Annotated in this window: 59 protein-coding genes and 1 tRNA gene (2 of these 60 cut by a window edge); 41 read left to right on the plus strand and 19 right to left on the minus strand. The window is 69.5% G+C overall.

All coding sequences use genetic code 11. The features are described from left to right. The 5 genes from GXW74_RS02835 to GXW74_RS02855 all read right to left on the minus strand — a co-directional run. Positions 1 to 717: the 5' portion of a Bug family tripartite tricarboxylate transporter substrate binding protein gene (locus GXW74_RS02835; RefSeq protein WP_211844769.1), read on the minus strand. Its footprint begins 282 nt before the window's first position; only the first 717 of its 999 coding nucleotides appear in the window; its start codon is at positions 715 to 717; its stop codon lies beyond the left edge, outside the window. Positions 718 to 903: 186 nt separating this feature from the next. Continuing rightward, complete coding sequence (locus tag GXW74_RS02840) at positions 904 to 1,590, minus strand: endonuclease V (protein ID WP_211844770.1); 687 nt, start codon at positions 1,588 to 1,590, stop codon at positions 904 to 906. Between the two features lie 106 nt (positions 1,591 to 1,696). Next, positions 1,697 to 2,917, minus strand: a complete 1,221-nt coding sequence (locus tag GXW74_RS02845) for a hypothetical protein (RefSeq protein ID WP_211844771.1) — start codon at positions 2,915 to 2,917, stop codon at positions 1,697 to 1,699. Beyond that, positions 2,914 to 3,858: a metal ABC transporter solute-binding protein, Zn/Mn family gene (locus GXW74_RS02850; RefSeq protein WP_211844772.1), complete on the minus strand. Its 945-nt coding sequence runs from the start codon at positions 3,856 to 3,858 to the stop codon at positions 2,914 to 2,916. Before GXW74_RS02850 ends, GXW74_RS02845 begins: the two co-directional genes overlap by 4 nt. 219 nt (positions 3,859 to 4,077) lie before the next feature. Further along, entirely contained in the window at positions 4,078 to 4,830 is a 753-nt protein-coding gene (locus GXW74_RS02855) for a hypothetical protein (RefSeq protein ID WP_211844773.1), read from the minus strand. 115 nt (positions 4,831 to 4,945) lie between these two features. Between GXW74_RS02855 and pip the strand changes: the two genes are divergently transcribed. Further along, positions 4,946 to 5,893: a prolyl aminopeptidase gene (pip, locus tag GXW74_RS02860; RefSeq protein ID WP_211844774.1), complete on the plus strand. Its 948-nt coding sequence runs from the start codon at positions 4,946 to 4,948 to the stop codon at positions 5,891 to 5,893. 26 nt (positions 5,894 to 5,919) lie between these two features. After that, a tRNA-Arg gene (locus GXW74_RS02865) sits at positions 5,920 to 5,996 on the plus strand. A 296-nt stretch (positions 5,997 to 6,292) separates the two neighbouring features. On the opposite strand, the gene GXW74_RS02870 is transcribed toward GXW74_RS02865, so the two are convergent. The 10 genes from GXW74_RS02870 to GXW74_RS02915 form a co-directional block, all read right to left on the minus strand. Further along, positions 6,293 to 9,460, minus strand: coding sequence for a type I restriction endonuclease subunit R (locus GXW74_RS02870; protein ID WP_211844775.1), 3,168 nt, complete (start codon positions 9,458 to 9,460; stop codon positions 6,293 to 6,295). Positions 9,461 to 9,539: 79 nt separating this feature from the next. After that, positions 9,540 to 10,151 (minus strand): DUF4276 family protein, encoded by a 612-nt coding sequence (locus tag GXW74_RS02875; RefSeq protein ID WP_211844776.1) that lies wholly within the window; start codon positions 10,149 to 10,151, stop codon positions 9,540 to 9,542. Beyond that, positions 10,151 to 11,350, minus strand: coding sequence for an AAA family ATPase (locus tag GXW74_RS02880; RefSeq protein ID WP_211844777.1), 1,200 nt, complete (start codon positions 11,348 to 11,350; stop codon positions 10,151 to 10,153). Before GXW74_RS02880 ends, GXW74_RS02875 begins: the two co-directional genes overlap by 1 nt. Further along, entirely contained in the window at positions 11,347 to 12,630 is a 1,284-nt protein-coding gene (locus GXW74_RS02885; protein WP_211844778.1) for a restriction endonuclease subunit S, read from the minus strand. Before GXW74_RS02885 ends, GXW74_RS02880 begins: the two co-directional genes overlap by 4 nt. After that, the gene (locus GXW74_RS02890) at positions 12,620 to 14,464 is read right to left on the minus strand and encodes a class I SAM-dependent DNA methyltransferase (RefSeq protein ID WP_246522789.1); all 1,845 of its coding nucleotides are present in this window, start codon (positions 14,462 to 14,464) and stop codon (positions 12,620 to 12,622) included. The genes GXW74_RS02885 and GXW74_RS02890 overlap by 11 nt, the downstream gene beginning before the upstream one ends. Positions 14,465 to 14,607: 143 nt before the next feature. Next, positions 14,608 to 15,000 (minus strand): hypothetical protein, encoded by a 393-nt coding sequence (locus tag GXW74_RS02895; protein WP_211844779.1) that lies wholly within the window; start codon positions 14,998 to 15,000, stop codon positions 14,608 to 14,610. Then, on the minus strand, positions 14,997 to 16,328 hold the full coding sequence (locus tag GXW74_RS02900) for a recombinase family protein (RefSeq protein WP_211844780.1): 1,332 nt from the start codon (positions 16,326 to 16,328) through the stop codon (positions 14,997 to 14,999). Before GXW74_RS02900 ends, GXW74_RS02895 begins: the two co-directional genes overlap by 4 nt. Next, on the minus strand, positions 16,325 to 16,813 hold the full coding sequence (locus GXW74_RS02905) for a DUF2924 domain-containing protein (protein ID WP_456306953.1): 489 nt from the start codon (positions 16,811 to 16,813) through the stop codon (positions 16,325 to 16,327). The genes GXW74_RS02900 and GXW74_RS02905 overlap by 4 nt, the downstream gene beginning before the upstream one ends. Before the next feature lie 288 nt (positions 16,814 to 17,101). Next, positions 17,102 to 17,743, minus strand: coding sequence for a L,D-transpeptidase (locus tag GXW74_RS28310; protein ID WP_211844781.1), 642 nt, complete (start codon positions 17,741 to 17,743; stop codon positions 17,102 to 17,104). 181 nt (positions 17,744 to 17,924) lie between these two features. Continuing rightward, the gene (locus tag GXW74_RS02915; protein ID WP_338148119.1) at positions 17,925 to 18,815 is read right to left on the minus strand and encodes a S24 family peptidase; all 891 of its coding nucleotides are present in this window, start codon (positions 18,813 to 18,815) and stop codon (positions 17,925 to 17,927) included. On the opposite strand from GXW74_RS02915, the gene GXW74_RS02920 reads away from it, so the two are divergent. The 19 genes from GXW74_RS02920 (at position 18,802) to GXW74_RS03005 (ending at position 32,387) form a co-directional block, all read left to right on the plus strand. After that, on the plus strand, positions 18,802 to 19,098 hold the full coding sequence (locus tag GXW74_RS02920; RefSeq protein WP_211844783.1) for a hypothetical protein: 297 nt from the start codon (positions 18,802 to 18,804) through the stop codon (positions 19,096 to 19,098). The genes GXW74_RS02915 and GXW74_RS02920 overlap by 14 nt on opposite strands. Continuing rightward, the gene (locus GXW74_RS02925) at positions 19,091 to 19,516 is read left to right on the plus strand and encodes a hypothetical protein (protein WP_211844784.1); all 426 of its coding nucleotides are present in this window, start codon (positions 19,091 to 19,093) and stop codon (positions 19,514 to 19,516) included. Before GXW74_RS02920 ends, GXW74_RS02925 begins: the two co-directional genes overlap by 8 nt. Beyond that, entirely contained in the window at positions 19,513 to 19,647 is a 135-nt protein-coding gene (locus GXW74_RS28315; protein ID WP_272877219.1) for a hypothetical protein, read from the plus strand. Before GXW74_RS02925 ends, GXW74_RS28315 begins: the two co-directional genes overlap by 4 nt. 28 nt (positions 19,648 to 19,675) lie before the next feature. Next, entirely contained in the window at positions 19,676 to 20,149 is a 474-nt protein-coding gene (locus tag GXW74_RS02930) for a hypothetical protein (protein ID WP_211844785.1), read from the plus strand. Positions 20,150 to 20,151: 2 nt separating this feature from the next. Then, positions 20,152 to 20,340, plus strand: a complete 189-nt coding sequence (locus GXW74_RS02935) for a hypothetical protein (RefSeq protein WP_211844786.1) — start codon at positions 20,152 to 20,154, stop codon at positions 20,338 to 20,340. After that, positions 20,340 to 21,134: an ATP-binding protein gene (locus GXW74_RS02940; RefSeq protein WP_211844787.1), complete on the plus strand. Its 795-nt coding sequence runs from the start codon at positions 20,340 to 20,342 to the stop codon at positions 21,132 to 21,134. Before GXW74_RS02935 ends, GXW74_RS02940 begins: the two co-directional genes overlap by 1 nt. Positions 21,135 to 21,137: 3 nt before the next feature. Beyond that, positions 21,138 to 21,671 carry a DUF669 domain-containing protein gene (locus GXW74_RS02945; protein WP_211844788.1) on the plus strand — a complete coding sequence of 178 codons (534 nt, stop codon included), beginning with the start codon at positions 21,138 to 21,140 and terminating at the stop codon, positions 21,669 to 21,671. Positions 21,672 to 21,683: 12 nt separating this feature from the next. Beyond that, positions 21,684 to 22,613 (plus strand): PD-(D/E)XK nuclease family protein, encoded by a 930-nt coding sequence (locus tag GXW74_RS02950; RefSeq protein WP_211844789.1) that lies wholly within the window; start codon positions 21,684 to 21,686, stop codon positions 22,611 to 22,613. After that, entirely contained in the window at positions 22,610 to 24,193 is a 1,584-nt protein-coding gene (locus GXW74_RS02955) for a DEAD/DEAH box helicase (protein ID WP_211844790.1), read from the plus strand. Before GXW74_RS02950 ends, GXW74_RS02955 begins: the two co-directional genes overlap by 4 nt. Before the next feature lie 53 nt (positions 24,194 to 24,246). Beyond that, positions 24,247 to 24,705, plus strand: a complete 459-nt coding sequence (locus tag GXW74_RS02960; protein WP_211844791.1) for a hypothetical protein — start codon at positions 24,247 to 24,249, stop codon at positions 24,703 to 24,705. Positions 24,706 to 24,848: 143 nt separating this feature from the next. Next, positions 24,849 to 25,070: a DUF6511 domain-containing protein gene (locus GXW74_RS02965; protein WP_211844792.1), complete on the plus strand. Its 222-nt coding sequence runs from the start codon at positions 24,849 to 24,851 to the stop codon at positions 25,068 to 25,070. Continuing rightward, the gene (locus tag GXW74_RS02970) at positions 25,067 to 27,415 is read left to right on the plus strand and encodes a bifunctional DNA primase/polymerase (protein ID WP_211844793.1); all 2,349 of its coding nucleotides are present in this window, start codon (positions 25,067 to 25,069) and stop codon (positions 27,413 to 27,415) included. The genes GXW74_RS02965 and GXW74_RS02970 overlap by 4 nt, the downstream gene beginning before the upstream one ends. Positions 27,416 to 27,620: 205 nt before the next feature. After that, positions 27,621 to 28,067, plus strand: a complete 447-nt coding sequence (locus GXW74_RS02975; RefSeq protein WP_211844794.1) for a hypothetical protein — start codon at positions 27,621 to 27,623, stop codon at positions 28,065 to 28,067. Beyond that, on the plus strand, positions 28,064 to 28,291 hold the full coding sequence (locus GXW74_RS02980) for a hypothetical protein (RefSeq protein ID WP_211844795.1): 228 nt from the start codon (positions 28,064 to 28,066) through the stop codon (positions 28,289 to 28,291). Before GXW74_RS02975 ends, GXW74_RS02980 begins: the two co-directional genes overlap by 4 nt. Next, a complete protein-coding gene (locus GXW74_RS02985; protein ID WP_211844796.1) occupies positions 28,281 to 28,862 on the plus strand; it encodes a hypothetical protein in 582 nt (193 codons plus the stop codon). The genes GXW74_RS02980 and GXW74_RS02985 overlap by 11 nt, the downstream gene beginning before the upstream one ends. A gap of 94 nt (positions 28,863 to 28,956) precedes the next feature. Continuing rightward, positions 28,957 to 29,271, plus strand: a complete 315-nt coding sequence (locus GXW74_RS02990; protein ID WP_211844797.1) for an HNH endonuclease — start codon at positions 28,957 to 28,959, stop codon at positions 29,269 to 29,271. Between the two features lie 115 nt (positions 29,272 to 29,386). Then, positions 29,387 to 30,841, plus strand: coding sequence for a site-specific DNA-methyltransferase (locus tag GXW74_RS02995; protein WP_211844798.1), 1,455 nt, complete (start codon positions 29,387 to 29,389; stop codon positions 30,839 to 30,841). After that, entirely contained in the window at positions 30,831 to 32,096 is a 1,266-nt protein-coding gene (locus tag GXW74_RS03000; protein ID WP_211844799.1) for a site-specific DNA-methyltransferase, read from the plus strand. Before GXW74_RS02995 ends, GXW74_RS03000 begins: the two co-directional genes overlap by 11 nt. Before the next feature lie 36 nt (positions 32,097 to 32,132). Beyond that, positions 32,133 to 32,387, plus strand: coding sequence for a hypothetical protein (locus GXW74_RS03005; RefSeq protein WP_211844800.1), 255 nt, complete (start codon positions 32,133 to 32,135; stop codon positions 32,385 to 32,387). Between the two features lie 17 nt (positions 32,388 to 32,404). On the opposite strand, the gene GXW74_RS27830 is transcribed toward GXW74_RS03005, so the two are convergent. Both GXW74_RS27830 and GXW74_RS03015 read right to left on the minus strand, forming a co-directional pair. Beyond that, positions 32,405 to 33,289 (minus strand): DUF3489 domain-containing protein, encoded by an 885-nt coding sequence (locus tag GXW74_RS27830; protein WP_246522793.1) that lies wholly within the window; start codon positions 33,287 to 33,289, stop codon positions 32,405 to 32,407. 96 nt (positions 33,290 to 33,385) lie between these two features. After that, positions 33,386 to 33,610, minus strand: a complete 225-nt coding sequence (locus GXW74_RS03015) for a hypothetical protein (protein ID WP_246522795.1) — start codon at positions 33,608 to 33,610, stop codon at positions 33,386 to 33,388. A 165-nt stretch (positions 33,611 to 33,775) separates the two neighbouring features. Here GXW74_RS03015 and GXW74_RS03020 point away from each other — a divergent pair, with 165 nt between their 5' ends. Then, positions 33,776 to 34,174 (plus strand): hypothetical protein, encoded by a 399-nt coding sequence (locus GXW74_RS03020; RefSeq protein WP_211844802.1) that lies wholly within the window; start codon positions 33,776 to 33,778, stop codon positions 34,172 to 34,174. Then, positions 34,171 to 35,814 carry a terminase large subunit gene (locus GXW74_RS03025; protein WP_338148120.1) on the plus strand — a complete coding sequence of 548 codons (1,644 nt, stop codon included), beginning with the start codon at positions 34,171 to 34,173 and terminating at the stop codon, positions 35,812 to 35,814. The genes GXW74_RS03020 and GXW74_RS03025 overlap by 4 nt, the downstream gene beginning before the upstream one ends. A 40-nt stretch (positions 35,815 to 35,854) precedes the next feature. Here the strand turns inward: GXW74_RS03025 and GXW74_RS03030 are convergent, their stop codons facing one another. After that, positions 35,855 to 36,424: a hypothetical protein gene (locus GXW74_RS03030; RefSeq protein ID WP_211844803.1), complete on the minus strand. Its 570-nt coding sequence runs from the start codon at positions 36,422 to 36,424 to the stop codon at positions 35,855 to 35,857. A 156-nt stretch (positions 36,425 to 36,580) separates the two neighbouring features. On the opposite strand from GXW74_RS03030, the gene GXW74_RS03035 reads away from it, so the two are divergent. From GXW74_RS03035 to GXW74_RS03080, 10 genes are all read left to right on the plus strand, one after another. Then, positions 36,581 to 38,014 carry a phage portal protein gene (locus tag GXW74_RS03035; RefSeq protein WP_211844804.1) on the plus strand — a complete coding sequence of 478 codons (1,434 nt, stop codon included), beginning with the start codon at positions 36,581 to 36,583 and terminating at the stop codon, positions 38,012 to 38,014. Further along, complete coding sequence (locus GXW74_RS03040; protein ID WP_211844805.1) at positions 38,011 to 38,679, plus strand: HK97 family phage prohead protease; 669 nt, start codon at positions 38,011 to 38,013, stop codon at positions 38,677 to 38,679. Before GXW74_RS03035 ends, GXW74_RS03040 begins: the two co-directional genes overlap by 4 nt. A gap of 12 nt (positions 38,680 to 38,691) precedes the next feature. Then, positions 38,692 to 39,990, plus strand: coding sequence for a phage major capsid protein (locus GXW74_RS03045; protein ID WP_211844806.1), 1,299 nt, complete (start codon positions 38,692 to 38,694; stop codon positions 39,988 to 39,990). Between the two features lie 102 nt (positions 39,991 to 40,092). Further along, the gene (locus GXW74_RS03050; protein WP_211844807.1) at positions 40,093 to 40,524 is read left to right on the plus strand and encodes a hypothetical protein; all 432 of its coding nucleotides are present in this window, start codon (positions 40,093 to 40,095) and stop codon (positions 40,522 to 40,524) included. Then, the gene (locus GXW74_RS03055) at positions 40,521 to 40,757 is read left to right on the plus strand and encodes a hypothetical protein (protein ID WP_211844808.1); all 237 of its coding nucleotides are present in this window, start codon (positions 40,521 to 40,523) and stop codon (positions 40,755 to 40,757) included. Before GXW74_RS03050 ends, GXW74_RS03055 begins: the two co-directional genes overlap by 4 nt. Before the next feature lie 11 nt (positions 40,758 to 40,768). Then, a complete protein-coding gene (locus GXW74_RS03060; protein ID WP_211844809.1) occupies positions 40,769 to 41,365 on the plus strand; it encodes a hypothetical protein in 597 nt (198 codons plus the stop codon). Positions 41,366 to 41,418: 53 nt separating this feature from the next. Then, complete coding sequence (locus GXW74_RS03065) at positions 41,419 to 41,703, plus strand: hypothetical protein (RefSeq protein WP_211844810.1); 285 nt, start codon at positions 41,419 to 41,421, stop codon at positions 41,701 to 41,703. Position 41,704: 1 nt separating this feature from the next. Further along, positions 41,705 to 42,442 (plus strand): hypothetical protein, encoded by a 738-nt coding sequence (locus tag GXW74_RS03070; protein ID WP_211844811.1) that lies wholly within the window; start codon positions 41,705 to 41,707, stop codon positions 42,440 to 42,442. Next, a complete protein-coding gene (locus GXW74_RS03075; protein WP_211844812.1) occupies positions 42,439 to 42,879 on the plus strand; it encodes a hypothetical protein in 441 nt (146 codons plus the stop codon). Before GXW74_RS03070 ends, GXW74_RS03075 begins: the two co-directional genes overlap by 4 nt. 36 nt (positions 42,880 to 42,915) lie before the next feature. Beyond that, positions 42,916 to 44,169, plus strand: a complete 1,254-nt coding sequence (locus GXW74_RS03080) for a phage tail tube protein (protein WP_211844813.1) — start codon at positions 42,916 to 42,918, stop codon at positions 44,167 to 44,169. Positions 44,170 to 44,187: 18 nt separating this feature from the next. Here GXW74_RS03080 and GXW74_RS03085 read toward each other — a convergent pair whose 3' ends face one another. After that, on the minus strand, positions 44,188 to 44,448 hold the full coding sequence (locus GXW74_RS03085; RefSeq protein WP_211844814.1) for a hypothetical protein: 261 nt from the start codon (positions 44,446 to 44,448) through the stop codon (positions 44,188 to 44,190). 100 nt (positions 44,449 to 44,548) lie between these two features. Here GXW74_RS03085 and GXW74_RS03090 point away from each other — a divergent pair, with 100 nt between their 5' ends. The 8 genes in view from GXW74_RS03090 to GXW74_RS03125 are tightly spaced (at most 41 nt apart) and all read left to right on the plus strand, a layout consistent with a single transcriptional unit that may run on beyond the window. Further along, positions 44,549 to 45,001, plus strand: a complete 453-nt coding sequence (locus tag GXW74_RS03090) for a hypothetical protein (RefSeq protein ID WP_211844815.1) — start codon at positions 44,549 to 44,551, stop codon at positions 44,999 to 45,001. A 41-nt stretch (positions 45,002 to 45,042) separates the two neighbouring features. After that, positions 45,043 to 45,351 carry a phage tail assembly chaperone gene (locus tag GXW74_RS03095; protein WP_456306960.1) on the plus strand — a complete coding sequence of 103 codons (309 nt, stop codon included), beginning with the start codon at positions 45,043 to 45,045 and terminating at the stop codon, positions 45,349 to 45,351. Continuing rightward, positions 45,348 to 48,689: a phage tail length tape measure family protein gene (locus tag GXW74_RS28320; protein ID WP_211844817.1), complete on the plus strand. Its 3,342-nt coding sequence runs from the start codon at positions 45,348 to 45,350 to the stop codon at positions 48,687 to 48,689. Before GXW74_RS03095 ends, GXW74_RS28320 begins: the two co-directional genes overlap by 4 nt. Positions 48,690 to 48,692: 3 nt before the next feature. Next, entirely contained in the window at positions 48,693 to 49,313 is a 621-nt protein-coding gene (locus GXW74_RS03105; protein ID WP_211844818.1) for a DUF2460 domain-containing protein, read from the plus strand. Next, positions 49,310 to 50,170, plus strand: a complete 861-nt coding sequence (locus GXW74_RS03110; protein WP_211844819.1) for a DUF2163 domain-containing protein — start codon at positions 49,310 to 49,312, stop codon at positions 50,168 to 50,170. The genes GXW74_RS03105 and GXW74_RS03110 overlap by 4 nt, the downstream gene beginning before the upstream one ends. Continuing rightward, positions 50,167 to 50,586, plus strand: coding sequence for a C40 family peptidase (locus GXW74_RS03115; protein ID WP_211844820.1), 420 nt, complete (start codon positions 50,167 to 50,169; stop codon positions 50,584 to 50,586). The genes GXW74_RS03110 and GXW74_RS03115 overlap by 4 nt, the downstream gene beginning before the upstream one ends. A 3-nt stretch (positions 50,587 to 50,589) precedes the next feature. Continuing rightward, on the plus strand, positions 50,590 to 54,606 hold the full coding sequence (locus GXW74_RS03120; RefSeq protein WP_211844821.1) for a phage tail protein: 4,017 nt from the start codon (positions 50,590 to 50,592) through the stop codon (positions 54,604 to 54,606). Between the two features lie 10 nt (positions 54,607 to 54,616). Further along, positions 54,617 to 54,636: the start of a hypothetical protein gene (locus GXW74_RS03125; protein WP_211844822.1), read on the plus strand. The gene runs 1,162 nt beyond the window's last position; the window shows 20 of its 1,182 coding nt (coding positions 1–20); it begins with the start codon at positions 54,617 to 54,619; the stop codon falls past the right edge of the window.

Below are 54,636 nucleotides of genomic sequence, written 5' to 3' on the forward strand. Positions count from 1 at the left end.
GCTGGGGCGGGTCGCGGTGGCGATCCCGAGCGCGCGGACATTGCCGGCCTCGAACTGCGGCTTCAGCGTCGAGTAGGTGTCGAACATCAGGCCGATATTGCCGGCCATCAGGTCCTGCAGCGCCGGCTGGGTGCCGCGGTAGGGGACGTGCTCCATGCGCAGCCCGGTGCGGAGCTGGAGCTGTTCCATCGCGAGATGCGCGGTGGCGCCGATGCCGCTCGATCCGTAGTTCACGCGGCCGGGGCGGGCGCGGATGTATTCGACGAAGCCGCGGAAATCCTCGGCCGGCACGTGCTTGGTGCCGGCCAGCACCAGCGGCGCCTGCACCACCAGGCTGACCGGCGCGAAGGAGGCCAGCGCGTCGAATGGCATCTTGCCGGCCTGGAGCGTGGCGTTCGCCGCATGGGCCGGCAGCACCATCACCAGCGTGTAGCCGTCGGGCGGGGAGGAGGCGGCCGCGGCGGCGCCGACGATGCTGTTGGCGCCGGGGCGGTTCTCCACCACCACCGGCTGGCCGAGCACGCGGGAGAGTGGTTCCGCGACCAGGCGCGTCGCGATGTCGGTCGTGCCGCCGGGCGTGTAGGGAACGATGATGCGCAGCGGGCGTGTGGGCCATTCCTGCGCGGAAGCGCCACGGGCGGCGAGCGCCAGGCCGGCGGTGACGCCTAGTGCCGCGCGGCGGGAGAGGCCGCGCCGCGGCGCGTCGTGGGTGGTCATGGTCGTTTCCCCGGATGGTGCATGTTGTGGGCTTGCGGCGCAGTCTATGGGGTTCGCGCGGGTGGGCAAGGCGCGAAGGTCGGGGGAGGAGAACCTCCCCCGAACCCCCCCTCCCTTCTTTGGTGTCTCTTGCGCATCGCCGCAGGCGATGCGCCCGGACAGAAGAAGGAGGGGGTTTGGGGGAGTTCACTCCCCCAACCTTGCGGCATTGGCGGCCGCATGCGCCGCGCGTATCGGCGCCGGCACCCGCCGCCCTCGCGTCGCCCCCAGCACGATCGCGACGGCGGTGGCAAGCGACACCCGATGCCCGACCGAGACGTAGAGCGGATTCGCCGCCCGCCGCGTGCGCAGTGCCGTGCCGATGCGATGTCCCTTCCACATCAGCGGCGCCATGTCGCCCGGTTCCGGCCCTGGCGTGCCCTCCCCTACCAGCAGCGACTTGGCGACGCCGATCGTCGGCACGCCGAGCACCACACCGAGATGACAGGCGAGACCAAGCCCGCGCGGATGCGCCATCCCCTGCCCATCCACCAGGATGACATCGGGCCTCACCGTGAGCCGCGCCCAGCAGGCGAGCAGCGCCGGCACCTCGCGGAAGCCGAGATAGCCCGGCACGTAGGGAAAGTCGGCGCGGCGCGTTTCCGTCGCGGTGGCGAGCGGCGCGTCGCTCGCCGCGTCGAGCGTCACGAGCGCGGCATGCACGCGCTTCGCGGGGTCGAAGCGCGTGTTGCTGACATCGGCACCGCCGAGGCGCGCGATGCGCGCCGGCAGGTCGTCCTCGGCGACGAGACGCGCGGCCATCTCCGCCTGGGCGGCGCGCGCCTCGGCGATGTCGCGCGGATGGAGCCAGTGCGGCGGCAGGTCCGATGCCATGCCCCGAGCCTGCCACGCGGCGCGGCGCCTCAGAACCCGCTTGAGGATGCCGGCACCGGCCCGCATTCGCGGCCTCGGCACGAGTCATTGACTCGTGCCGCTGGTATCAGAACCCGCCCTGGTAGCCGAGGCGCACCAGGATGGCGTGGGAGGTGCCGAGCGTCGCCGTCTCCTCCCGCACGTAGCGGCCGTACTGGTAGCCGACATCGAGCCCGAAGCCGCCGCCGATGTCGCGACCGACCGAGGCCTCGACGTAGTTCTCCGTCGGCATGGTGTCGACGCTCCGCTTGCGCTGGTCGCGCTGCCAGGCGAGCGTGCCGCGCCACGGCCCGTGGCGGTGCTGCACGCCGAGCGTGGTGAAGGTGCGGCGCTCCGCGAGCGTCGTTTCCGCCGTGCCTTCCACCTCCTCCCCCGTGCCGGGCTCGAAGGTGGTGGTGGAGACTTCCGTGAAGGGCCGGCCGCCGGCGCTGCGGAACTGCACGGCCTCGGCGAAGAGCAGCGTCGCCTGGTCGCGCGACCAGCGGTGCTCGTAGCGGATCGCGCCGGCATAGCCCCATTCGCGCGCCGTGCCGTCCACGCCGTGGCCGCGGCTCACCACGGCGAGGTGATAGGAGAAGCCGGGCAGCCAGGAGAAGCCATCCCCGTCCAGCGCGACGGCGAAGTTGTCGAGCCTGCCGGTGTTGCCCGGCCCGCCCTGCTGTTCGGTGTTGCGGTTGAACCGCTCGTAGCGCTCGTCGCAGCAGCGCCGGCGCGTGATCCAGGTGGAGGAGAGGAAGGTGCGGTCGAGCGTGAAGACCGCGGCGGAGAGGTCGTGCTCGCCGAAGGTGGGATCGGAGAGGAAGGTCCAGGATCCGCCGGCGCCGAGGCTGTCGCCGACCATCTCCACCTCATGCGCGCGCAGCCGGGTGAGGATGCCGGGGAAGTCGTGGTAGCCGCGGCCGAAGGGCGCGACGAAGCGGCCGCCGTAGAGCGTCAGGGCATCGGCCGGCTTCCATTCGGCGAAGAGCGCCTCGAGATAGGCGGCCTGGCGGCGGAAGAAGATGACGCCCCGATCGGGCGTGCCGCCGGTCGAATCCCCCTCGCCGATCGGCTCGAAGGCCAGCACGCCCTGGAGCGAGAAGTTCGGGGCGAGATGCAGGCCGGCGGCGAGTTCGCCGAAGAGATAGACGCTGGTGCCCTCGCGCACGGCGTCCGGGGCGGCGACGGTGGAGACGGAATAGAGGCCGATATCTGCCTCCGCCGAAAGCTGCGGGTAGGAGGGCGGCGCCTGCTGGGCGACGGCGGGTGCGGCGAGCAGGAGCGCGGCTGCGAAAGCAGTACGCCTCATCGCGCGCCACCCTGCATCGCCGGCACGAGCAACCCGACATTGTGGCGGAACATCGCCTCGTAGCTCGGCGCCGGGCCGTCGGGGGGCGAGAGCGCATCGGCATAGAGGCGCCCGCCGACGGCGATGCCGGCCTCCTGCGCCACGCGGCGCAGCGTCGCCGGGTTGGTCATGTTCTCCAGGAAGGCGGCGGTGATGGATTGCTCGCGGATCAGGCGGATCAGCCGGGCCACCTGGGCGGCGGAGGGCTCGCTTTCCGTCGAGATTCCCTGCGGCGCGAGGAAGGTGATGCCGTAGGCGGCGCCGAAATAGCCGAAGGCGTCATGGCTGGTGACGACGCGGCGCCGCGCCTCCGGCACGGTCGCGACCTGGGCGCGCACCCAGGCATCGAGGTCCGCGAGGCGCGCGAGATAGGCTTCGGCGTTGCGGCGGTAGGTCGCCTCCCCGGCCGGGTCGGCGGCGATCAGGGCGGCGGCGATGGCGCGGACATAGGATTGGCCGTGGCGCAGGTCCTGCCACGCGTGCGGATCCGGGACTTGGCGCGGGCCGACGCTGTGCTGGTGCCGGCGGCCGGCACCGCCGTGGTCGTGCTGGTGCGCTGCCATGCTGCGCGGCGTGATGCCGTCCGTGGCGGTGACCACCGTGCCGGACGGGCCGGCGGAGCGCAGCAGGCGGTCGATCCAGGCATCGAAGCCGAGCCCGTTGCGCACGACCAGGCGTGCGCCGCGCAGCGCCACGGCGTCCGACGGCCGCGGCTGAAAGCCGTGTGCATCCACATCCGGCCCGGCGATGGTGCGCAGCGCGATGCGATCCCCGCCGATACGCGCCGTCATGTCGCCGAGGACGGAGAAGGAGGCGACGACCGGCAGGCGATCGGCGCCCTGGGCGGCGGCACGCCCGGCGAGCAGCAGCGCCGGCAGCGCGAGAAGGGAACGACGGTTCATGGTGGCGACCCTGTGATGTTATATTATAACGCTATCTCTGCCTACCGATCTGCACAAGACCACCCTTGTCAGTTCAGTCAGCGATCGTTTGAGACTGCCCGCACCAGCCCCCCCGCGCCGGGCCAGCCATCCAGGATGCTGTCGCCGGTTGGCCGGGTGGGGGTGCGGGCCGGTGCCGGACCCCAAAACGCGCCGCGAGGCGCGTTTCCAAACGGTCTCTCAGCCCTTGCCGAAGAGGCGCCGCAGCCAGCCGATCAGACCGCCGGCGGCGGGGTCCCTGCGCTGGTGCGTCACATGCGGCCGGCGCGCCGGCGGCGGCAGGGCGCTCGCCACGGTGTGGCGGCCAGCGTCATGCGCGGCGATCAGCCGGCGCTCGAGCGCGATGACCTGGCTGACCGCCTCGGACGGAGAGATACCGGCGAGTTCGGCCGCGGTGGCCTCCGCATCCTGCCACGCCTCGGCGCGGCGGAGCGCGTCCACCACGCGGACCGTCTGCTCGGCATCGAGCGCCGGGCCGCTGCGCCACAGCGCCACGGCTTCCTGCCGCCAGGCGCTGGCAAGGTCAGCCCGGCCCGCATCGTCGGCCACCCAGGCCGCCTGCAGCGTGGCCTCGGCCGCGGCGTGCAGCGCGCCGGTCTCCTCCAGCACCAGGGCCCAGGCGAGGAAGCGCCGGGCGAGCGGCGGATGGGAGGCATCGCGCAGCAGCGCGCGAAACGGCGCGGCGGAGACGGCGGCGGCGGCGGCCGGATGCGCCTTGGCGATCGACGGCGCCGCGTAGCCGCAATGCGGGCATTGCTGCAGCCAGCGCGCCATGGTGGAGCGGACCGGCTCGCCCGGCCGCAGGTCGAGGTCCGGCGCCTGTTCGGGCGGCGGCGGGCGGAACGGGGCCTGGCGGCTCTCGCGCCCGCAGACGCCGCAGGTCGATTGGCCGGCGGCGGCGGAACGGGACGAGGTGGAAGGCGTCTCTGCCATCGAAGCTTCATCCTAGACCAGAACCGCCGCCGCCGGAATCCGACAACGCCGGGCCAAGCATCGCGACGGGTGGCCCATTGCACAGGCGGCGCGGGTTGGGCACATGATCGGCATCATGCCCCGCGGCGACCTCTTTCCCGATATCGCGCCTTACGAAACCGGCTTGCTGCCGCTGTCGGGCGGTCACGTGATGTACTGGGAGCAGGTCGGCAACCCCCGCGGCCAGCCGGTGCTGTTCCTGCATGGGGGCCCCGGCGCCGGAGCAGGCGCGGTCCACCGGCGCTTCTTCGACCCGGGCCACTGGCGCGTGGTGATCTTCGACCAGCGCGGCGCCGGCCGGTCCCGCCCGCTTGGGGAATTGCGGGACAACACGACGCCGCACCTCGTTTCCGACATCGAGACGCTGCGCCGCTTCCTCGGCATCGAGCGCTGGCTGTTGTTCGGCGGTTCCTGGGGATCGACGCTGGCACTGGCCTACGCGCAGGAACATCCGGAACGCGTCACGGGCTGCGTGCTGCGCGGCGTCTTCCTCGGCCGCCGGACGGAAGTGGAGTGGTTCCTCACGGGCCTGCGGCGGGTCTTCCCGGATGCCTGGGCATCCTTCGCCGAGCATGTGCCGGAACAGGAGCGCGACGACCTGCTCGGAGCCTACCTCAAGCGGCTCTGCCACCCCGACCCGGCGGTGCACCTGCCCGCGGCACGTGCCTGGAGCCAGTACGAGGGATCCTGCTCGACTTTGCTGCCCTCGCCCGAGACGGTGGCGTCCTTCGCGCAGGACCGCTCGGCGCTGGGGTTGGCGAGGATCGAGGCGCACTACTTCGTGCACGACCTGTTCCTGCCGCCGGAGGGGCTGCTTGGGCGCATCGGGCGGATCGCCAGGATCCCGGCGGAGATCGTGCAGGGTCGCTACGACATGGTCTGCCCGGCGGAGACGGCCTTCGATCTCGCCGCGGCCTGGCCGGGGGCGCGGTTGACGGTGGTGCCGGATGCCGGCCATTCGGCGCTGGAACCCGGCGTGCGGACGGCGCTGGTCTCGGCGGTGGACCGGTTCCGGCGGCGCTGAGCACGTGATATAAGCCGCGCCGGTGGGTCCCCGTAGCTCAGCAGGATAGAGCACAGGATTCCTAATCCTGGGGCCGTGAGTTCGAATCTCGCCGGGGACGCCACTTCCAGTTCGTCAAACTATGCTCTTGGCCCGGTGGCCTCGCCGTGAGGCGCAGGTTTCCCGTGATTCTTGTACGTGGGCTGGCCACCGGGCACAGGGACCGACGCCCCGAAATCCTCTCTCTCGGGCGGCCTCTCTCCGAACCTGGTGACTTGGCCGATTATCGAGCCACGCTGAAAGCCGCGGAAAACATCGACTTTCTGCGGCAGAAGTGCGGCGCAGTTGGCAGAGCGCATGGGGGAGCGAAGCAGTCTCCCACCGAATCGTTGATGGGTAGCCAACTGGTCAGCACCACCATCACGCTGCCCACGACGCGGACAGCGCCTCTGCCTGCTGAAGCACCGTCTGGACGGCAGCATCCTGCAGGTCCGGTGGGTAGCCGTACTTCCGAAGGATCCGCTTCACGAGCACGCGGATGCGCGCCCTGGCAGCCTCCCGATGGACCCAATCCACAGAGACGCTGCCGCGGATACTCTTCACCAGTTCATGCGCGATCACCCGCAGGGCGGGCTCGCCCATCACGTCTCGCGCGCTCTCGTTCTCCGCCAGCGCGTCATAGAAAGCGATCTCCTCGTCGGTGAGGCCGGTCTCCTCGCCGCGCGCCCGCGCCGCCCGGATGTCCTTCGCGATCTGGATCAGTTCCTCCAGCACCTGCGCCGTCGTCAGCGCATTGGCGTGGTAGCGGGCGATCGCTGCCTCGAGGCGTTCTGTGAAGGCCTTCGACTGGGTCACATTGCGCTGAGCCTGCGAACGCACCTCACCGGCGATCAGCTTCTTCAGAGCTTCGATCGCCAGGTTGCGCTTCTCCATCTGCCGGACCTCGGCCAGGAACTCGTCCGATAGGATCGAGATATCGGGGCTCTCAAGACCAGCAGCCCGCATGATGTCGATGATCTCGGTCGAGACCACCGCCCGGCTGACGATCTGCTGGATCGCCAACTCCCGGTCCGCAGTGCTGCGGCCGCCGCCCGCGATGCTCTTCACCAATGCGGCCCGGATCGCCTGGAAGAACCCGACTTCCTCGCGGACCTCCCGCGCCAGGTCGCTGGCCGCCGCAAGCGCGAAGGCCTTCGACAGCGCCAGCACGGCATCGGCATACCGCCGGTGTGCCCGCTTCTTCCCCTCCTCTGACGCCTCCCGGGCGGCCTCCTCCTGCTGAAGGGTCAGGATCCAGTCGATCGCCCCAGCCATGATCGCCAGGCGCTGCCCCGGCGGCGTCTCGGCGGTCAGCGCAGGCCGGTAGTCAAACCCACCCGCCATCTCCGGCCGGAACATAGCGCGGACGATTTCGTAGCGCTCCTGCAGGACGCGGACCGCCTCCGCTTCATCGATGCCGGTCTGCTCCTGATCCCGCCCGGAGTACTGACCCAACGCGCTCTTCAGGTTCTGGGCGATGCCGATGTAATCCACGACCAGGCCGGCAGGCTTGTCGCGGAACACCCGGTTCACCCGGGCAATGGCCTGCATCAACCCGTGGCCCTTCATGGGCTTGTCCACATACATCGTGTGCATGCAGGGGGCGTCGAAGCCGGTGAGCCACATGTCGCGCACGATCACCAGCTTGAGCGGGTCCTTGGGATCCTTTGCCCGCTTGGCCAGCAGCTCGCGCCGCGCCTTCGGCCGCTTCCCGATATGCGGTTGCCAGGCCGGCGGATCGGAAGCCGCGCCCGTCATCACCACCTTGATGGCGCCGGCTTCGTCCTCGTCGCTGCGCCAGTCGGGGCGGAGCCTGACGATCGCGTCATGGAGCGCCACGCAGATGCGGCGGCTCATGCAGACGACCATCGCCTTGCCGTCCAGCGCCGCGATCCGGTCCTCGAAGTGCCGGACCAGGTCCTCGGCGACCAGAGCCAGCCGCTTCTCCGAGCCGACCAGGGCCTCGACGCTCGCCCAGCGGCGCTTCAGCCGCTCCTGCTCGCTCTCGGCCTCGTCCTCGGTGAGTTCCGCAATCTCGGCATCGATCTTTGGTTTCTCGTCCTCGTCGAGTTCGATCCGCGCCAGCCGGCTCTCGTAGTAGATTGGCACCGTGGCGCCGTCCTCAACCGCGCGGCTGATGTCGTAGACATCGATGTAGCTGCCGAACACGGCCGGCGTGTTGACGTCCTCCTTCTCGATCGGCGTCCCCGTGAAGCCGATGAAGGAGGCATTGGGCAGCGCGTCGCGAAGGTACTTCGCGAAGCCGTAGGAGATGTCGCCCGTCGCGCGCGCCACCTTCGCGCGGAACCCATACTGGCTGCGATGCGCCTCGTCGGCGATCACCACCACGTTCCGGCGGTCGGTCAGCACCGGGTATTCGGCGCTGCCGGGCTCGGGGGCGAATTTCTGCAACGTGGTGAAGATCACCCCGCCAGATGGACGATCCAACAGCCGCCGCAGTTCTTCTCGATCGGTCGCCTGCTGCGGCGTCTGGCGTAGCAGGTCGCGGCACATGCTGAAGGTGCCAAACAACTGGTCGTCGAGGTCGTTGCGGTCCGTCAGTACGACCAGCGTCGGGTTCTCCATCGCCGGATGCTTAATGATCTGCCCGGCGTAGAACGCCATCAGCAGGCTCTTGCCCGAGCCCTGCGTGTGCCAGATGACACCGGCTTTACGGTCCCCCTCGGGGCCAGTCGCCGCCAGCGTGCGCGCCACCGCGTGGCGCACAGCGTGGAACTGGTGATAGCCGGCGAGTATCTTCACCACCTTCCCGTCGGCATCGCCGAACACAAGGAAGTCCTTCACCAGGTCCAGGAAGCGGCGCTTCTCGAACACGCCCTTCAGCACCGTCTCGAGTTCCGGGCTGCCCTTCGGCGCCAGGTCCTCCCCGGTCACGGTGCGCCAGGGCATGAAGCGTTCCCGGTCCGCGGTCAGGGAACCGATCCGCGCTTCCAGCCCGTCCGACACCACCAGCACGGCGTTGTTGCGAAACAGCGAGGGGATCTGCGCCTTGTAGGTCTGCAACTGGTTGAAGGCGCCGTCGAGCGTAGCGTTCTCGTCCCCCGGCTTCTTCAGCTCCAGGACACCGAGCGGCAGGCCATTCACATAGACCACGACGTCGGCGCGGCGGTTGGCCTTGTTTTCGATGACGGTAACCTGGTTCACCGCCAGCCAGTCATTCGCGTCCGGGTCCTCGAAGTCGAGCAGCCTGGCCTGCTCGCCGCCGATCGTGTCATCCGCCCGGCGCACCTCAACGGGAACGCCCTCGACGAGGTAGCGGTGCAGGCGGCGGTTCTCGTCGATCAGGGAAGGCGTCTCGGCCCGCAGCAGCTTCACAAGCACCGCCGCCCGCGCTTCCTCGGGCAGGGTCGGGTTCAGTCGGGCGATGGCGGCCTGGAGGCGCCCGACCAACACCACATCGCCATAGGCCGCGCGTTCCGGCCGGGCGCCATCCGGGCCAATCTCCAGGCCGGAGACGACGGTGAATCCAAGCTCGGCTAACCAGGCGAGCGCCGCTTCCTCGACATGGCTTTCGGCAAGCACGCTCATCCTCTCTGTGACCGCCTCGGCGCCCGAAACCGGTCGCGAGATGCACGTCTCGGGACGCAAGGCGCCTGCCGCGAGAAGGTCAGAGGCATGCCTCAATCCCCTCGCGGAAGACACGGAAGCTGACGGTGCGATTGGCGGAGGCAGTCATGTTCTCCGCGATTCGACGCGCGGCTTCGATCTTCTGGTAGGTGCCGGGATAGTAGCCGTGCTTCTTCAGAAACCTGTGCAGGGCCTCCCACGAGCCGCCATTCTCTGGGTTCCGGAACGGCGACGCCGCAAGCTTGATCTGCGGCAGCCTCGGAAATGTGACGCGCAGGGCGTCAGGATCCCCAAGAAACCAGGATTCCAACTCTTCGATCGCTATGCGCGCCACAACCGTGAAGGGCGAGCCCCCGCGCGCGGCCGACTTCGTGATCAGTCCGGCCGCTTGCGCCGCCCGTTCCATCTGGGCCTTCAGTGCCGTGCAGTCGTCCTGGTCGCGGTCCACCAGCACGAGGACGCGGAGATCCTCGCCGCCTTTCAGCCTGTCCGCATATCCGCGAAGCCGTGCCTCCAGCTTCTTGAGGAGGGCGTGCTTGCTGCCGAGATTGATGATCTTGATCCGAGCGCGCCCCTGCACGATCCGCGGCAGCAGCACCTGCAACGCAGCTTCGGCCGAGGGCTCCTCCACCAGGACCTCGATCCGGCGCATCACGCGGTCTCCGAGGCCAGCGGGTCGCCGACCTCGAAATGCCCTTCCATCCAGATCTCGCCCAGGCTCGCCCCCTGGTTGAGGAAGGCCATAGCGCCCGGCATGTCGGCCACCCGCTTGGCGGCAGTGTAGCCTTGGGCGTTACGGTAAAGGACCCGGACTTCCTTCGGATCCATCGAATTGATGAAGAAAGGCGAGTGTGTGGTGATGATGAGCTGCGTGCGGGCCGAGGCGCTGCGGCATTCCTCGGCGAGTTCGGGCAGCAGGCGCGGGTGCAGGAAGTTCTCCGGCTCCTCGATGCCGATCAGGCGCGGCGGATTGGGATCGTAGAGCAGCGTGAGGTAGGCGAGCAGCTTCAGCGTCCCGTCGGATACGAAACGCGACAGCACGGGCGTCGAGAAGGGCGCGTCCTTGAAAAGCAGCAGCAGGCGGCTGTCCGCCAGCACCTCGGCCTCGACCTTCTCGATGCGCGGGACACGGCGACGCAAGGTCTCGAAGATCTGATCCAGCCGTTCGGGATGCTGATCGCGGAGATACTGGATGACGTTGGGCAGGTTGCTGCCGTCGGGCGAGAGCCTCTCCTCAGCGCCGGCTTCTGGGCTGCCGCGCGCGGCCTCGGCCGACAGGTAGGAGAGGTGCCAGCTGGTGATGAAGTTCCGCAGCGCGATGACGCGCGGGTTCTCGGCGAGCGTGCCGAGCGTGGAGACTGCAAGAACGTCGGGCCCGGCCAGTGAGCGTTCAACCCGGGTGTCCTTGTCCTCTGGTTGCTCGCCGGTGATGACGCGGCCCTGGCCGTTCTCGTAGTCCAGGAAACGGAAGGGCTTGCCGCCTTTGCCGCGCGTCCAGCTCAGGTACTCGCGCGCGACGACCGGGCCTCGGCGCGTCTCGTCCAGCTCAAGGTGATACGTGATCAGCGGGGTCTTCGGGGCTTCGCGGTACTTGATCTCGATGAGGATCCGGCCTTCGCTGTCGCGGCTGCGCAATTCCCGGAAGCGGCCGCGCCGGTCCCATGGCTTGCGGATGCCTTCCTGGAAGGCTTCGGCTAGGAAGGCGAACACGTCGAACACTGTGGACTTGCCGCTGCCATTCGGGCCGAGCAGGACGGTGACGTCCGTCAGATCTTTCAGCGTCAGGTCGCGCAGCGCGCGGTAGTTCTGCACCTGTAGGCTGAGGATCCGCGGCGGGGGGGGAAGCGTCATGCGGCGGTTTCCATCAGGCGCTCGGCGTCGTGCACGCGGAGTTCGCCCGACATCAGACGAGGGAGGAGGAGGTCGCGGGTAGCGGCGAGGGTGCGGGACTCAAGGGAGTTGGCGAGGCTGCGCTGAAAAAGCGGCGCGATCAGCTCGTCGGCGGCCTTCATGATCTCACGAGATCCAATCACCGTCATCGCTTCCGAGAGATGGTGCCGCTGAATGTGCCCCATCGTTGTCGCCTTGGACGCCGCAATGGCCTGAAATCGAGGCAGGTGGTGGTCCACCCAAAGGTAGTGCAGCCACTTCGGCCACTCCTTGGACGTGACCTTGAAGAGGTGCTGGTTCAGCGCGCCGCGACCACCCGTCCAGACGCGCTGGAGCAGGCTGCCTGACCAGGAGAACAGGATGTCCCCATCCTCGACGACATACTGCGGCGGGATGGCGCGCGAGGCACGGTCGCTGCCGCTCGGGCTGCCGGCCCGGAGCTCAGCGATCTTGATCACCGGCAGGTCGTCGTCGCCGGTGCCGGGGTACTTCTGAAGCGCGAGGCCGTTCAGGAAGTCCGCGATCTGGTCGAGCGGCACTTCGCGCCACCCCTCCGGCTTCCCCTCCGCGTCGAGGCGATCGGGGAACAGGGCCCAGAGGTCGGGGGCGAGGTAGGGCGGGCTGCCTTCCATCTTGGCGCGGGTGGGGCCGAAGGCGACGAACCAGTCCTGGAAGATCGCCCGCGCCATCGCCTCCAGCGTCTCGTTCATCCGCCGGTTCAACTCGATCTTGTCGTCGAGCGCGCCGAGGATCGAGGAAATCGCCTGCCGTTCGTGACGCGGCGGGAGCACGATCGGCAGCCGCGAGAGGTCTCTGAGGTTCAGGGTCGCCTGAACCGTTGTGTTGAGGCGGCTTTGAATCATCGACGCGGCGGCGGACGACCGAAGGCCAAGTTGGACCCAATACGGCCCAACCTCCGGCTTGACCGGCAATACGGCGATGGCGCGAGCCACATTCCAGCCGGCCATATCGGGTGGAACAATGGCGGTCTCGCCCACAGTCCCCACGATGGTAATGAGCAACTCGCCGCCACGCAGCCGTGTGCGGCCGTACGCGCGCTCGATATCTGCCGAGACGCGCAGGGGCGACCGGACTTCAATGCGGCCGTTTCGCACATCGGAAACTCTGACGATCGGCACGCCATCAGGAACCGGTGATCCCGGCTGCACGATGCCGTATGAGATGCCGCGTTGTGGGTCCACCAACTCGCTGAGCGGAACGGATGGCCAGTCAACGTTCATGGCGCAAGCCCGCAAGCGCTGCGCGGATCGTTGTGGCCAGGCGCTCAGCCGCTGCGAATTGAGTCTCCAGAGTCGATTGCAGAGCGGAAAAGCGATCTTCGAATGGAGCGTCATCATCCTCTACGTCGGCGGCCCCGACATAACGCCCTGGCGTCAGCACATGGTTGTGCGCGCGGATCTCCTCCAGCGTCGCCGCCTTGCAGAACCCGGGCACATCCGCATAGGCGCCAGCGTCCGTCTCGCCGCGCCACGCGTGGTAGGTATCGGCGATGCGCGCGATGTCCGCGTCCGACAACTCGCGCCGCGTCCGGTCCACCAGCGCGCCCATCTTCCGCGCATCGATGAACAGCACCTCGCCGCGCCGGTCGCGCCAGCCGCCACCGGGGTTCTTGTTCCTCGCCAGGAACCACAGGCAGGCTGGGATCTGCGTCGAGTAGAAGAGCTGCCCGGGCAAAGCCACCATGCAGTCTACCGCGTCCGCCTCGACCATCGCGCGGCGGATCACATCCTCCCCGCTCTGGCCCGACGACATGGAGCCATTGGCCAGCACCACGCCCGCCGTCCCGTTCGGCGCCAGATGCCACCAGATGTGCTGCAGCCAGCCATAATTGGCATTGCCCACCGGCGGCACGCCGAACACCCAGCGCGCATCCTCCCGCACCCGGTCCCCGCCCCAGTCGGAGACGTTGAAGGGCGGGTTCGCCAGGATGAAGTCGAAGCGAAGGTCCTTCAGCTCGTCCTTGTGGAAGCTGCCCTCGTTGTTCCAGCGGATGTCGGCGTCGATGCCGCGCACCGCGAGGTTCATCTTCGCCAGGCGCCAGGTGGTGTAGTTGCTCTCCTGCCCGTAGATGGCGATGTCGCCGATGCGCCCGCCATGCTCGGCGACGAACTTCTCCGACTGCACGAACATCCCGCCCGAGCCGCAGCAGGGGTCGTAGACGCGGCCCTTGTAGGGCTCCAGCATCTCGACCAGCACGCGCACGACGGAGCGCGGGGTGTAGAACTCGCCGCCGCGCTTGCCTTCCGATCCGGCGAAACCGCCGAGGAAGTACTCGTACACCCGGCCGAGCAGGTCCTTCGCGGTGTCGCCCGGTTCGCCGGTGGCGATGCCGGAGATCAGGTCGATCAGCTCGCCCAGCATGACCTTGTCGAGGGCAGGCCGGTTGTAGTCCTTCGGCAGCACACCCTTGAGGCCGGCGTTGTGCGCCTCGATCGCCGCCATGGCGTCGTCGATGATCTTGCCGATGCTGGGCTGGCGCGCGCTGGCCTGCAGGTGCGACCAGCGGGCGTCCTTTGGCACCCAGAAGACGTTCTCGGCCAGGTATTCGTCGGGATCCTCAGCGGCGGTGGGGTCCTCGGCCAGCAGCGCCTCGCGCTTCGCCTCGAAGGCCAGCGAGATATGCTTGAGGAAGATCAGGCCGAGCGCGACGTGCTTGTAGTCGGAGGGTTCGAGGTTCTTCCGCAGCTTGTCGGCGGCGAGGAAGAGCTGCGCCTCGAAGCCGAGGGTGGCCCCGTTACCGTTGCCGCGCTTGGGGGCAGGCTTGGCGGGCTGCGCGGCGGGAGCGGGCGTGGGTGTCGTGGTCTGCGTCAGAAGGTCTGGCTGACGCGGCGTCGTGGCCGGAGCGGCCGGCTTGCCGACCAGCCCCGTGAGGGCGACCGATCCACCCCTGCCACGGCCTGCGATGATGGTACCGTCCTCGATCAGGGCTGCGTGGACGTTCCAGTAGGTGTCGTCCTGCCAGCCCAAAGTATCGCGCAGGCGGCCATTGCCGGCACTGCCGCCGAGCTCTTTCAGGGACTCGATGAAGCGTTCACGTAGGACTTCGCGGACCATGGCTTCCCGGGATCATATTGGCGAAGCAGCCTGCCGATTCGGGGCTGCGGCGCGATATGATCAACCATGGGTGGAACGGATTCAATCGCGCGATGGATTATGCCTGGTCCGCGCGGGAATCTTGTCCGTGTGCCTGCCGTGCGTCACCCGAGAGCGCGACGTTGCTCCGCCCACGCGTCGTCGATCAACATCCCGGGCCGGATGCTGTTTGCGTCCACGGTCTGCCGGCCATCGAGGATGCCCTCCAACAGATCCGGCGCCAACAGGGTTAAGCGCAGCAGGCGCGCGACATAGGACCGATCTGCTCCCTCGGCGACGGCCAAGTCGCGCATGGAGGCGTACCGCCCCTCCTCCAGCATCCGCCGCCACCGGAACGCCCGCGCCAGCGCCTTGACCAGGGCTGGGTCGCCGCTAGTGGCTTCCACACCCAACCCGTCCTGGCCAGCCCGCACCGGCGACCCATCCGGCCCAACGATCTGCTTCCGCCCTCCGCGGCGGCGAATCGTCATCGGCACCACTACCGTCACGCTGCTCATGCTGCGATCGCCTCCCGCGGCTTCGCCGCCATGTCCCGCGCCAGCCCAGCGAGCCCCTCCAGGTTCAGCCGAATCTCTGCGCCCTTCTCGGTGACCGTCACACGCTCGACGAGCAGCCGCACGATCCGCTCCTGCTCGCCGGGGAACAGTTCGTCCCAAAGGGGATCGAGCCGCCCAAGCCCGTCGCGCACCTCCGCCTCGGTCAGGTCCGGCGCCTCCTCCCGCGCAGCCCGCCAGGTGCCGACGACGACCTCCGGCTGGCGCAGGAGCGCCCGGATCTGCGCCAGCACCAGCCCCTCGATCTCCCCGGCCGGCAGGCGCCGGAGCGGTGCGTCGTCTGCCCCGCCCTGCAGCACCGCCTGGCTGACGTAATAGCGGTAGAGCCGCCCCTTCTTTCGCGTATGGGTCGGCGACATCGCCCGCCCGTCCGGCCCGAACAGCAGGCCGCGCAGCAGCGCCGGCGCGGTGGCGCGGTTCTTCGCCGCGCGGGCGCGCGGGCTCTCGACCATGATGGCGTGCACCCGGTCCCACAGCTCCCGCGGGATGATGGCGGCGTGCTCGCCGGGATAGGATGTCCCCTTGTGCACCGCCTCGCCGAGAAAGGTCCGGTTCACCAGCAGCTTGTAGACGGCCCCCTTGTCGAAAGGCCGGCCGGTCTTGGTGACGAGGCCCTCGGCGCGGAGGACGGGCAGCAGCCGCGTGGCGGATCCGATCTCGGCGAAGTTCTCGAACACGCGGCGCACCGTCGCAGCGCCCGCCTCGTCCACCACGAGCTTGCGGTTCTCGACCCGGTAGCCGAGCGGCACCGGACCGCCCATCCACATGCCCCGCGCGCGCGAGGCGGCGATCTTGTCGCGAACGCGCTCGCCGATGATCTCCCTCTCATACTGGGCAAAGCTCAGCAGGATGTTCAGCGTGAGCCGGCCCATGCTGGTGGTGGTATTAAAGCTCTGAGTGACAGCAACAAACGTGACCTCGTTGTCGTCGAAGGTCTGCACCAGCTTGGCGAAGTCCATCAGCGAGCGGGACAGACGATCAATTTTATAACAGACGATGACGTCGATCAGGCCGGCCTCAATATCGGCCAGCAATCGCTTCAATGCGGGGCGATCGAGCGTGCCGCCCGACACGCCGCCATCATCGTAGCGATCGTGCACCAGCACCCAGCCCTCGGAGCGCTGCGACGTGATGAAGGCCTCGCACGCGGCCCGCTGCGCGTCGAGCGAGTTGAACTCCTTCTCCAGCCCCTCGTCTGTGGATTTGCGGGTGTAGACGGCGCAGCGGAGCTTGCGGATTTTCGCCGGCAGGACGGGTTCGCGGCGGGTCATGCGCCGGGCTTCCGCAGCCCGAAGAACACCCAGCCATTCCAGCGCGTGCCGGTGATGGCGCGGGCGATGGCGGAAAGCGACTGGTAGGGGCGACCCTGGTATTCGTAGCCGTCGCGCGTGACGGTGACGACATGCTCGACGCCCTGGTACTCGCGGATCAGCCGCGTGCCAGCGATCGGCCGCTGCTCGTGGCGGATGCGGCGCAGGGTGATATTCCGGCCGTCGAACTGCTCACCCAGTGCCTCGAGGCGTTCCAGCGTCTCCCTCTTCAGGCCGCCATAGGCCAGCTCCTGGATGCGATATGCGAGGCGGCTCTCCAGGAAGCGCCGATTATAGGGCGGCGGCTCGGTGCCGAAGAGGCTGCGCCATTCGGCCTTCAACTCGCCGATGGGCATGCCGGGCAGCGCGGCGAGGCGCGCCGGCACGTCCGGCTTCGGGAGGGCGGTGATCGTCGTCGTCATGGTGTTCGGCTTCGCGCGGGTCATGCGTCTCCCTTTCTCCTGGGGTTCGCACGAAGGCGCTGGCCGGGGACGGAGTGTAGGCGAACCACGCGCTCGCCGCCGGCCGCGGGCGCGGCTTCCTCGGGAGCGCGACTCCTCAGCCGCAGCAGCCCGCGGGCGAGAAGGTCGCAGACCTCGCGAAGGTGAGGCGGGAGGTGGGCGTTGATGGGACGGTCGTCACGCTGCATGGCGTGACAATACGAATCGGCGATCGCCGCGGGGAGTGCTGAGTTGTAGCGCTACGCAGCGCTCCCGCTGGCAGGCCCGTCCGGCTCAGGCGACCGAGACATCCGGCGGCAGGATCACCACCCGCGCCCCGATCGGGACGCGCTGGTACAGGTCGATGATGTCCTGGTTGATCAGCCGCACGCAGCCTGCCGAGGCCATGGTGCCGATGGTCCAGGGCTCCACCGTGCCGTGCAGGCGGTAATAGGTGTCGACGCCGTCCTGGTAGAGGTAGAGCGCCCGCGCCCCGAGCGGATTGCGGCCGCCACCGGGCACGCCGTCGCGGAAGGCGCCATAGCGCTGCGGATCGCGCCGGACCATGTCGGGGGTCGGGCGCCAGTTCGGCCAGGCGGCCTTGCGCTCGACAAAGGCTTCGCCCGTGAGGTTGAAGGCCTCGTCCCGGCCAACGGCGATGCCGTAGCGCATGGCACGGCGGCCCTCGAGGGCCAGATAGGCGTAGCGGGCGGCCGTATCGACGACGATGGTCCCGGGTTCGTCGTCGCGCGGATAGGCCACCTCGCGGCGGAGGAACCGCGGATCGATGCGCCGGAGGTTCACCGCTGGGATCCAAAAGCGATCCGTGGTGATGGCCGCGTAGATCCGGCGATAGTCCGGCTCGGCCGCCGGCACGGCCGCGGGCGAAGGTTCGGGCGCGACAGGCGGGGCGGCATCCGCCTGCGGCGACACCACGCTCGGCAGGGATCGCGGCGCTTCCGACGACGCGCACGCCGTGAGCAGGCCAGGCAGGCCGGCGACAAGGCTCCTTCGGCTAACGCGCATCGATCGTCCGGAATCCCCTGAGCAGCAGCAAAACTGCTTGCGCCAAGTCAACGATATGGACGGCGGCTTTGTCCACCGCCTCGGCCGCTGCCTACGCGCCCACCTGCCGTCCGAGCCAGATCACCCGCCCGATGACATGGACGTCGTCAGCGGTCAGGCCGCGCTGCGGCTGATAGGCGGGGTTGTCCGACAGCACGCTGAGCCGCGGCGGCCGACCCAGTTCCACCTGCACCCGCTTCACCTGCAGGCCGTTGCCCGTGCGGATGACGTAGATCCCGTCCTTGTCCCCAGGCTGGTTCTGCCGGAAGTCGACCAGAACCGTGTCGCCGGTGCGTAGCGTTGGCTCCATCGAATCCCCGTCTACCGTGATCACCGCCAGCTGGTCGAGCGGGGCGGTGGTCACTGTGCGGACCCACTCCTCCCGGAAGGCAATGCGATAGACGACGGCCTCCCGGTCGATCTCCTGGCCAGGACCGGCTGAGGCGCGGGCGTCGTAGACCGGCAGCAGCGCCCAGTTGTCGCCGCCCATGCTGATCACCTCGGCCGCGGCCGGGCCGGTGTAGGAGGTGGGCGGCCGAGGCGGCGCGGCCTTGCGTCGCACCCGCTGGCCGAGCACCGCAGCGGCTTCCTCCGGGGTGTTGATGGCGATGCCGGCGTCGCCGGCCTCCTTGCCGAACAGCAGCATCTGCCAGGTGATGCCGAGGGGCACGGCGAGCTCGCGTGCGGCACGCGCGGTGAGTGGGCGGCGGCCGCTCTCATAGGCGCGATAGGTCGCCTCCGGGACGCCAGCGAGGCGGGCCAATTCGGCCCCTGAATCAATGCCCTTGGCTTCGCGAAAGCGGCGGAGGCGGTCTGCGGTGGATTCCATGGCGCTGCAATATGTAGCGCTTTCATCGCGATTGTGTAGCAGGTTTCTGCATATACAAACAGTCTTGTTTGCGTGCCGCGACGGAGCGTATCTGTCCCGCATGCCCGACCGCATCGCCCTCCGCAAACGGCCCGCCGAACCGGCACGCCCGGCGCTGTCGCCCGCGCTCCCGCCGCCCAAGAGCTTTGCCGACGTGATCGCCCTGTGGCCCAGCGCCGCTGAGCTCGCCGCCCTGCTGGATGTCGAGGCGGTCACTGTCCGCGCCTGGCGTCGCCGCGGGATCCCCGCCCGGTACTGGGCCGCGGTCGCCGAGGCGGCGCGCTTCAGCGGCCGACCCGTCGATGAGCGGCTGCTCGCCGGCTTGGGCTCCATCCGCAAGGGCCGCACCCATGGGTAAGGCGTCGCGCGACAAGGGCCTGCGCCGCGAGCGGGCCATCGTCGATGTCCATCGCAAATCCGGCATCCACGCCGAACGCGTGCCGCTGTCGGGGGCGCTCGGCTACCGCGGCAACGATGCCGACGTCGATCTCTATGTGCGCGGCGCCGATCCGGTGAAAGCCGAGGTCAAGGCGCGTGCTGATGGGGCCGGGTTCAAGACCCTGCTGCGCTGGCTCGGGACCAAGGACGCGCTGGTGCTGATCCAGGACCGCACGATGCCCCTGGTCGTCGTCCGGTTCGACGTCTGGCTCGAGATTGCCCGGCGCAGTGCGCTGCTGCGGGATCCCGATGGCGATCGTGACCGCGATGAGCGTCGCCGCTCCGCCGAGCAGGGCCCGCTTCCGCCAACCGATGCCATCGCGCGGGAGGCCGCATGAGCCGCCGCCCCCTCCGTGTCCGTCACCTGCAGCGTGCGCGCGATCTCGCCCGCACCGCCGCCGGTGGCGCCGTCCTAGCCGGCGGCTTCCTCGCCCTCTGCTGGGCCGTCGGCCTCGCCTCGATCCCCTGAGCCATCCCCGCCTTCCGGAGACCCCTCGATGAGCAACCGAACCACCCTGACCGATCTGCGCGGCATGGATGCCGGCCAGGCGTCCCGTCTGCCGCCCGCGCATCTCGCCCTCCTGCTGGAGGACGCCGCCGCGCTGCGCGCCGATGCGAAGCACGTCTCCGACCTGCTCGCCGACGCCCTGCATCGGCGCTACGGCCGTGTCGCCGCCGAGCGCCGGCAGGCCGAGGGTAAGGACACCGGGCGCGTCCGCTTCCTCGACGCCGGCTTCGAGATCTCCGCCGATCTGCCCAAGCGCGTGGAGTGGGACCAGGAGCGCCTCGCCGCGGCAATCGCGACGCTCCGCAGCTGGGGTGAGGATCCGGCGGACTACGTCGCCACCGAGATCAAGGTCCCCGAAAGCCGCTTCACCGCCTGGCCGCCGAAGCTGCAGGCGCTGTTCCAGCCCGCCCGGACCGTCGGCACCGGCCGCCCTTCCTACAGCCTCGAACAGGCGGAGTGCTGAGCATGACCCACGAACTGCGCATCCGCGTCGCGATCCCGCTGGAGGGCGACGCCATCGCCCGCGCGAAGGAGGTCGCCGCCTTCGAGGAGACGCTGGACGGCTTCGCCGAGGCGGTCGCCCGCGCCGGCGGCGACATCAGCGTCGACGTCATCAAGGCCAAGCCCCGCGCGCCGAAGCAGGAGACGCATTGATGGCGATCTCCCTCGCCTCCCTGCGTCGCAGCGGCGACGCGCGGCCGCCGCGCCTTCTCGTCTATGGCGTCGCCGGCATCGGCAAGACCCAGCTCGCTGCCAGCGCCCCGGCGCCGGTCTTCCTGCAGACGGAGGACGGGCTCGGCACCATCGCGGCCGACACCTTCGGCCTGTTGCGCGGCTTTGATTCGGTGATGGAGGCGATCACCAGCCTCTACACCGAGCCCCACGACTTCCAGACCGTGGTGCTCGACAGCCTCGATTGGCTGGAGCCCCTGATCTGGCAGCACACCGCCGAGGCCAATGGCTGGAAGGACATCGAGCAGCCCGGCTACGGCAAGGGCTATGTCGCGGCGCTCGATGCCTGGCGCGCCTTCCTCGATGGCATCAATGGGCTGCGCGACGACCGCGGCATGGCGGTGATCCTCATCGCCCACGCCGACATCCGGCGCTTCGACAGCCCGGAGACGGAACCCTACGACCGCTACCAGCCGAAGCTCCATGCCCGGGCCGCCGCGCTGGTGCAGGAACATGTCGATGCGGTGCTCTTCGCGAACTACCGCATCACCACGCTGAAGTCGGACGCCGGCTTCGGCAAGAAGGTCGTCCGCGGCGTCACCGGCGGCGACCGCCTGCTGCACACCGTCGAGCGCCCGGCCTTCCTCGCCAAGAACCGCTTCGCCCTGCCGGAGAGCCTCGCGCTCGACTGGCCGACGCTCGCCGCCGGCATCCCCTTCTACGGCGCTCCCAGCACCTCCTCCCCAACGCCGACCGCCCCGACCGACAGGAGCTGAGCCATGGCCTCCCTCAACGGCACCTTCGACGCGACCGGCGTCGCCCCCGCCCAGCCGATGGATCCGCTGCCGGCGGGGAAGTACCGGGCGCACATCATCGAGAGCGAACTGCTGCCGACGCGCTCGGGCGACGGCCAGTACCTCAAGCTGGTGCTCGAGGTGCTCGACGGCCCCTACGCCCGGCGCAAGCTGTGGGATCAGCTGAACCTGGTGAACGCGAGCACCCAGACCATGGAGATCGCGCAGCGGACGCTGTCGGCGATCTGCCATGCGGTTGGGCAGATGCAGGTCGCCGACAGCGAGCAGCTGCACTTCAAGCCGATGCTGGTCAGCGTGAAGTACGAGCCGGCGGGCACCGACAAGCACGGCGTCTTCCATCAGGCCCGCAACAAGATCACCGGCTATGCGGCGGAGCGTGCCACGCCGGGGCTCGCGTCAGCCCCCGCACCACGCGGCCCGGCGCCCGCTCCGGCCGCCGCGGCAGCGCCGCCGCCCCGGCCGGCGACCGCCACGCCGCCCTGGCGCCGCAGCGCCTGACGCGGGGTTGCCATGGCCGTGCTGCCGCCTCCGCCCGCCGCGACTGTCGCCGCCATCTACGCCGCCTATGAGGCGGCGGGCGATGCCGGCTGGCGGACTCATCTCGGCGCCTCGCAGATCGGCACGGGCTGCGAGCGCGCCCTTTGGTACGGCTTTCGATGGGCGACGCGCGCACGGCACACAGGTCGGCTCCTGCGGCTGTTCGAGACCGGGAATCTCGCCGAGGCACGCTTCGTCGCCGACCTCCGGCGTATCGGCGTCACCGTGCTCGACATCGATCCGACGACCGGGCGCCAGTGGACGCTGCGTGACCCCACCGGCCACTTCGGCGGCAGCATGGATGCGGTCGGCATCGGCTTTCCCGAGGCGCCGAAGGCTTGGCATGTCGTCGAGTTCAAGACGCACAGCACCAAGTCCTTCGCCAAGCTGACAGCGGAGGGAGTGGAGAAAGCCAGGCCACTGCACTGGGCACAGATGCAGGCCTACATGCATCTCGCCGGACTGGAGCGGGCCTTCTACCTCGCGGTCAACAAGGACACCGACGAGCTCTACCAGGAACGCATCCGCCATGATGCCGAAGCTGGGATGCGGCTCCTGGCGAAGGCGCAGCGCATCATCGCCGCCGTCCGGCCGCCGGCCCGGATCAGCGAAGATCCCGCCTGGTGGGAATGCCGCTTCTGCGACCATCACGCTGTCTGCCACGAGGGCGCCGCTCCCGAACGCCACTGCCGCTCCTGCCTGCACGTCTCGCCTGTCGCGGAGGGCGGCTGGCACTGCACGCGCCATGGCACGCCGCTGGCGCGGCGCGAGCAGGAGGCCGGCTGCGCGGCGCATCTCTACATCCCTGACCTGGTGCCGGGCGAGCAGGTCGACGCCGGGGAGGATTGGGTCAGCTATCGCCTGCCGGACGGCAGCGCGTGGCGCGATGGGGTGGCAGCATGACCCTGTCGCTGCGGCCCTATCAGCGCGCCGCGATCGACGCGCTCTACGACTACTTCGGCGGCGCCACCGGCAATCCGCTCGTGGTGATGCCCACCGGCACGGGGAAGTCGGTCGTCATCGGCGGATTCATCCGCGAGGCGATCGCCGCCTATGCCGACACCCGCGTGCTCGTCCTGACCCATGTGAAGGAGCTGATCCAGCAGAACTTCATGGCGCTGCTGCGCGCCTGGCCCGAGGCGCCGGCGGGCATCTACTCGGCCGGCCTGTCGCGGCGCGACATCCGGGCGCAGGTGCTGTTCGCCGGGATCCAGTCCATCCACCGCCATGCCCGGCAGGTGCAGCGCTGCGACCTGGTGCTGATCGACGAGGCCCACCTGCTCGGGCGCAGCGACAGCGGCATGTATCGCTCCTTCCTGCAGCAGCTGAACGAGATCAATGGCGGGCTGCTCAAGGTGGTGGGCTTCACGGCAACGCCGTACCGGCTCGACAGTGGACTGCTGCACGAGGGCAAGGATCGGCTGTTCACCGACATCGCCTTCGAGGTGCCGGTGCTGGAGATGATCCAGCAGGGCTATCTCTGCCCGGTCGTGCCGAAGCACACCGAGACGCAGCTCGACGTCGGCGGCGTCGGCACCCGTGGCGGGGAGTTCATCGCCAAGGACCTCGAGGCGGCGGTCGACCGCGACGAGGTCACGCGGGCGGCGGTGGCGGAGATCGTCCAGCACGGCCAGGGCCGCGGCTCCTGGCTGGTCTTCTGCTCCGGCGTCGCCCACGCGCGACACGTCCGCGACGCCATCCGCGAGCACGGTATCTCGTGCGAGACGGTGACGGGGGACACCTCCGCGCCCGAGCGCGACAGCATCCTCGCCGCCTTCAAGGCGGGGCGGTTGCGCTGCGTCACCAACGCCAACGTGCTCACCACCGGCTTTGACGCGCCGGGCACCGACCTCATCGCCCTTCTGCGGCCCACGAAGAGCGTCGGCCTCTACGTGCAGATGGTCGGTCGCGGCACGCGTCTCGCGGAGGGCAAGGATGACTGCCTAGTCCTCGACTTCGCCGGCAACACGGCGCGGCACGGGCCGATCGACAAGGTGGATGGCCGCAGGAAGGAACCGACCGGTGATGGCGAGGCGCCGATCAAGGTCTGCCCCGAATGCCAGACCATCAACCATGCCAGCGTCCGGCACTGCATCGAGTGCGACTACGAGTTCCCGCCGCCGGAGGTGAAGGTCGCGGCGCAGGCGGCATCGAACGCTCTCCTGTCGATCCAGGAGCAGGCCGCGTGGTGCGAGGTGACGGGCATCCGCTACGCCCGCCACGAGAAGCCCGGCAAGCCCGCCTCGCTCCGCGTGATCTACGAGTGCGGCCTCACCTCGCACAGCGAATGGGTCTGCTTCGAGCACACCGGCTTCCCGCGCGACAAGGCGTGCACATGGTGGCGTCGCCGTGCACCGCATCTGCCGCCGCCGGACACGGTGGAGCAGGCGATGGCCGCGACCAGTGCGCTGCGCCAGCCGATCGCCATCCAGGTTCGCCCGGTCGGCCAATACACCGAGATCGTCAACGCGAGGTTCGTGTGATGAACGCACCATGGAGGCGCGCACCTGCGCCGACCCCGGAAGTCTCGTCGCCGATGACCGAGACGGACAAGACCGACGAAAAGAGGAAACGCAAGCGCGCGCAGCAAAGGGAGTGGGCGCGAAAGAAGCGGGCTGTCGACCCCGAGAGGTTCCGGGAGGCGTACCGGCGATGGTTGGCCGCGAACCCTGAAAAGGCTCGTGAAGCGACACGTCGCTGGCAAGCGGCGAATCCAGACAAGGCACTCGCAAACGAGGTGCTGCGACGCGAGCAAAACAGGGAGAAACTGGCCGCCGATGCCGCCGCGCGCAGGAAAGCGGATCCAGAGAAATATCGTGAAGCTGCGCGCAAGTACCGCGCCGAACATCGAGAAGAGCTGGCCGCCGCAGCAGCTGCGCGACGGAGAGCCGATCCAGAAAAGTATCGTGAGGCTGTGCGCAGGTACCGCGCCGAAAACAAAGAAAAACTGGCCGAGCAACGGCGCGTGCGCCGTGCTGCAAAAAAGGCTGAGTAGCCGCAGACGGATGAATGAAATGCTGCACCTGCAGACGCCCTGCCTGGCACTGGCTGTGGTGGCACCCAGCGCGGTCGCTGCGCGTCCATTGGACAGTGCTGTCCTGCTCGCCGACGTGCCTGGCTCTCTGGCCGGAGCGCCGCATGGTTGACCCGAACGAGCAGGAGGTCGCAGCGATGCGCGCGGCCGGAGACATCGCCGGGCAGTACATCGAGGCGGTCGGCCGCAGCGATATGGCGACCTGGTCGGCGGAAGACTGGCGCGGCTTTATCGAGGCGATCTGCGGCGCCTATGTCGACTGCCTGGTCGAGCAGCAGGTCGCGATCAATCAGGCGCTGCACAAAGTGCAGGGGCTGCCGGGATGACGATGCACGCCTCCTTCATGGCGGAGCACGGGGCACGCCTGGCCGACAACGGCTATGCCGTCATCCCCATCATGCCAGGCGCCAAGGTGCCGGGACGCTGCAGCGGGGGTGAGTGGACGCCGTATCCCGACTGGTCACGGCACGCCGACCGGCCGACGAAGCCGTTCGAGATCGACATCTGGCAGCGCTGGCCTGGCTGCGGCGTCGGCATCGCCTGTGGCACGGTGGTCGGGCTCGATATCGATGTCACCGATGCGGCGCTCGCGATCCAGCTCACGGATCTCGCGACGGAGATATTCGGCGATACGCCCTGCCTCCGCATCGGCCAGGCACCGAAGCGGCTGCTGGTCTACCGCGCTGAGACACCCTTCGCCGGCCGGAAGCGCCATCCGCTCGAGGTCCTGGCACGCGGGCAGCAGTTCGTCGCCCACGCGATCCATCCCGCCACCGGCCAGCCCTATAGCTGGCCGCAAGACAGCCTGCTCGACGTGCCGCTGGCGTCGCTGCCCGCGGTCACCGAGGCGCAAGTCATGGCCTGGCTCGACCAGGCCTATGCGCTGATCCCGGCGGAGATGAAGCCGCGCACCCTGATGGCCGACAGCGCGCCGGCCGGCGCGTGGAAGGGCCCGTCCGATCCGCGCGGCACCTTCGAGGCGGTGCAGTCCGCCCTGCAGTTCATCCCGAACGAGGATCTCGACGGCGCCTCCTGGATCACCATGGGCGCGGCGATCAAGGCGTCGCTTGGCGAGGAGGGTCGGCAGCTCTGGCTGGACTGGTCCCGCCAGGCTTCGAAGTCGGGCGCTTCCGGGCGCAGCGACACGCCGGAGCGGCGCTGGAAGACGCTGCGCCCGCACAGCATCGGCGCCGGCAGCATCTACGCCATGGCGATCGAGCGCGGCTGGGTACCGCCGGCGGAGATCACCCTGAACGCCGCGGCGGCCGAACGCGCGGCGCAGCCCCATCCCGCAGCTGCCTTCCTCGCGACGTTGAACGCGAACCGCGCGAACCAGGCGGCTGAGCCGCTTCCGGTGCCCGCCAGCATCCTGCAGCCCGGCGGTGTCTTGCAGATGCTGGTCGAGGAATGCGTCAGAAGCGCGTTGCGACCTCAACCATTCCTGGCGCTCGGCGCCGCCATTTGCGCCGTGGGCGCGCTCGCCGGGCGGAAGTACCGCACCAGCACAGACCTCCGCACCAATATCTACATCGCGGCCGTGGCTGAGAGCGGCGGAGGGAAGGATCACGCGCCGGAGGTGATCCGGCGGTGCTTCGATCTGGCGCGATTGGAGCGATACCTGGGCGGCGAGAACATCGCTTCAGGGCGCGGCATGCTGTCCTCCTTGGAGCAGCATCCCGCACGGCTATTCCAGATCGATGAATTCGGCCTGTTCCTCGGCACCGTCACGGGAGGCAGGGCTCCGGCGCACAAGGCTGAGATCTGGTCCGAGCTCATGAAGCTCTACAGCCGTGCCAAGGGCATCTATCGCGGCACGGAATACGCCGACAAGAAGGACGCGCCGCGCGTCGACATTCACCAGCCCTGCGTCTGTTTCTACGGCACCACCACGCCCTCGACCTTTTGGAAGGCGCTGGAGGGCGGCGCGATGATGGACGGCTCGCTCGCGCGTTTCCTTGTGTTCGTGACCGACGTGGACCGGCCCGAGCGGAACCGGGGGGCTGGCATCGTCGCGCCGCCGGCAGGCTTGCTCGAGGCGCTGAAGGCTATCGCGCGCGGGCAAGGTGATCCGCCAGCACTCGGGAACCTCCCTGATGTGCACGTGGTGCCGATGTCGGCGACCGAGGAGCCCACGCCCTTCACCGTCCCACTCAGCGTCGAGGCAGAGGCAATCCAGGAGCGGAAGTTGGCGGAAGAGGACGCTTGGGCACGCCGCGTCGCCGGCACGCCGCAGGCAGCCATCGTTAATCGCCTGGGCGAGAATGCCAGCAAACTAGCGTTGATCTGCGCCATCAGCCGAGATCCGGCCCATCCGCAGATGACCGAGGCTGACGTGACCTGGGGCTGGGCGCTGGCCGAGCATTGCGCCAGGACCGTGCTGCGCGATGCCCAGCGCTTCCTCGCCGACAGCGAGTTCGAGAAGCGGCTGAACAAGGCCATCCACATCATCGGCAAGCATGGTCCGTGCAGCCGGCGCGACCTGTTCCACAAGGGGCTCAAGCTCACCGCACGGGAGTTCGGCGAGGTGATCGACGCATTGGTGAGCAACGGTGTGGCCGTCGAAACGCCGCCGCCGCCTTACAGCGGCGTCGGCCGCCCTCCGGGCCCGCGATACGTCCTGGTCCAGCCCAACAGCGAGATGGCGGCCGAGCAGGCCGCGGAAGACGAGTAACGAAAGGCAGCCGCTGATGACCAAGTCATTGAAAACAGGCTTCTGTGCCTTCTGTGATTTCGTGCGCGGGCGCGGGGGTAAGACCCCTCCTCACGCAGGCACGGGCGCAGATCAGGACACCCCGCTACATAATCACAGAAGTAACAATATTATATATATCAATGAGATAGGAGGGTGTTCCGTGCCAGCCAGGGGGATTGCGTAGATGCCGCTTCCCACCCGGCAGCGCCGCGCCCTGGAGATTAATGAAAGCGCGGAGCACGCGCGCGCCAAGCGCCGCCTGGCGCGGTGGCTGACCGCCCCGATTGCGGGATCGCGCGAGCCGCCGACGTACCGCGTCATGCTCGAATACCCCTTCACCGAGGGCGGCGGCGGCGTGATCGCGTGGGAGGCCCGCGGGTTCGGCCGTAAGCCAACCATCCCTATGCTGCGCAAGCGGTCCGGAGCGCTGATCTGCATCTGCGACCTGGTGCTGATCGAGGGGCAGACCGTGACGACGGCGGTCGAAGTCGTGAAGACCAACGTGACGCCGCCCTGGAAGATTGGCTGGCTCCGATCACATGGCGTGGAGGTCTACGAGGCCAGCGCCGAGGCGATCCTGGAACACAACGGCAAGCCAGCGTCGCTCGACGCGCTGATGGTGCTCGCATGACCCTGCCAGGCGCTCCGCGACCGCCACGGTCGTCCCTCGACCTTGCCCGCAGCCCGACGACCAGCCCCGAGATGGAAGCCCTGCGCCGGCGCGTCTGGCGCGACCAGGGCGTGGTCTCGCTGGCGATCGACGACATCACCGACCCCTGGCTGCGCCAGGCTGTCCAGAACGAAGCCACGCGGCGCTGGGGGCCGCGGAACGGAGGCGGTCAGCATGGCCGGTAAGCGCAGGACGAAGCAGCCCGCGATGCCGCGCGAGGATCTCGGCAGGCCGAGTGCGTGGCGGCTGCAGCATGGCAGCTTCGGAGATCCCGTACGCGAGGCCGATCCCGAGACGGGCACGCCGATCGCGCTGCGCCGTGCGGTCGACACGCTCGGGGCCATGCTGGCCAACGGCACCATCACCGCGCCGATGCACGACGCAGGGGTCGTGTTCCGAGGGCAGTTTCGCGCGGCGGCCCTCGACACGCTGCGCGCCATGCCGCTGATCCGCATCCCGGCTGGTAGCGGCGACCCGCTGACGGAGCGGCATGTGCATGCACGTCGCAAGGTGGCTGCGGCCATGCACGTGTTGGGCGGGCAGGACAGCGCTGCGGGTTCCTGCGCCTGGCATGTCGTCGGCTGCGAGGCGTCGATCCGGGAATGGGCGACGCGGCAGGGATGGGGTGGAAAGCCCATCGGGCACAGCCAGGCGCAGGGCATCTTGATTGCAGCGTTGGGCGTTCTTGCATCGCATTACGGACTTGCTGACCGGAGCAATGCCCTCTCGCGCAACGCTTCCAGCGCGGTGACGTGAGGCGCGACAGCGCTACACCTTCGCACTCCCCGGTGGAATCCACATGGAGTAGGTTTTTGCCATCGTGGATTGCTGCGCCGGCGGGGGCGACGTGATGCGGAAGTCAGCGCTGCGTATGCTGTCCTCCCGCATCGCGCGACACGACACGCGCACCGCACTACCACCGCCGAAGCAGCCTGACCCGCACTACGGTTCCGCCGCCCATCGTGAATGGCGTGCCGCTGTCCTTGCCCGCGCTGGCCATGCTTGCCAGCGCTGTGGGCGCCGCGGCGTACGGCTCTACGCCGACCACATCGTCGAACTGCAGGACGGTGGTGCGGCGCTCGACGTGACGAACGGCCAGGCGCTGTGCGGTGCCTGCCACACGACCAAGACCGCCGCCGCCCGCGCCGCGCGCATGGCGCGCTGACCCCGCACCCCCTGCCGATGGGGAGGGGGGATCGGATCTCTGGCGCCTTGGGGCGCCCCTCCGCGACGGGGGACACGCAGGGATTTTTCCCTCCCTAAAAAGGCGGAGTTCACACATGCAGCGAGACTGGCCGGCCGATGCGGTGGAGCGGCGGCCGGTGGCGTCGCTGCTGCCCTACGCCCGCAATGCGCGCACCCACAGCGAGGCGCAGGTTGCGCAGATCGCCGCCGCCATCCGCGAATGGGGCTGGACGGTGCCGGTACTGGTCGACGAGGCGGGCCAGCTGATCGCCGGCCATGGCCGCGTGCTGGCCGCGAAGTCCCTCGGCCTGCTCGACGTGCCGGCGATGGTCGCACGCGGATGGTCCGAGGCCGACAAGCGCGCCTATGCGCTGGCCGACAACAAGCTGACGCTGAACGCCGGCTGGGATGCCGATCTGCTGAAGGGCGAGCTGTTCGAGCTGCGCTCGGAGGGCTTCGACCTCGGCCTGACCGGCTTCGGCGCCGATGAGGTGGCGGGGCTGCTCGGTGATCTCGCAGAGGTGGCCGCGACGGACACGGGCGAGACCGGGGGCGGATCCGGCGGCGGCGGCGGCATCGGTGCTGGCGGTGGTGCCGAGAGGGACGAGGATCCCGCAGACGCCGAGCCGGTGCCGCCGCGCCAGGCCGTCACCCGCACGGGCGATCTCTGGCTGCTCGGCGAGCATCGCCTGCTCTGCGGCGACAGCACCGACGCCGCCTGCGTCGCCCGCGTGCTGGGCGCGGACCGCGCGGCGCTGCTGTTCACTTCGCCGCCCTACGGCAACCAGCGCGCCTACACCACCGGCGGCATCTCGGATTGGGACGCGCTGATGCAGGGGGTGTTTCAGCACCTGCCGGCGATCCTCGCCGAGGACGGTCAGGCGCTGGTGAACCTCGGGCTGATCCATCGCGACGGCGAATGGCAGCCCTACTGGCAGGGCTGGGTGGAATGGATGCGCGCGCAGGGCTGGCGGCGCTTCGGGCTCTACGCCTGGGACCAGGGGCCGGGCCTGCCGGGGGACTGGAACGGCCGGCTGGCCCCGGCCTTCGAGCTGGTGTTCCACTTCAACCGGAAGTCGCGCCAGCCGAACAAGATCATCCCCTGCAAATGGGCGGGGACGGAGAACAAGGGCAGCGGGCTGCGCGCTGCCGATGGCGAGGTGAAGGCCTACACCCATGCCGGCCTGCCGGTGCAGGAGATGCGCATCCCGGACAGCGTGCTGCGCATCACGCGGCACAAGGGGCGGGGGATCGAGACCGAGCACCCGGCGGTGTTCCCGGTCGCGCTGCCGGAACTGTTGCTGCAGAGCTACGCCAACCTCGGCGATGCAGTGTTCGAGCCCTTCGCCGGCTCCGGCACGACGATCCTGGCCGGGCAGCGCACGGGGCGGAAGGTCAGAGCGATCGAACTGGCGCCGGCCTATGTCGACCTTGCCATCGCCCGCTACCGGATGGTGTTCCCCGAGTTGAGGGTCACGCTGGAGGGGGACGGCCGGGACTACGACGCCGTCGCCGCGGCACGGGCGGAGGAGATGGCCAATGCTGCCTGATCTCCGCGTCGAGATGCTGCCGACGGCGGCGCTGGCGCCTTATGCCGCGAATGCGCGGCAGCACCCCGAGGCGCAGGTGCAGCAGCTGGCGGCGTCGATCCGCGAGTTCGGCTTCAACGTGCCGGTGCTGGTCGATGATGCGGGGGTGCTCATCGCCGGCCATGGTCGCGTGCTGGCGGCGAAGGCGCTCGGGCTCGCGAGCATTCCCGCCATCCGGCTCGGCCATCTCACGGAGGCGCAGGCCAAGGCCTATCGGCTGGCGGACAACCAGCTGGCGCTGAACTCCACCTGGGATGACGGGCTGCTGGCCGGTGAGCTGCGTGGCCTGCTCGATGCCGAGTTCGACCTAGGGCTGATCGGCTTCGACGCCCTGACGCTGGATCGGCTGCTGGCAGGGGCCGGCGCGGAGGAACAAGGAGGGTCGGTGGATCCGGACGGGCCGGCTCCCGAGCCGTCTGCGCATCCCGTGTCGCGGCCCGGCGATCTGTGGATCCTCGGCCGGCACCGGCTGCTCTGCGGCGACGCCACCAATGCCGCGGACGTCACGCGCCTGCTCGATGGCGCGAAGCCGCATCTGATGGTCAGCGATCCGCCTTATGGCGTGGAGTACGACCCGTCCTGGCGGAACGAGGCCGGCGTCTCCGCCACGGCGCGCACGGGCAAGGTGGCGAATGACGACCGCGCCGACTGGCGTGAGGCCTGGGCGCTGTTCCCGGGCGACGTCGCCTATGTCTGGCATGCCGGCGTGCATGCGCGGACGGTGATCGACAGCCTCGAGGCAGTGGGCTTCGCAGTCCGCAGCCAGATCATCTGGGCCAAGCCGCGCTTCGTGCTCGGCCGCGGCGACTACCACTGGCAGCACGAGCCCTGCCTCTACGCCGTGCGCAAGGGGGCGACGGGTCACTGGCAGGGCGCGCGGGATCAGGCGACGCTGTGGTCGATCGGCTTCGGTGGCGACGAAGATGCCGAGACGATCCATGGCACGCAGAAGCCGGTCGAATGCATGCGCCGGCCGATCGTCAACAACAGCGCGGTCGGCGACGTGGTCTACGAGCCCTTCTCGGGTAGCGGCACCACGATCATCGCGGCGGAAACCACGGCGCGGCGCTGCTACGCGATGGAGATTGATCCCCGCTACGTCGATGTCGCTGTGCTGCGGTGGCAGGCGCTGACGGGGAAGGCGGCGGTGCTGGCCGACGAAGATCGCGTCTTTGACGATGTCGCAGCACTTCGAGGTGTTGCTGCAGCGGCGTGATATGCAAGATGCCTCCAGCGATCGCGGAGGCGCGGAATGCTCGCCAGAGATCCCGAGAAGATGGTGATAGCAACCGCGAAGGCGCTGTCGTTGGTCGATGGCGGCGGGTACACGCCGCGCATCCTCAAACTGTATGAGGACGACGCGCGGATCGTGCTGGTGGAAATCCTGAAAGCGGCGAAGCGGCAGACGTGGGAGGTGGCGGATCTCCTGCTGGAGCTTGATCCGCCGAAACCGAAATCGAATGCCATTGAAAGGAACGAGGGCCCGCCGCTGCGCGACGAGCCCTGATCGATGTTCGTGCGGGCTCAGCCGGCGATCGCGTAGACCGTGTAGGACCCCCGGGCGCCTTCCTTGTTCGGCCCGACCTGCCGGACCCGCTCCAGCACCGTGACCTCGATGCCCTTCTTCTTCAGCCCGGCGAAGAACCCGCGCACCGTGTGCTGCGCCCAGCCGGTCGCTTCGGCGACCTGCGCCACCGTCGCCCCCTCGGGGCGGCGCAGTAGGGCGAGCACCGCCTCCTGCTTGGTACCCTCGCGCCGCTTGCGCGGTGCGCCGGGCTCCCGCGGGGCGCGGGCCGGCTTCGTGGCCAGGGCGGCGCGCAGCGCGTCGATGGCGGTGGGCAGATCGGTGCGCATGTTCGCGTCGTCATCCCAGGCGTCCAGGATCCGCTGGGCGGCGGCGCGCAGGGTGGGGCTCGGCGTCGCGCGCGGTGTGGCCAGCGCCTGTTCCAGCAGGACGACTTCCTCCGCCAGGGACGGGGCCTGGGCGGGTTCGGTCGGCGCGGCGGGGGTATCCTGCGTGGCGCCGTCCTCTCCGCCCGTGGGCGCCGTGTCGCCAACCGCGGCCGGCTCATCGTTATCGTCCCCGTCGTTCAGGCGGAGATCCACCCCATTGCGCTCATCCCGCGGGCGGGTGTCCTCCATTTCCTCCACCTCGCCGTCCGGCGCGACGCCGATGGCGCGCAGTCCCGCGTCGGTGATGCGCAGCAGGCGCGTCCGCCCCTCGATCTGCCAGGCGTCGCGCGCGGCGTAGGCGCTGGCGTGCTCGTCGCTGACCAGCCCTTGCTTGATCAGGGACTTCGCCACCGTCTGCCGCGCCGCGGCGGGGAGGCGCTCGGGCGGTACGGCGAGGTGGTCGTCGCGCTGGCTCGCCTGGCTGAGGATGATGCGCTGGGTGTCGGAGAGTTTCATCGTCGGGCTCCTGGTTCGGCACCCGAGGATCCGGGTGCTACCAGCCCGAGCCCCGCCGGGGATCACCCGGTCGGGGCGGTGCGGGAGTGATCCGCGTTAGCGGGCATATTCGCCCCGGCGGAAATACTGGTCCGCGATGTCCTTCAGCTTCGCGGTGGCGTCGGTGAGCCAGGCGGCTTCGCCCCAGAGCACCGCGTTGGGGTCTGCCCCAAAGTGATCCGCGCTGGCCTGCTGCAGTTCGGCGAGCAATTCGTCGAACTCGGCCTTCTTCATCAGGAAGGCCTCGAGGCTGTTGAGCTGGTTGGCTTCGCGCTTGGTCATCGTGGTCTCCGTCCTCCGCATCGCGTGACGGACCATTCGCGCTGAGCCGCGCCCGAGCCAAGCGCATCTGCCGATCATGATGTTGCTGAATTCGGCGCCGATCGATCATTCCGTGACGCCGTGGCGTCGCGCATCAGGGAGCCGCGCATCGCGGCGCTGCACCCCATGCCCCGCAAGCCCGGCCGCCCGGCCTACACGCCCACCGAGAAGGACCGCGCCACCGTCAAGACGATGTCCGCCTTCGGCATCCCGGACTACGAGATCGCCCGCGTACTCGCGCTCGACCCGAAGACGTTGCGCAAGCACTTCTGGACCGAGCTCGAGGTCGGCCATGTCGAAGCGAACGCGAAGGTCGCCGCCTCCCTGTTCAAGAAGGCGACCGGTGATGGCCGCGAGGCGGTGGTGGCGGCGATCTTCTGGCTGAAGTGCCGCGCCGGCTGGCGTGAGCGCCCGGCCGCGGACGAACTCGGCAAGAAGGAGCAGCGGGCCCTGGAAGCCGAGACCGCCGAGCGCGGCACCTCCTGGGAGAGCCTGCTCGAACCGGCGAGCACGCGGCTGCAGTGACCGCCTGGTCGCTGGCCTGCCCAGATTGGGCGGCGCGCATCCAGGCGGGGCAGTCGCTGCTGCCGGAGATGCCGCTGCTGCTGCGCGCCGAGGCCGAGCGGGCGGTCACGATCTTCAACCGGCTGCGGTTGCCCGACGTGCCGGGCCGGCCGCCGCTATCCACCGCCGGCGGGGACTGGCAGCGCGACATCGTCCGCGCCCTGTTCGGCTCCTGGGACGGCACCGAGCGGCACATCCGCGAGATCTTCGCCCTCGTCCCCAAGAAGAACGCCAAGACCACCGCCGGGGCGGCGATCATGGTCACCGCCCTGCTGATGAACCGCCGCCCGCGGGCGGAGTTCATCATCGTCGCACCGACTCAGGACGTCTCCGACCTCGCCTACCGCCAGGCGGTCGGCATGATCGAGGCGGATCCGGTGCTGGCGGCGAAGTTCCATGTGCAGGAACACCTCAAGCGCATCACCTACCGGCCGACCAACGCCTTCCTGAAGGTGAAGTCCTTCGATCCGAAGATCGTGACGGGGACCAAGCCGGCCGGCATCCTGCTGGACGAGCTGCACGTCATCGCAGAGGCGCCGGACGCGGACCGGGTGATCGGCCAGATCCGCGGCGGGTTGATCTCGCAGCCCGAGGGCTTCCTGATCACCATCACCACACAGTCGGAGCGACCTCCGGCCGGCGTGTTCCGCGCCGAGCTGATGAAGGCCAGGAAGGTCAGGGACGGCGTGCTGCAGGCACCGATCCTGCCGGTGCTCTACGAGTTCCCGCCGGAGGTGGAATGGCGGGATCCGGCCAACTGGAAGATGGTCACGCCGAATGACGGGCGGTCGATCACGGTCCAGCGGTTGGTCCCGGACTATCACGCGGCGGTGGAGGCGGGGGAGGAGGAGCTCCGGCGCTGGGCGTCGCAGCACCTCAACGTCGAGATTGGCCTGGCACTGCTGTCCGATGCCTGGGCTGGCGCGGAGCACTGGGAGCCGCAGGCGGATCCCGACCTGACCCTGAATCAGCTGCTCCGGCGCGCTGATGTTGTCACCGTCGGCATCGATGGCGGCGGGCTGGATGACTTGCTCGGCCTCTCCGTCATTGGCCGCGATGCCATCACGCGGGACTGGCTGCTGTGGTCGCGCGCCTGGGCGCATCCGATCGTATTGGAGCGCCGGAAGTCAGAAGCCGCCCGGATGCAGGACTTCGCCCGTGACGGCGATCTGCGCATCGTCGCGCGGCTCGGCGACGACGTGGAGGAGGTCGCCGACCTGGTCGCCGACATCGACCGCGCCGGCCTGTTGCACGCGGTCGGCCTCGATCCGGTCGGCATCGGCGGCATCGTCGACGCGCTGGCCGAGCGGCACATCACTGGCGACCGGGTGGTCGGCATCCCGCAGGGCTGGCGGATCAGCGGCGCGATCAAGACGCTGGAACGGAAACTGGCGGACGGCACGCTGCGGCATCCCGGCCAGGCGCTGATGGCGTGGTGCGTCGGCAATGCGCGCGTCGAGCCGCGCGGCAACGCCGTCACAATCACCAAGCAGGCAGCGGGCAAGGCGAAGATCGACCCGCTGGTGGCGGCGTTCAATGCGGCGGAGCTGATGTCGCGGAACCCGGAGGCGCGCTCGGCCCCTTCGATATTTCTTATATGAGTTAAATTACAGCATTATGAGAGTATTATATGTACTATATCTATTTCTTTTTCTGTATATTATCCATTAATTCGCGAAATCCTATTGGATAATCGCGATCTCTGCGAGGTGGGATATCTGCTCGCTTTTTGTCATTGAAGCGGGAAGGAGTCGAGTTTTCGTTTATTGATTTGGATCTGGCCACATCATGACCGCTAACTTGATTATGCCTGGATTCACTATGAGTGATTTTCGACACTGACGCAGAAATTTTTTGCCTAATTCTAGTTCCTCTTGCCGCATAATCAATATCTGATGAGAACAAAAAGCTCAATAGGAATGCCACAAGGCGCGGTGACCACTCCTGGCCACAGGCTGTAAACAATCTCTTCCGATTTAAGTTCTTGGCTACCTCCGCTGGCTTGCGAATACGAATACGAGATAGTTGCTGAATATGCGGGCGCATCTTGTTCAGAAATTCAACCCTTTTCGTATCGCCAAACTGAAAATGGTCGATTTCTGATTTTGACAATGTCTGCTGCGTTGATTCGTAGAATTCCTGCTTCGAGATTTTCTCCTCGTCATTATAATACGTGCCGCGCTGCATAGACTTCGATTTTGACTTCAACAACGATGAAATTTCCTTCTCGCTGTGCCGCCTGCGTCTTTGGGTTGCCCCGAGACTTTTCATCGATCCCACACAGGTCAGCGGAGCAAAGAAGACGATGGCAGTAAAGTGTTCTGCTGCAGTCTTGTCGCTACTCGCCCCTCAGGGTCGGCGACCGCAATGCGGTGGTTAGCGCGCCTAACCCGGCGTGGTCATGACGAGAGCAAGGCCGTCACCTTCGCGCCGGGCTTCTGGGAGGCGCTGCGTCCGCCCGCGAAGTCAGGCGCCACGGTGAACGCCACCTCCGCCCTGGAATGCACCACGGCACTCGCCTGCGTGCAGGCCATCGCCTGCGGTGTGGCCATGCTGCCGCTCGACATCTATCGCCCTCGTGCGGGCGGCGGTCGCGACGTCGCGACGGACGAGCCGCTGTGGGGGTTCTTCGCCGGCCAGCCGAACGAATGGCAGACCTGGCCCGAGTGGATCGAGACCACGCTGATGCACGCCGTGCTGTGCGGCGACGGCATCTCCTTCATCAACCGGCCGAACCCGCGCGGCCCAATCCGTGAATTGATCCCCCTCGTCCCCGGCAGCGTCTCCATCGAGCAGCGCCAGGGTTACGACCTCGTCTACCACCTGGTCCTCGCCGACGGCCGCAGTCTGACGGTCGGCCGGGAGCAGGTGTTCCATCTGCGCGCGCCGTCCTGGAACGCCTATTCCGGATTGGACGCCACCAAGCTGGCCCGCGAGGCGATCGGCCTCGCCTTGGCCACCGAGGAAGCGCACGCCCGGCTGCATGCGAACGGCGCGCGGCCGGGGGGCATCCTGACCACCGAGCAGCGGCTGACCCGCGAGCAGGTCGATGAGCTGCGCGCCGCCTGGCAGCAGACCCAGGGCGGGCTGTCCAACGCCATGCGCACCGCGGTGCTGTCCTCCGGCCTGAAATGGGAGCCGATGGGCATGACCGGGGTGGATGCCCAGCACATCGAAACCCGGCGCTTCCAGATCGAGGAGATCTGCCGCGCCTTCGGGGTCTACCCGGCCATGGTCGGGCATTCCGACAAGGCCTCGACCTACGCCTCGGCGGAGCAGTTCTTCATCGCCAATGTCGTCTACTCGCTGGGGCGCTGGACCCGCCGCTTCGAGGAGCGGATCCGGGTCGACCTGATGACGCGGGAGGAACGGCAGCGCCGGCTCTACGCGAAATTCTCCCTGCAGGCGCTGATGCGCGGCGATGCCCGCACGCGGTCGGATTTCTACAGCGCCCTGATCACCCTCGGCGTGCTGACGCGCAACGAGGCCCGCGCGCTGGAGGAACTGAACCCGCTGCCCGGCCTCGACGAGCCGCTGCGGCCACTGAACCTGGCGACGCAGGCGGAGGCGGAGGCCGCGCTCCGTGCGAAGCAGGCACCTCCTGCTCCTTCGAATGATGTCGGCGCTGACGCCGAGGGCAAGGCAGCCGCTATCGCCGCCGTCGCGCGCGCCATCGGCGAGGAGGATCCCGCCCTGGAACAGAAAATCGGCCGGATCCTCTCCGCCGCGAATGAGGCCCGCATCCGCGGCGCCCGCGACGCGCTGGATACGGTCCTCTCCCAGCTGGAGACCACGCCATGAGGATCCGTGGCGACATCCGCGCCCGCTTCGAGGTGAAGTCGGTGGCCGCCGACAGCGGCGCCTTCGAGGGCTACGGCGCCGTGTTCGACGTGGTCGACACCTATCGCGACGTCATCCTGCCCGGCGCCTTCGCCGAGACCCTGGCCGAGCACGCCCGCCGCGGCACCGCCCCGCGCATGCTGTGGTTCCACGACCCCGGCAAGGCGATCGGCGCCTGGTCGGAGTTCCGCGAGGATGAGCGCGGTCTGTTCTGCGCCGGCCAGCTGGATCTCGACCATCCCGACGGCCAGAAGGCCTATGGCACCCTGCGGGGCGACGGCGCGATGGATCTCTCCATCGGCTACACCGCCATGCTGTTCGAGGTCGACCGCGCCGCCGAGCTGCGCCGCCTCAAGACTATCTGGCTCGACGAGGTGTCGCTGGCGCCCCGCGGCCATGGGGTTAACCCCGCCGCGGTGGTGACCGACTTCAAGGCCCGCGCCGGCGGCATCCAGACCATTCGCGATTTCGAGGATTTCCTGCGGGAGGCAGGGTTCTCGCGTGACCGCGCCAAGGCGATCGCCTCGCGCGGCTTCAAGGCCAGTGCCGACCCTCGGGAGGAGGGAGGAGAGACGGCCGCTGTGCTCGCCGGCATCCGCCGGCTGCAGCAGATCCTCCAATCCTGACGGGACACACCCATGGACACCGATGTGAAGGAGGCCCTCGATGGCCTCGGCCGCGCCTTCGAGGAATTCAAGGCGACCAACGACAACCGCCTCGACGAACTCGCCCGCAAGGGCAGCGCCGACGTGCTGCTGGAGGAGAAGCTCCAGCGGGTGAACACGGCGCTCGACCAGTTCGAGACGCTGAACCAGCGGCTGACCAAGGCCGAGCTGGAGGCCAAGGCCGGCCGCGACGCGGCGGAGGGCTCGAAGGAGGCGCTGGAAAGGATCGAGACCCGGCTGAATCGCCCCGGCATGGGCAGCGGCGACCGCCAGGCCGAGCTCAAGGCGCGGGTGAACACCTGGGCGCGGGCGGTGATCAATGCGCACACCCTCGGCGTGCCGAACCTCACCGCCGAGCAGCAGAAGGCGCTCTCCGACGTCGCCGCCGAGCACAAGGCGATGGCGATCGCTGACGACACCACCGGCGGCTACCTGGCCCCGTCGGAATACGTCCGCGAGATCATCAAGGGTGTGACCGAGATGAGCCCGGTGCGCTCGCTGGCCCGCGTCCGGGGCACGTCCAGCAAGTCCATCATGCTGCCCAAGCGCACCGGCCAATTCGCCGCCCGGCGCGTCTCCGAGCAGGGCACCCGGACGGAAACCCCGGGCCTCGCCTACGGCATGATCGAGATCACCGCGCCCGAGGTCTATGCCCTGGTCGACATCTCGCAGCACAACCTCGAGGACAGCGCCTACGATCTCGAGAGCGAGATCCGTGCTGAGGCGGTCGAGCAGTTCGCGGTCAAGGAGGGGCAGGAGTTCGTCGGCGGCTCCGGCGTCGGCGAGGCGGAGGGCATCCTGACCAATGCCGACATCACCTTCACGGTGTCGGGCTCGGCGGCGACCATCGCCGATGCCGAGGGCCAGGGGAACGGGCTGATCACCCTCTTCCACGCCCTCAAGACCGCCTACGCGCGCAACGCCGTGTGGACGCTGAACCGGGTGACGCTGGGCTCGGTGCGCAAGCTCAAGGACGCCGACAAGAACTACGTCTGGATGCCGGGGCTGGCGAATGGGATGCCGAACACCATCCTCGGCGCCCCCTATGTCGAGTGCCCGGACATGCCGAACGAGGGGGCGGACGCCTTCCCGATCGCCTTCGGCGACTTCCGGCGCGGCTATGTGATCGTCGATCGCATCGCCATGACCATGCTGCGCGATCCCTTCACCCAGGCGACCAGCGGCAATGTGCGGTTCCTGTTCCGCCGGCGCATGGGCGGGGCGGTCGTGCTGGCGGAGACCATGCGCAAGCTGAAGTGCGCCGCAGCATGACGGCCGGGCCCGCGTAGCCGCCATCGGCCGCGCGGGCCGCCGCGCCGGTTATCCACACACTTCACCATTCCATCAACGCAACTGAAAGGCGAGGTGCCCGCCATGGCCACTCGTGACCTGTGCCACAACGTCCACCCCGTGCGGGCGATCAGCCCGGCGGCGGCCAGGACCGACAACACGCCCTTCGTGTCGGAGATCATCGACACCAAGGGCTATGAGAGCCTGACCTTTCTGCTTGCCGCCGGCGACATCGCCGATGCTGACGCCACGCTCACCGTGCTGGTGGAGGCGAGCGATGCGGCGAACATGGCGGGCGCCGAGGCGGTACCCGACAAGGAGCTGATCGGCACCGAGGCGCAGGCGGGACTGTCCTTCGCCGACGACAACAAGACCCGCAAGATCGGCTATGTCGGTGGCAAGCGCTATGTCCGGCTGACCGTCACGCCGGCCAACAACACCGGGAACATCTTCCTCGCGGCGATCGCGCTGCTTGGTCATCCGCGCAACGCGCCGACGCCGAACCCGCCGGTGTGAGCATGACGGCGGAGGGGCAGCGACGCATCCGCGCGCTGCGGGCGTTTTCCTATTCGCTGGACGGCGTGCGGCTGATCGCCGTTGCCGTCGGCGAGGAGGTCAGCCTGCGCGCAGGCACCGCGGCGGGGCTGCTGGCGGAAGGGTATGCCGAAGCAGTGGCGGAGGATGCCCCGCCGCGGTCGCTTCCACCGGCGCCGCGCCGTCGCCGCGCCACGCCCGACGATCAGGTGTGAGGAGGGAGCCCGTGCTGGAGATCCTCTCCCCGGCCGCCACCGGCGACCTCACCACGCTCGCCACCGCCAAACGCGAACTCGGCGTCACGGATGCCGTGCAAGATGCCCGCATCGTCGATCTGATCCGCGAGGCGTCCGACCTGGTGGCGCAGTGGTGCAACCGGTCGGGCTTCGGGCGGGAGACGCTGCGGCAGACCGAACGCCTCGCATCCCCGGCCGACGCCCTCGTGCTGCAGCGTGACCTCGGCGTGCTCGTCGCCTCCGTCGCCGAGGACGGTGTCGCGCTGGCCGCCAGCGAATACGAGCGCGGCGGCGTGCTGCTCTATCGGCTGCGCGGCGATGTGCGCGTGCCCTGGACGGCGCGCACGGTGGTCGTGGAGTACCAGGCCGGCTTCGCCCTACCGGACGACGCACCGTCGGCGCTGGAGCGAGTCTGCCTCGACCTGCTCGCCGGCCTCTGGCACGGCCAGGGACGGGATCCGGCAGTGCGCAACGAGACCACCGAGGGCGTCGGCGCGGTCGGCTATTTCGAGCACCGCGGCGACACGCTGCCCCTCGCGCCCGATCGGCTGGCCGCCCTCGAACGCTATCGGCGGTTCCACCTCTGATGGGCGCGCTGCGCGACGCCCGCCGTCGAGCGCTCGCGCGGCGCGGGCGGCCCATGACGCTGCGGCGTCTCGTGACCCCGCCGACCACCTACGCCACCGCCGCGGTGACCGGCTTCTCGGCCGACTACGCCCCCGACGATCTCGCCCCGCCACTGCTCCAGGGCGACCGCCGCCTCGAGATCCTGCACGCCGATCTGGTCGCCGTCGGCTTTCCCTGGCCGCCCCGCGAGCCGGACGAGGTGTTGGACGGCGCGGAGAGCTTCACCGTGATCTTCGCCGCCCCAGTGTGGGAGGGCACAGAGCGCATCGGCTGGACCCTGGCAGTGCGCGGCGGCTGAGATGGCATTCACGCGTGGGCAATTCCGCAATTTCACCCGCGAGCTTGAGGTCGGCACCCGCGGGCTGACCGGCCCGGCCGCCAGCCAGCGGCTCGCCGCCATCGCCCGCGCCCACATCGCCGAGGTCGAGCGGCAGCAGGCGGCCCGCTCCGGCGGCGTGGTGCCGGACCACACCACCGCGGTGGACGGCCGCCTGGGCGCCGCGCCGGAGCAGGTGCGCCCCGACGGCGTCATCCTCATTGCCTGGCATTACCTGACCGAGGCGGTGATCCGTACCGTCACCTACCTCGAGGAGAACGGCCCCGAGCGCAAAGGCGGCTGGAAGGCCAGCATCACCACCTTTGTCGACGACACCGCCGTGCCACGCACCGCTCGCCTGCCGGCCGGCGCCACCGAGGCGGTGGTGGTGGTGCGCGCCGACTACGCCCGCCGGCTCGAGGTCGGCAAGCGCGACAGCGGCGGGCCCTTCGTGCTGCAGGTGCCCATGCACTTCGTCGAGCAGGCCAGCGTGGCGCTGCGGCCCGTCCTGCGCCCGCTCGGCTGGGAGCCGCGCTTCACCTATGTCGATGCGCCGGACGCCTTCGCGCTCAGCGTCGAGGCGACCCGCCGGCGGCGTTTCGGACAGCGGGGGATCGTGATGGAGCGGTCGCCGCGCCGCGTGCCTGGCGGCCGGGACGTCGAGAGCCAAGTCCGTTATCCGGCGATCGCCATCCGCCCCATCCGGGCCGCCCGCTCATGACGGCCTCACCCTATGCCGACAGCGTCGCCGCTATCGCGGCGGCCTGGACCAGCGGTTGGCCGGCGCCGGCCGGGGTGCCGGTGCTCTGGCATCACAATGGCAGCGACGCCGTGCCCTCCCGTGCCAGCACGCAGCACTGGCTGCATCTCGCCATCGAGCACAGCAGCGAGCGGCTGGTCGCCTTCGGTGCCGGCCGCGGCGCCCATGAGAAGGAACTGCATGGCTCCGTGGTGATCCGTGTCATGGCGGCGCGTGGGCTCGGCGAGGCGACGCAGCTGGCTTTGCTCGACCAGGCCCTCGCCGTGTTCCGCAGCCGCCGCGACGGCCCGCTCTCCTTCCTTGGCACCTCGGTGATCGAGATACCCGGTGCCTCCGCCGACGGCGCCTGGTGGGTGCGCAGCGGCATCGCCGTCTTCGTCTATCGCTTCCGCGGCTGACCTGGCCGCCTCCCTCCTCAGCATCGGAGAGCATCCATGCCCCTCGCCGAAGGCAGCGCGGCACGCTTCGCGTACAAATTCTACGCGGACGGTACCATGGTCACGAATGCGGAGGCGGACATCGCCACCGCGCCGGGATCGACCGGCGGCCGTATCCTCCGCCGCGTCAGCGCCGGGCTGAACTTGCGCAAGAACGCCACCCGCTCGGCCGAGATCCTGCCCTCGCGGCAGGTGCGCAGTTCCCGGCACACCTCGCGCCGGGTCGAGGGGCCGCTGGATGGCGAGTTCTCGCCCGGCAGCTACTTCGACTTCATCGAGGCGGCGCATCGCGACACCGCGGCGCCGATCCTGCCCTCCGGCCTGACCGAAGTGCAGCTCACCAGCGTCGCCGCCGACAGCACCACCTCGAAGTTCACTTTCGGCGGGGGTGACCCGGTGGCGCTCGGCCTGCGAAAGGGGGCGATCATCCAGTTTGCGGGCCTGTCCGCGACCGGCAACAACGGCGTGCGCTTCCTGGTCACGGACTTCGGGGGGACCTCCAACCGCGAGGTCAGCGTCTTCCCGGCGCCGACCACCATGGCGGCGGACACCAGCTTCACGCTGACCACGCCGGGGAAGTCGTCGATCATCCCGGCCTCGGGCCATGTCCGCCGCAAGCTGGCGATCGAGCGCCACCACGAGGATCTTGACCGCGCTCGGCTCTACACGGAGCTGCGTGTCACCGGCTATCGCCTGGCCGTGCCGGCGGAGGGGAACAGCACCTTCGGCCTCAATGTCATGGGGCGGAACCGGCGCACGCTAACCGGCGCGGCGGCGCCCTACTTCACCTCGCCGGCGGCAGCCACGACCACCGAGGTGTGCAACAGCCTCAACGGCATCCTGCGCATCGCTGGCAGCACGGTCGGCACTGTCACCGGGTTGAACCTCAACCTCGCGATGGCGGCGGACGCCCCGGCGGTGCTCGGTCAGGCTTTTCCGCCGGATGTGCTGCTCGGCACCGCCGACGTGACCGGCGACTTCACGGCCTTGGTCGACGACACCGACGCGATCAGCGCCGCCTTCGAGGAGGAACTCGAGGTTGAGCTGCTGTTCATGCTGACCGCCGGCGGCGCCACGGCCGATGCGGTGGCCTTCCACCTGCCGCGGCTCAAGCTGAACGGCGACGAGGAGAACGTGCAGGGCGAGGGCTCGCAGACCATGAACGTGCCGTTCCAGGCGCTGGAATACCTCGGCAGCGCGGCCGGCATGACCGGGACTACGCTGCGCTGCACGGATACGGCCGCGGTGTGAGCCGCAGTTCGACGCTCGCTACCTGCGCCAGCCGAGCTTCTTTTCGATGTCCAGCGTGCCGCCGCGGCTGATCAGCGTGTCGGCCAGCCCATCGATGACGCCCCATTCCCATTCGTCGCCGCGGGCTGTCCCCAAGCGCAGACGCAGCAGCGTCTCGACGCGCTTCCACGTCCAAGTATCGGTCTCGGAGCGTGCCGCGTGATGCCCCTGGACATACTGCGTGCCGCTGCGGAGCGCATAGGGGATTCGCGGCTGCGGCGTTCGAGCATCGCGTGGCATCTCGATCCTCTCCTTCAGCACGCAAAGGTCGCGCACTCGTCGCTGCGCTGATCTGCCAGCGCGTCTCCATCAGATCAATCTTGAACTTCAGGAGTCCACGATGCCCGCTATCTTCGACACCCTGGCGCTGCCGACCGACCGTAGCGCCAAGCTCATGCTCATCCACCCGGTGACGCGCGCGCCGCTCACCGACGAGGCCGGCGAGCAGGGCTGGATCGAGCTCTATTCCTGGGAGAGCGAGCAGGCCCAGGCGCATCGCCTCGCGCGTGACAACGCGCAGCGCAAGCTCGGCCGAGAGTTCACCGCCGAGGAGGAATGGGAGGATATGGGCCAGATGCTGGCCCGGCTGACCAAGGCCTGGCACCTCGTCGGCCTCGACGGCCGCGCCATCGCCGCGCCCTGCAGCTTCGATCTCGCCGCCGGCGCCTTCAACGCCACCGGGCTGCGCTGGCTGCGCAATGCGGCGATCGCCTTCCTCAACGTCAGCGGGAACTTCTTCCCTTTGGCTGGCTCGACGCCCTCCGCGCCCATGGCCGCCACCAATTCTGGCTGAGCCAGCGCCTCAAGGGCGGCGGCACGCGCCGCCAACACCTGCTGTCTGCGCAGCGGCAGAGCGGGAGGATGCCGGCGGGGCTCGTCGGCCCGCTGCGCCCATCGGGATCGGAGGCGGTCTGGCGCGCCTTCGGCGAACTGGACGCGCAGCGCCTGCATTCCGAGAGCGGCATCCCCCAGCCGATCCAGCACCGCGACGTGGAGGCCTGGTGCCGCACCATGCGCGTGCCGCTGCACCCGGCCGAGATCGTCGCCGTGCTGGCGCTCGACGGCGAGCGCCGCGCGGTCGAAGCCGAGCGCCTGGCTGCGAACTGCCCCGGTGATGCCGATCTGGAGGACGACGATCCATGAGTGGGGCCATGGGCGGCGTCGAGCTGCTGTCGATCATCCGCTCCTCGCTTGACGCCTCCGGCTATGTCGCCGGCGCTCGCCAGGTCGAGGGCGCCAATGATCGGCTCCGTGCCTCGGGCGACAAGGTCGCCGGCTCCCAGGAACGCATCACCCGTGGCATGGACCAGACCGCGCGCCAGGTGGCGCAGCTGGCCCAGCGCACCAATCCCGCGATCAAGGCGACCGTCGAACTGGTCGATGCCGAGGCCAAGCTCGACCGTGCGCTGAAACTCGGCCTGATCAGCCTCGACGACCATGCCCGGCTGCTGGTGCCACTGCAGCAGCGCCACCAGGCGGCGACCGCCGCAGCGAACCAGACTGCCAACGCCTTTGGCGTAACGGCGCGGCAGGCGCAGCAACTGGCACCGCAGATCAACGACGTCATCACCTCGCTGCTCGGCGGGGCCAGTGCCTTCCAGGTGCTGACGCAGCAGGGCGGCCAGATCACCCAGGCCATGGGTGGGGTGGGGAACACCTTCCGCGCCATCGGCGGGCTGTTCACCCCCGTGCGGGTCGGCGTGCTCGCCGTCGGCGGGGCGCTGGTCGGCACCTTCGCCGCCTATGAGGGCACCGAGCGCCGCGTCGCCCGGCTGCGCAATGAGCTGCGTGGCTATGCCGCCGACTATGAGACCCTCGCTCGCAACCTGGAGCGCCGTGCCCGCGAGCAGAGCCTGCTGACACCGGGCGCGGGCCGCTCGGAAGTACGGACTGCGCAGGCCCGTATCGCCCAGGTCGTGCGGCCGGAGGACCGCGAGAACCTTGAGCGCTACGTCGCGCTCGCGCTCGATCTCTCGCGCACGCTGGACAAGGACCTCTCGGCTGCGGCCGAGCGGGTGGCGCGTGCGCTGCGCCGCCCGGAGGAGGTAGCGCGCGAACTCGCCGAGCAAGGCGTGCGCGGCTTCGACGAGCAGTTCCGCCGCCACATCGAGCTCATGGTCCGTGCCGGTGATGCCAGCGGCGCCGCGGCGCAGGTGATCGCGCGCCTGACCAGCGTGGTGCAGGGCGCCACCAATGGCGGCACCGCCTTCGAGCGGGCGATCAACAACGTCGAGAAATCGCTCGCAGGCCTGTGGAACCGCATCACCGACGGGCTGACGCGGGCCGGCGGTCCGTTCATCGAGTGGCTGGCGCGGTCGGAGCGGAACTCGCGTTTCCTGGTCGAGCAGGGCGGCCTTGCCGTGCTGCAGGCGCTGCCCGGTGGGGCGCCGGTCGCCCTCGGGCTGCGGCTGCAGCAGATGCTGGGCTCCACGGCCTCGGGCGCGCAGAGCACCAGGCCGGGGCCAGCGGCCGACATCGCTGGCCTGCTGGAGGAGGCCGCCCGCGTCTCCGGTGTTGACCGCGCCCTGCTGGAGCGGGTGCAGCGCGCTGAGGGCATCCGCAATCCTGACGGCAGCTGGCGCATCAGCACGGCCGGCGCCCGCGGCCCAATGCAGGTCATGCCCGGCACCTTCGAGGAACTGGCCCGGCGCTACGGTATCCAGGGCGGCATCGATGATCCCCGCGCCAATATGCTGGCCGGCGCGCTCTACCTCAGGGAGCGCCTTCAGACCCGCGGCGACGTCGCCCTCGCACTCGCCGACTACAACGCCGGCCCGGGCCGGGTCGACCGCGTCCTCGGCGGCCAGGCGGAACTGCCGAACGAGACCGCGCGCTATGTCCGCGGCATTCGGTCGGGATACGCGGGTTCGGGCATCACAGGACCCGTGCAGCCGGTCACGCCGGCACCGACGGCGCCGCCTGTGCCGGCTGCTGGGGCCGCCGCCAACCCGCAGCCCGCATCGGTAACCGGCCCACCCACGCCGACGCCGGAGCAGCGCTTCTACGACAGCGCGCTGTCCGAGGTCCGCCGCCGCGGCACGCCGACCGGTGACGTCGCGGAGCTGACGCGGGATCTGGAACGCTTCCAGCGCGCGCAGCGCCAGGCCGCGCCGGATAGCGCCGAGTACCGCGAGTTCGGCGATGCCATCGAGCAGATCCGCGCCCGCATCACCGGCACCGAGCGGCCGATTGAGCAGTTCATCCGCGGCCAGCGCGAGGCGGCGAGGATAGCGGGGACCAGCGAGGGGGCAGCGCGCGAACTCGCCCAGGCCATGCAGGGGCTGGAGGAGGCTTCCCGCGCCCAGGGCCGCGACCCCACGGTCGAGGAGCGCGCCGCTGTGCGCGAGGCGGTCCTCGCCCGCGCCGCCGGGCAGTATCGCGACCTCACCGCCAACGTCGACCGCCAGATCGAGGCGGAGGGCCGACTCAATGAGGCGATGGGTCGCGGCGCGGGCGCGATGCAGGAGGCCGAGGCGCGGGCCAAGGCGCTGGAGGATGTCCGCCGCGCCGGGCTCGCCGGCACCGAGCAGGAGGCGGCGGCAGTCGCCGAGCTGACCGGGCGCTACCTGCGCCTGGCGCGCGCCCAGGCCGACCGCATCACCGCGGCCTCGCTGGAGGAGCAGCGGCGGCAGATCGAGCTGATCCGCGCCGAGGCAGGCACCATCGGCCTCGGGGAGCGGGACAGGGCGGAGGCGATCGCCGCCATCCGCGCTCGCGCCGAGTTGGAGCGCCGCTCGCCGGGATCCTCCGAGACGGACACCGGCCGGCAGTACGTCGCCAATGCCGTCGATATCGCGCGCGCGCAGGACGATGTCCGCGTGCTCAAGGAGATCGAGGGATACGGCCGCGAGACCGCCGGCGTGCTGGTCAGCGGCTTCCGCGCCATCGCCTTCGAGGGCCGCCGCGCCAGCGACGTGCTGCGCGACATGGAACGCGCCCTGCTCGACCTCGGCACCCGCGCCCTGCTGCTCAAGCCGCTGGAGGATGCGTTGGGACGTCTGGCTTCGTCCGCGTTCGGCGGAGCGTCGGGAGGTGGTGGCGGCCTCGGCGGCCTGCTGAACCTGATCGGATTGGGCGGCGGTGGTGGTGAGATCGCCGGCGTCGGCCTTGCCAAGGGCCTGGAAGGCGCCGCCGGCCTGGTCACCGCCGCCGCACCGCTGCTGCACGAGGGCGGCGTGGTCGGCGAGCCGGTGCGCCAGCACCGCGTGGTGCCACTCACCCTGTTCCACGGCGCACCACGCTTCCATCAGGGCGGCGGCTTCCTCACCCGCACCGAGTTCCCCGCCATCCTGGAACTGGGCGAGCGGGTGCTGACCCGCCGGCAGCAGGCCGCGGTCGGCGCCGCCGTCGCCGATCGGCCACGTCCGATCATCCAGAACGTGACGATCCAGACGCCCGACGCCGGCTCCTTCCGGCAGAGCCGCGGCCAGTTGCTGGCCGAGCTCTCGCGCTCCGTCGCGCGCAGCAACCGCCATCGGTGAGCCATGGCCTTCCACGACGTCCGCTTCCCCGACCGCATCGCCGAGGGGGCGGAGGGCGGGCCCGAATTCTCCACCTCGGTGATCGTCTCCTCCGGCGGTCATGAGCAGCGCCAGGGCAACTGGTCCGCCGGCCGCGGCCGGTGGAACGTCGCCACCGGGCTGCAGGACGACAACGACCTCGCCGTCCTGATCGCCTTCTTTCGGGCGCGGGCGGGCCGGCTGCACGCCTTCCGGTTCAAGGACTGGTCGGACTATCAGCTCGACCGCCAGGTCATCGGCACCACCGGTGGCGGTGATGCTACCTGGCAGATTCTGCGCACCTACACCTCGGGCCCGACCTCGGTGACGCGGACCATCACCCGCCCCGTCGCCGGCACGGTGCGCTGTTGGGTCGATGGGGTGGAACGCAGCCTCGGCACGGGTGCGACGCAGTTCCAGGTCAACCTCGCCACCGGCGTCATCACCCTCGGCAGCGCGCTCGCCGGCACCACCGGCCAGGCGATCGAGGCGGCCTGCGAATTCGACGTCCCGGCGCGCTTCGACACCGACACGCTGCCGCTGCGCCTGACCGCGTTCCAGATCGGCGAGTGGTCCGACATCCCCGTGGTGGAGATCCGCGAATGAAATCCGTCTCCGCTGCGCTCGCGACGCACCTCGCCGGCGAGGCGACCACGCTCGCCACCCTCTGGCGCGTCGTGCGCCGCGACGGCGCGGTGTTCACCTTCACCGACCACGACCGTGACCTCGTCTACGGTGGCGAAACCTATGCCTGTGCCCTCGGCTATCAGCGCGCCGCCATCTCGGCGGGTGCCGAGCTCGCGGTGGACGAGACCGAGCTGCTCGGCCTGCTCGACAGCAGCGCCATCGATCCCGCCGAACTGCGTGCCGGGTTGTGGGATCACGCCGAGGTGCGGATCTTTGCGGTCAACTGGGCGAGCCTCAGCGACGGCGAGCTGAAACTCCGCCGCGGCCGGCTGGGCGAGGTCATCGCGCAGGATAACGGCAGCTTCCGCGCCGAGCTGCGCGGCCTCGCCCAGCCGCTGCAGCAGACCATCGGCGCCATCTACCAGCCGGAATGCCGCGCCGACCTCGGCGACGCTCGCTGCAAGGTCGACCTGACCTTCGGCGCCGGCTGGACGCAGCAGGCGATCATCGAGGCGGTGACCGACAGCGTGACGCTGGTGATGTCCGCCGCCATCGCTGGCTTCGCCAACGGCTATTTCGAGGGCGGTGTCGCCGTCTGGCAGTCCGGCGCCAACGCGGGTGTCGCGCGCGAGGTGCTGGCGTGGAACCAGGCTGGCCGCGTGCTGTCGCTCTTCGCGCCGCCGCCCTTCGCGCCGACGGTCGGCGACGTGCTGCGCATTCAGCCCGGCTGCGACAAGCGCAAGGCGACCTGCCAGGCGGTGTTCGGCAACTACCTCAACTTCCGCGGTGAGCCCTTCATCCCCGGCGCGTTGGCGGTGCTGGAGACGCCGGCGTGACCGCAGATGCCTTCGTTGCCGCCGCGCGCACTTACGTCGGCGTGCCCTGGCGCCATCTTGGCCGCACCCGCACCGGCCTCGACTGCATCGGCCTGGTGCTGCTGGCCGCGCGCGATGTGGGATGGGACTTGCCCGATCCCGCGCCCTACGCCCGCGAGCCGCAGGGCACCCGTCTGCTGGAGGGGATCCTGGGGCATGCCCCGCGGGTGGCGGAGGCATCGCCGGGCGACGTGCTGCTGTTCCGCATGGGGCTGTACGGCGGCCATGTCGGCATCGCCTCCGACCACCCGGCCTGGGGCGTGTCCGCCTGCCTGCACGCCTATGCGCCGCGTCGCCAGGTGGTCGAGCAGCCGGTGGACGCCGAACTGCGCGCCGCCCTGCTCGGCGCCTTCCGCCTGCCGGCCCTGGAGACCTGAGCTATGGCCCAGCTTGCCGTCGCCGGTGCCGGCGCGGCCATCGGCTTCGTGGTCTCGGGCTTCAACCCGCTCGGTGCCTCGATCGGCTGGGCGCTTGGCGGCGCTGCCGGCGCGTTGCTCTTCCCGCCCAAGGGCCAGGATACTCAGGGTCCGCGGCTCAACGACCTCACCGTCCAGACCTCCGGCTATGGTCTGCCAATCCCGCTCGCGGTCGGCCGGATCAAACTGGCCGGCAACGTCATCTGGAAAACCGACCTGCGCGAGCGCGCCACCACCCGCCGCCAGGGCAAGGGCGGCGGCGGCGCCAAGACCACGACCTACAGCTACTACCTCTCCTGGGCGGTCGGCCTGTGTGAATGGCTGATCCCACCCACCAACCCGCAGGTGCTGCGCATCTGGCTCGATGCCCAGCTGGTCTACGACACCACCGGATCCAGCGAGGTGGTGCAGATCCCCGGCTTGGTCTGGCGCTTTCACTCCGGCAGCGAGACGCAGCTGCCCGACCCGCTGCTCGCCGCCACCCTGGGTGCGAACGAGGCGCCGGCGCATCGCGGCCTGGCGTACCTCGTCTTCGAGGAGGTGCCGCTGGAGCGCTTCGGCAACCGCATGCCGAACGTCACCGTCGAACTGGCCGGCGATGCCGCCCGCAGCTTTCCGCAGGTGGTGACCATCCCGCCCGCCGTGCCGCTCTGGCCGTCCTCACCCTCGGGGCGCACCTACATCGGCAACTGGGCCTGCAACGTCGCGGTCGATTACCGCCGCGGCCGGATCTACGAGGGCCGCGTCCGCACCTCGACCTCGGGCGGCGGCGTCAACGAGATGATCCGGGTCTACGACCTGGTGACGATGCAGACGCTCGGCGAGCACACGCTCGACCGCATCCTCTCCCCGTTGTTTCCCTTCGGCACCGTCCCGGGCCCGGACAGCACCGGCACCGGGCTGATGCATCTCGGCGTCGATGGCTTCCTTTACATCACCGGCGGCTCGGCCAACCGCGTGCCGCTGTTCAAGATCGACCCCGACGCCATGCGCGGGGTGGGCGTCTTCGGGAACCCGCTCGGCGATGGCTTCGGCTTCGGTGACACCGGCACCCGCCTGGTCAACCCGATGGCCATCACCAGCCTGTCGGTGCCGCGGCTCGGCGCGCGCCCGCGCAGCTTCGTCATCGTGCAGGGATCCTACTCCTCGACCCTGACGATCGACGCCGACCGCATGGAATATGTCTGGGGCGCCGGCGACGTCGCCTTCGAACCCCCGCCCGTGCCGATCGGTCTCGGCATCAGCCCGCTGACCTTCCCGGTGATCCTGGTCCCCGGGCGCACCCGCGACGATGGTGGCGTCGAGCTCTGGTTCCTGCGCGCCTCGGAACTCGCTACGCCGTTCCGCATCGATGTCGCCCGTTTCCGTTACTATTCCGGCGCGGCGAGCCTCGGCGGCGGCGCCGCCATGGGGATCTTTCGCGACGACTACACCTCGATTGATGTTCAGGCGGAGATCGACCCGCTCGCCGTCCGGCCGCTGCTGCAGGCGGCCTTCTGGGACGCCAGCGACGACACGCTGGTCATCACGCTGTCCGGCACCGGCGGGCCGCTCAGCGGCTGGGGGCGGTTCTCCACCATCAAGTGGTCGCCCGGTAGCGGCGTGGTGTGGAAAATCATCGACCACGTCCTGCCGGCCTTTCACGACGGGCGCGGCCAGATCACCCGCGTGCTCGGCGCCACCTGGGGCCTCGGCGGCAACTTCCTGATCCAGACCGGCTCGGGCGACGTGCTGGTCAACCAGGCCGGCGCCAACTTCAAGACGCTGTTCTGGCTCGACGAACAGCAGGCCGTGCTCGGCCAGGTCTCCGCCGGCTCCGGCGTGCGCGAGATCGCCAAGCGCTACCTCTCCCGCGCCGCAGCCAACACGCTGACGGTGGGGCAGGTGGTCGCCGCGCTGTGCCAGCGCGCCGGCCTCGCCACCGGCGACACTAACACCGCCGCGCTCACCGACGCCTTGCGCGGCTATATCCTGCCGCGGCCCACCTCGGCGCGCGACGCCATCACCCCTCTGGCGGGCGCCTTCCAGTTCGACGCGGTCGAGCAGGACGACGTGCTGCTGTTCCGCAAGCGCGGCGGGCCCGTCGTTGCCACCATCCCCTACGCGGAGATGGTTCGCGAGGATCCCGACGCCTCGGTGCTGCAGGAGCAGCGGGCGCAGGATGCCGACCTGCCGCGCGAGCTGACCGTGCGCTTTCTCGATGTCGAGCGGGGGTTCGAGCAGAACGCCCAGTCCTGGCGGCGGCCGGTCAGTCCCACCGCGACGGTCGGCGCCAACGCCTCCGCGGCGATCGACCTGCCGATCCCGCTGACCGCCGGCGAGGCCAAGGCGGTGGCAAGGCGGCTGATCACCGGCAGTTGGCGCGAGCGCACGCGCCTGTCCTGTGCGGTCGGCCCGAAACACGCCCGGCTGGTGCCGACCGACCCGGTGACGCTCACCACCCGCGACGGCGCTGCCATCCGCTGCCGCGTCCTCTCCACGCAGCTGGGGGCGAACTGGGTGACGCGGCTGGAGGCGGTGACCGAGGACGCCGCCAGCTACGCCCTGACCGCACCGGCGGAGGGCGGCGCCGGCTGGGCCGAGCCCGGCATGCCGGCGCCCTACTTCGCCCGGCTGCTGCTGCCCGACCTCGCCCTGGTCGATGACAGCGACGATTTCGGCCAGGCCGGGCTGCGGGAATACGCCCTGGTCGGCGCCTATGACGGCCAGCGGTTCCGCGGCGTGGTGGTGCACCGCAGCCCCGACCAGGCCAGCTGGGATGCCCTGGGCGCCATCACCACCCCGGTGACCTGGGGCAGCGTGCAGGTAGGCCCCGCCGTGTCCGTCTCGCCCTGGATTTGGGACGAGGCCAGCGCGATGGAGGTGCAGCTGGCCGATGGCGAGCTCGACAGCGCCACCGAGCTCGAGGTGCTGAACGGCGCCAACCGCGCCGCGCTGGTCGGCCCGGACGGGCGGGCCGAGATCATCCAGTTCCGCGATGCCACCGACCTCGGGGCGGGGCGCTATCGGCTGACTGGCCTGCTGCGGGGTCGGCGGGGCACCGAGGACCTGATCGCCTCCCGCGCCGCCGGCGACAGCTTCGTGCTGCTGGATGCGACCCGCTTCCAATTCCAGGCGCAGGCCAGCGAGGCAGTTGCCACGCGGCACCACCGCGCCGTGACCGTGTTCGAGACGGTGGAGACCGCAGCCAGCACGGTGACGAAATCTGGCCGGGGGCGGGCGGAGCGCCCCTACGCCCCCTGCCAGGTCACCGGCAGCCGCGACGGCTCGCAGAACCTGACCATCGCCTGGATCCGTCGCACGCGGCTGGGCGGCGAGTGGCTCGACGGCACCGGCACCGTGCCGCTGTCGGAAGCCTCGGAGGCCTACGAGGTCGATGTGCTGAACGGGCCGCCGGCGGTCACCAGGACCTACGCGGCATCAGGCGGCACCGCCTCGGTGATCTTCGATGGCAATCCATCCACCTGGACCATTATCGGCGCCTCGCCTTCGCCGCGCACCGCCGAGGTCACCTTCGCCACCCCGCAGACCGTCCGCCAGTACGGGTTGCGCGGCGCCGCCGGGGCCACCTCCGAAAGCCCCAACGCCTGGACCGTCGAGGGGTGGAACGGCACCGCCTGGGAGCTCCTCGACACCCGAAGCGGCATCACCGGCTGGGCCGTCAACGAGCTGCGCAAATACAGCCTCGCCGCCCCCGCGACCTATGCCCGTCTGCGCATCGCGGTGACCGCGCTGAACGGCGGCTCCTGGTGGAACATTCCCGAGCTCGCATTCTACGCCACCGTTGGCGGGCCCGACATCGCCGCCGCCACTTACACGCAGGCGGTGGTGCGGACCATCGCCGTTACCGCGCCCACCGCGACCTACTCGGCGGCGAACCAGACCACCGACTTCGGCGCCGCCCAGGCCGAGGCCTTTGTCCGCCTCCACCAGATCAGCGCCCTGGTCGGCCGCGGCCTGCCCGCCGAGGCCACCCTGTGAGGAGCAGCCCATGAGCGGCACCACCAACCT

Source organism: Neoroseomonas eburnea (genome assembly GCF_018129005.1).
GTDB lineage: Bacteria > Pseudomonadota > Alphaproteobacteria > Acetobacterales > Acetobacteraceae > Neoroseomonas > Neoroseomonas eburnea.

Coding starts and splice junctions, on each gene's coding strand:
- GXW74_RS03090 (WP_211844815.1), top strand. CDS start 44,549: ATGCCCGCTATCTTCGACACCCTGGCGCTGCCGACCGACCGTAGCGCC.
- GXW74_RS02980 (WP_211844795.1), top strand. CDS start 28,064: ATGACCCTGCCAGGCGCTCCGCGACCGCCACGGTCGTCCCTCGACCTT.
- GXW74_RS03050 (WP_211844807.1), top strand. CDS start 40,093: ATGGCCACTCGTGACCTGTGCCACAACGTCCACCCCGTGCGGGCGATC.
- GXW74_RS02890 (WP_246522789.1), bottom strand. CDS start 14,464: ATGGTCCGCGAAGTCCTACGTGAACGCTTCATCGAGTCCCTGAAAGAG.
- GXW74_RS02850 (WP_211844772.1), bottom strand. CDS start 3,858: ATGAACCGTCGTTCCCTTCTCGCGCTGCCGGCGCTGCTGCTCGCCGGG.
- GXW74_RS02845 (WP_211844771.1), bottom strand. CDS start 2,917: ATGAGGCGTACTGCTTTCGCAGCCGCGCTCCTGCTCGCCGCACCCGCC.
- GXW74_RS02970 (WP_211844793.1), top strand. CDS start 25,067: ATGACGATGCACGCCTCCTTCATGGCGGAGCACGGGGCACGCCTGGCC.
- pip (WP_211844774.1), top strand. CDS start 4,946: ATGCCCCGCGGCGACCTCTTTCCCGATATCGCGCCTTACGAAACCGGC.
- GXW74_RS02985 (WP_211844796.1), top strand. CDS start 28,281: ATGGCCGGTAAGCGCAGGACGAAGCAGCCCGCGATGCCGCGCGAGGAT.
- GXW74_RS02900 (WP_211844780.1), bottom strand. CDS start 16,328: ATGACCCGCCGCGAACCCGTCCTGCCGGCGAAAATCCGCAAGCTCCGC.
- GXW74_RS02930 (WP_211844785.1), top strand. CDS start 19,676: ATGAGCAACCGAACCACCCTGACCGATCTGCGCGGCATGGATGCCGGC.
- GXW74_RS02925 (WP_211844784.1), top strand. CDS start 19,091: ATGGGTAAGGCGTCGCGCGACAAGGGCCTGCGCCGCGAGCGGGCCATC.
- GXW74_RS02855 (WP_211844773.1), bottom strand. CDS start 4,830: ATGGCAGAGACGCCTTCCACCTCGTCCCGTTCCGCCGCCGCCGGCCAA.
- GXW74_RS02935 (WP_211844786.1), top strand. CDS start 20,152: ATGACCCACGAACTGCGCATCCGCGTCGCGATCCCGCTGGAGGGCGAC.
- GXW74_RS03020 (WP_211844802.1), top strand. CDS start 33,776: ATGCCCCGCAAGCCCGGCCGCCCGGCCTACACGCCCACCGAGAAGGAC.
- GXW74_RS02955 (WP_211844790.1), top strand. CDS start 22,610: ATGACCCTGTCGCTGCGGCCCTATCAGCGCGCCGCGATCGACGCGCTC.
- GXW74_RS02960 (WP_211844791.1), top strand. CDS start 24,247: ATGACCGAGACGGACAAGACCGACGAAAAGAGGAAACGCAAGCGCGCG.
- GXW74_RS03070 (WP_211844811.1), top strand. CDS start 41,705: ATGGCATTCACGCGTGGGCAATTCCGCAATTTCACCCGCGAGCTTGAG.
- GXW74_RS02975 (WP_211844794.1), top strand. CDS start 27,621: ATGCCGCTTCCCACCCGGCAGCGCCGCGCCCTGGAGATTAATGAAAGC.
- GXW74_RS03085 (WP_211844814.1), bottom strand. CDS start 44,448: ATGCCACGCGATGCTCGAACGCCGCAGCCGCGAATCCCCTATGCGCTC.
- GXW74_RS02950 (WP_211844789.1), top strand. CDS start 21,684: ATGGCCGTGCTGCCGCCTCCGCCCGCCGCGACTGTCGCCGCCATCTAC.
- GXW74_RS02940 (WP_211844787.1), top strand. CDS start 20,340: ATGGCGATCTCCCTCGCCTCCCTGCGTCGCAGCGGCGACGCGCGGCCG.
- GXW74_RS02880 (WP_211844777.1), bottom strand. CDS start 11,350: ATGACGCTTCCCCCCCCGCCGCGGATCCTCAGCCTACAGGTGCAGAAC.
- GXW74_RS28320 (WP_211844817.1), top strand. CDS start 45,348: ATGAGTGGGGCCATGGGCGGCGTCGAGCTGCTGTCGATCATCCGCTCC.
- GXW74_RS03005 (WP_211844800.1), top strand. CDS start 32,133: ATGCTCGCCAGAGATCCCGAGAAGATGGTGATAGCAACCGCGAAGGCG.
- GXW74_RS03015 (WP_246522795.1), bottom strand. CDS start 33,610: ATGACCAAGCGCGAAGCCAACCAGCTCAACAGCCTCGAGGCCTTCCTG.
- GXW74_RS02895 (WP_211844779.1), bottom strand. CDS start 15,000: ATGAGCAGCGTGACGGTAGTGGTGCCGATGACGATTCGCCGCCGCGGA.
- GXW74_RS03045 (WP_211844806.1), top strand. CDS start 38,692: ATGGACACCGATGTGAAGGAGGCCCTCGATGGCCTCGGCCGCGCCTTC.
- GXW74_RS02965 (WP_211844792.1), top strand. CDS start 24,849: ATGGTTGACCCGAACGAGCAGGAGGTCGCAGCGATGCGCGCGGCCGGA.
- GXW74_RS03105 (WP_211844818.1), top strand. CDS start 48,693: ATGGCCTTCCACGACGTCCGCTTCCCCGACCGCATCGCCGAGGGGGCG.
- GXW74_RS02920 (WP_211844783.1), top strand. CDS start 18,802: ATGCCCGACCGCATCGCCCTCCGCAAACGGCCCGCCGAACCGGCACGC.
- GXW74_RS03040 (WP_211844805.1), top strand. CDS start 38,011: ATGAGGATCCGTGGCGACATCCGCGCCCGCTTCGAGGTGAAGTCGGTG.
- GXW74_RS02870 (WP_211844775.1), bottom strand. CDS start 9,460: ATGAGCGTGCTTGCCGAAAGCCATGTCGAGGAAGCGGCGCTCGCCTGG.
- GXW74_RS02995 (WP_211844798.1), top strand. CDS start 29,387: ATGCAGCGAGACTGGCCGGCCGATGCGGTGGAGCGGCGGCCGGTGGCG.
- GXW74_RS03110 (WP_211844819.1), top strand. CDS start 49,310: ATGAAATCCGTCTCCGCTGCGCTCGCGACGCACCTCGCCGGCGAGGCG.
- GXW74_RS02915 (WP_338148119.1), bottom strand. CDS start 18,815: ATGCGGTCGGGCATGCGGGACAGATACGCTCCGTCGCGGCACGCAAAC.
- GXW74_RS02990 (WP_211844797.1), top strand. CDS start 28,957: ATGCGGAAGTCAGCGCTGCGTATGCTGTCCTCCCGCATCGCGCGACAC.
- GXW74_RS02885 (WP_211844778.1), bottom strand. CDS start 12,630: ATGAACGTTGACTGGCCATCCGTTCCGCTCAGCGAGTTGGTGGACCCA.
- GXW74_RS02905 (WP_456306953.1), bottom strand. CDS start 16,813: ATGACCCGCGCGAAGCCGAACACCATGACGACGACGATCACCGCCCTC.
- GXW74_RS02840 (WP_211844770.1), bottom strand. CDS start 1,590: ATGGCATCGGACCTGCCGCCGCACTGGCTCCATCCGCGCGACATCGCC.
- GXW74_RS03000 (WP_211844799.1), top strand. CDS start 30,831: ATGCTGCCTGATCTCCGCGTCGAGATGCTGCCGACGGCGGCGCTGGCG.
- GXW74_RS27830 (WP_246522793.1), bottom strand. CDS start 33,289: ATGAAACTCTCCGACACCCAGCGCATCATCCTCAGCCAGGCGAGCCAG.
- GXW74_RS02945 (WP_211844788.1), top strand. CDS start 21,138: ATGGCCTCCCTCAACGGCACCTTCGACGCGACCGGCGTCGCCCCCGCC.
- GXW74_RS03065 (WP_211844810.1), top strand. CDS start 41,419: ATGACGCTGCGGCGTCTCGTGACCCCGCCGACCACCTACGCCACCGCC.
- GXW74_RS03080 (WP_211844813.1), top strand. CDS start 42,916: ATGCCCCTCGCCGAAGGCAGCGCGGCACGCTTCGCGTACAAATTCTAC.
- GXW74_RS02875 (WP_211844776.1), bottom strand. CDS start 10,151: ATGCGCCGGATCGAGGTCCTGGTGGAGGAGCCCTCGGCCGAAGCTGCG.
- GXW74_RS03075 (WP_211844812.1), top strand. CDS start 42,439: ATGACGGCCTCACCCTATGCCGACAGCGTCGCCGCTATCGCGGCGGCC.
- GXW74_RS03035 (WP_211844804.1), top strand. CDS start 36,581: ATGCGGTGGTTAGCGCGCCTAACCCGGCGTGGTCATGACGAGAGCAAG.
- GXW74_RS03120 (WP_211844821.1), top strand. CDS start 50,590: ATGGCCCAGCTTGCCGTCGCCGGTGCCGGCGCGGCCATCGGCTTCGTG.
- GXW74_RS28315 (WP_272877219.1), top strand. CDS start 19,513: ATGAGCCGCCGCCCCCTCCGTGTCCGTCACCTGCAGCGTGCGCGCGAT.